This window comes from Bacillus sp. Au-Bac7 (assembly GCF_021341655.1).
Classification (GTDB): Bacteria; Bacillota; Bacilli; order Bacillales; family Cytobacillaceae; genus Niallia.
Window position 1 is genome coordinate 57,672 of sequence record NZ_JAJTTG010000006.1, and the last position, 57,671, is coordinate 115,342.

Below are 57,671 nucleotides of genomic sequence, written 5' to 3' on the forward strand. Positions count from 1 at the left end.
TTAAATGCGGCAACGCTGCTTTTGTTAAAAAGAACATAGAGAAAATATTTGTGCGGAACGTTTTCTCCAATTGGCTAGCTGTTATGTCCAGCAGACTGTCCTGTGGATGCTGCTCAGCCGCATTATTAACGAGTATATTTAATGATCCGAATGCATTAATTGTTTCTGCAACAACCTTTTGGCAGAAATCTTCTTCACCGACATCCCCTGCTAAGGTGATGCATTTAACACCTTCTGCTTCGACTAATTCCTTCGTTTTTTCAGCGTCGTCATGTTCATTTAAGTACACAACAGCAACATTAGCTCCTTCTTTTGCATAATAGATGGCAACAGAACGACCAATCCCGCTATCTCCGCCAGTTATGATTGCCGTCTTGCCTTTAAGCTTACCAGAGCCTTTATAGTTGGGGCTCACATCCGTTGGTAATGGATTCATTTCAGTTTGAATACCTGGCTGCTGATTTTGATGCTGTGGTGGAAATGTTTGGTTTTGTTGGCTGTTTGAACTCATCATAAACAACTCCTTTTTTATTTCTTTGTTTGTTGTCTATTTTTCCCTTATAGACAAGGATAAACATGGAAAATTCAGGAGATAAAAAAAGCCTGACCAAAAAAATGGTCAGGCTGTGTTTTAGCGATAGTTTACAAATTGAACGTCAATTGTAAGTTTTGCTTCTTTAACAGCTGCGATGATTTTTTGCAGATCATCGCGGCTTTTTGCTGTTACACGGATTTGGTCGTCTTGCTGCTGGCTTTTAATTTTCAAGCCGCTGTTTTTAATAAGAGTGTTGATAATTTTAGCATTGTCTCTGTCAATCCCTTGAACCAATTTCGCTCTCTGACGGACCGTGCCACCAGATGCTCCTTCTATTTTTCCGTAATCCAAGTTTTTAATAGGAATGTTGCGCTTGAACATTTTGCTGATCAGCACATCTTTTAGCTGCTCCAACTTATATTCGTCGTCGGATAGTAGAACAAGCTCTTCCTTTTCTAATGTAATATTGCTTTTGCTGCCTTTAAAGTCATAGCGTGTTTGAATTTCCTTCATTGCGATTTGTACCGCATTCGAAACCTCTGCCATATCTACTTTTGAGACAATGTCGAATGAACTTTCTTTAGACATAGAAATACCTCCTGGTTAGTATGGGGCTTTCACCCATTTCCTTTTATGTCTGTATTATAGTAAAATATAGCAGTTGTAACAACTTTAGGGTACAAAACAGTTTACGATAGATATAATTCAAGGAGGACAATATAGTGTCTTTAAGAGATTACATAGGCCGAGTAGAAATATTGACGGTCGCAAGGGAAGCAACATTTGGATATTTTCTTACACTGGAAGAAGAAGGTGAAGATGTTCTGCTTCATTTTAGTGAAACAGATCAGAAATTTGAAATTGGGGATGAGGTCCGTGTATTCATTTATACGGATTCACAAGGCAGAGCGTGCTCAAGCACAAATATACCGTCCATTTCAGTTGGAGAATATGATTGGGTGAAAGTAACGGATATTAAAGAAGGGCTTGGCTGCTTTTTTGATATTGGATTGAAAAAGGACATGCTTCTTGGCGAGGATGATCTGCCTGTTCATGAAGAAGTTTGGCCGGAAGTCGGGGATTTGCTCTATATTACATTAAGGGTAGACCGCAATAATTTCCTTTATGTTAAGCCTGCGACAGATCCTGTTATTGAGAGCATTTCGACTAAGGCTACACGAAAAGACTATAATAAAAACATTCACGGCCATATTTACAGAACAGCAAAGGTTGGAAGCTGGATTTACACGGCTGAAGGCTTTAAAGGCTTTATCCATGAGTCAGAGCGTAAAGTAGAGCCGCGTCTTGGAGAAAAGGTAAATGGCCGTATCATTGATGTGAAGGAAGACGGTACAATCAATGTGTCCTTATTGCCACGAAAAGAGGAAGCACTTGATGAGGACTCAAAAACAGTGCTTGCATATCTTGAGCAAAGAAAAGGTCAGATGCCATACACAGACAAAAGTATGCCAGAGGAAATCCAAGAGAGATTTGGGATGAGCAAGGGCTCCTTCAAGAGGGCTCTTGGCAGATTGATGAAGGAAAATAAAATCTACCAAGAACATGGATGGACACACTTGAAGAAAGAAGACGAATAAAAAAGAGCAGCCATGGGGCTGCTCTTTTTCTTATAGATGATCTGTCTTTTTGCTATATTGGTGTTTGCCCAATTTGCGATTTTTCTCGCGAAGCAAATTCTTTTGCTCTAAGCGGGCGTTATTGTCTTTTGGCTTTTTATTATTATCAGAAGTATTTGGCATGTCTGTATACTCCTCCATTCATTAGCTGTTCTGTAGAACATTATTAGTATGACTGAAAGGAGAAGGGAGTATGCAGGCACAGCCTTACTGGTTTGATTTGTCTTACTTGCTGTTTAGGAAGAACAATGCAATCGTTCCTGCACCAGTATGGGAGCCGACAGCAGCTCCGATAGAGGATATGTACACATCATTCGGCTGGAAACGCTCCATAATGGTATTTTTGAGTTCGGTTGCAGTCGCTAAATCATCAGCATGGCTGATTGCAATAGTCTGTGTGTTAAGACTATTTCCGCGCTCCTCCATCACATCAAGCATGCGGCGAAGCAGCTTCTTTTTACCGCGGATTTTATCAAGCGGAACAAGCTTGCCGTCTTCCACATGAAGAAGCGGTTTGATTTGCAGCAACCCTCCGACAAAAGCAGATGCTTTAGAAACGCGGCCGCCTTTAGCTAAGTACTCTAAATCCTCCACAGTAAAGAGATGCTCCATATGTTCACAAAAAAAGCGCGCTCGAGCTTCAGCCTCTTCTTGAGTTTTGCCAAGACTGCGCTGTTTTACGCACTCTTGCACAGCAAGCCCTGCTCCAAGAGAAGCACATTTGCTGTCAATGATAGTGAGGTGGAAGTCAGGATAAATCTCTTTCACTTGCTCATAAATCATCTTAGCTGTTTGAAAGGTGCCAGAAAGCTGCGAAGAAAAGGCAACATAAATGCCGCTTTCGCCGTTTTTAGCCATTTCCGTAAAAACATCCTCAAAAAGGGATGGAGAGACCTGGGAGGTCTTTGGTACTTCACCGTTTCTAATCGCGTCATATACAGCATTCGGCTGGATTGTCTTTAAGTCTTCATACTCTTTGTTTTCCAAATTTACCTTTAATGGAAATAGAATGACATCATTATCGTCATAATAAGAAAGAGGCAGATCACAAGCACTGTCCGCTAATATTTTATATGTCATAAGCTCATCTTCTTTCTGTGTTTTTTTTCATTATATGACTTTCACTTAGTGAAAATTATGGTATATTGATTGCTGGTATGTATACATATGCATTATTTAGGTGTTGCATACTATTAGTTTATAGAATCTTATTCAAAAAAACAATGAATCCTAAAAAGCTTAGGAGCAAATATAGTACTGGGGGATTATTATGTATTGGACATTAACGAAGAAGTTAGTTGTAGTAATTGTTGGGGCTCTTTTGAACGCTGTTGCAATGAACTTTTTCTTAATACCTGCAGATGTTTATGCAAGCGGGTTTGCCGGTGTGGCACAGCTTATTTCAAGTATTACACCTATTACGACAGGAATATTGCTGTTTATTCTCAATGTGCCTATTGCCATACTAGGCTGGATTAAGGTTGGGAAATCATTTACATGCTATAGCTTTCTAAGTGTTGCATTCATGTCTTTATTTCTTGAACTTCTTCCGGTTTATTCCTATTCAGATGATATACTGCTGAATGCTGTCTTTGGCGGTGTTATTGCAGCTGTCGGTGTCGGGATTACGTTGAAAATCGGTGCATCCACAGGCGGAATGGATATTGTTGCAATGATTCTTTCGAGAATGCAGGACAAGCCTGTCGGCACATATTTTTTTACATTAAACAGCATTATCATCATAACAGCAGGGTATCTTTATGGATGGGAAAAAGCTCTGTACACCCTTGTTACACTGTACGCATCCACAAGGGTGATTGATGCGATACATACAAGGCATCAAAAATTGACAGCGATGATAGTCACAAAAAAATCCGATGAATTAAAAGTGGCAATTCATGAGAAGCTAGTAAGAGGGATTACTATGGTTCCAGCAAAAGGAGCCTTTTCCAATGAAGATAGGGATATGATGATGATAGTTGTTACACGGTATGAATTATATGACTTGGAAAAAACCATTAAAGAGGTAGACCCGCAAGCATTTACTAATATCGTGCAAACAACAGAAATATTCGGCTTCTTCAGAAAAGAATAAAGGAGGTAGTCGGTATAGTGCTTCGTGTCATAATTGCAGCAGCACTCGCTTTTAGCCTTTTTTCCTTTGGCGGTGATCGAATACATGCAGAGGGAAATAATCTGCAGTTTGAGATTTCTGCAAAACCGAATAAAGACTATGCGGAAATCAGAATGACTGTTTTAAACACTGGGGATAAAGCCGTTAAACTTGTTTTTTCCTCCTCGCAAAAATATGAATTTTCGATTAGAGCAAAGGGAGGAAAAGAAGTTTACCGTTATTCAGCAGATAAGTCCTTCCTCCAAGCACTGCAGGAGCTAAAGCTCAAATCCAATGAGTCACATACATGGGTAGAGAAATGGAATTACCGAAAAAATAACGGTGAGCTAGTACCGAGTGGCGAATATGCTGTTAAAGCAGCCTTGTTAGGAAAGAAAAACAAGGGAGAGACCATAACGGCCAAGACAACTTTAGTTGTTCCTTTCGTTACGGATATTAAGACTACCGGCCAAAAGGGAATATATACAATAGAAGGAATTGCTCATACGAAAGAGCGGTTAACATTTACAGTAGAAGATGGACATAAAGAATTATTGTCAAAGCAGCCTGTTGCCGTTACAGACGTTGGGAGTTTTAAGGTGAATGTGAAGATAAAAACAGAAGATTTGCCGAAAAATGGGACATTGCTTCTTTATTTTCAAGAAGTAAATGGAAAACAAAGCGATCCAGTAATATTGGAACGGTTTCCTTCATAATTAATAAGCTAGCCTCCATTAGTGGATGGCTAGCTTATTAGCTTAACGGGATTCTAGCTGCTCAAGCTCCTTTTGCAAATCAGACAGCTGCTCTTGTTCAGCACTCGTCGTATTGGCATAGGCGGAACTTAATGCATTTTTGGCTTTAGCAATCATCTCACTATCACTGCCACTAGACTTCGCCATTTCTACTGCTTGTCGTGCTTCTTGAAATAATCGGTTTCCCATTTAAAGTCCTCCGTGAGTAGATTCGTTCGAATTAGCCATTTTATAGCTTTCGGCCTCTGCATATGTCATATGATATGGAATACGTTGATCATGTTTAGATACTGAGTCTACACCCTGTTGTACGAAGCGTTTTGATTTATTTCGTTTTCCCATAGCAGATAATCCCTCCGCAAGTTGTTTTTTAGAGACAGCGCGATCATTTCATGGTGGAAACAGCTGCAAACTGCTTCTATAAAATAGTATTGGTCAAAGCAGCAATTAAATAGGCGGTAATGTTAACCAAAAAAAGAGCCTGTTACCAGGCTCTTTGTATTTATCATAGTGCTTGTAAATTTAAATAATCATTTAAAAACACAGCGATGCCGTCTTCTTCGTTTGTCAATGTTATATGGTTAGCCCGTGATTTTAATTCCTGCAAGCCATTTCCCATCGCTACGCCGACTCCTGCATATTCAATCATCTCAAAGTCATTATCTTCATCACCGAAAGCAATAATATTCTTCTGCGGAATATTGTAATAATCAGAAACCTTTTGCAGTCCGACAGCTTTGCTGAGGCCTGTCCTGACAATTTCGATTATATGGTAAGGATCTCCCCAACGACGGTGGTCAATTAAATCGGCATGAACATCAGTTAAATGCTTACGTATTTTAACTACATCCTTTTCTTCGGCATGGATAAGCAAGCATGTTGGCGGTGCTTCTAAGAATTCCAACAAATTGCCTGTAGTCGTTTTCGGATTTCCTAATGAGAAGATATCAAGCAATTTATCATCATGATAATGAAAATATATATCATCGATTACTTCTGCAACGATATTATGATAGTCAAAATTATCACAAGCCTCTACAATGTCTTTCACAGTAGCGATATCTAATGGAGAATGATAAACGCCCCATTCTTGTGACCGAGGATGGTGGATGAAAGCACCGTTAAAATTGACAATTGGTGTATCCAAATCCAATTCTTTATAGATAGCTTCACTTGCCCGATAAGGTCTTCCAGTTGCAATCATTACAATATGACCGGCTTCTTTTGCTTTTGCGATTACTTTTTTTGTTAAAGGGGAAATCGTCTTATTGTTTTTAAGTAATGTTCCATCAAGGTCTAAAGCAATTAGATGTTTTTCTGTCATAATTTCTCCTTAAATGTTTGTTTATATTATTTATAAAAAGTTAATGGTGAGTCACCATCAGCTTTTTAAGTAGCAATATTTAGTAAATAGAAAGACTTCGTGATAAACTTAATAATGCTAAGTCTTAGTTTATACATATAGTTGATGATTGGAATATATGCATTTATTGTAATGCTCAAATGTTAAGAATCAATAAAGAACTTGTATAGCTAACCATAAAAGCTTGCTAGCTTGCTTTTAATTATATGTTAACGCAATAAAAAAGGATTTTCAAAAAAATATAAGCAAAGGAAGGCATATAAATGATTATTATCGAAAAAATAAAAATTAATGACGTACCAATCCTGCATATTGTCGCAAAAGAAAGTTATGATCAGCCCCTTCCTTTTATCCAATTTATACATGGCTTTACGAGTGCAAAGGAGCATAATCTCCATTTTGCTTATAACCTAGCAGAAAAAGGATTTCGAATTGTTCTGCCTGATGCCCTTTATCATGGCGAAAGAGAGGCAAATCTGTCAGGAATGCAGCTGAATATGCAGTTTTGGGATATTGTGCTGCAAACAATCGAAGACATTGAGCATGTTAAGCATTATTTTGAAGCAAAAGGACTTATACAAGAAGATAAAATTGGTCTTGTTGGAACAAGCATGGGCGGAATTGTTACATTAGGTGCCTTAAGCCGCTATCCATGGATTAATACTGCTGTTTGTCTGATGGGGATGCCGTATTATGAGAAGTTCGCAAATTACACGATTCAGGAAGTAAAGAAACGGGGTTATGAGCTTCCACTTTCTGAAGAGGAAATTGATAGGCTTTTGAAAAGGCTTGGAGAACTTGATTTAAGCAAACAGCCTGAAAAGCTGGAAAACAGACCGTTGCTGTTCTGGCATGGAAAGAAGGATGAAACGGTGCCATATATGTATTCCCGCCAGTTTTATGAAACAATTCTTCCATTATATGAAGAAACACCAGAGAAACTATCTTATATTACGGAAGAACATACAGGCCATAAGGTGAGCAGAAAGGCGATGCTGAGAACGATTGAATGGTTTGAGGAGTTCCTGCAAAATCAGGCCTCCTTGTAAAAAACGGTTATTTTAGCTCTAGATTATGCGAATTCTTTTTCTCTATAGTTAATCTCTGTTATGATAAGATAGAAGTATGTAAGAAGGAAATAAGATCCAATAGATGGGGTCTGTTATATAAAGAAGTATAAAGGAGTGGGTGTAAAATGGAAGAAGCATTAAAAGATAATATTATGGGTGCATTAGAGCTTGTAATCGACCCAGAATTAGGTGTGGATATTGTTAATCTTGGTCTAGTATATGACCTTGACTTGAATGAATCAGGGGTGCTCACAGTAACGATGACACTTACAGCAATGGGATGTCCGCTTGCAGGAGTAATTGTTGATCAAGTTAAAGCAGCATTGACAGACATACCTGAAGTAAAGGAAACTGAAGTAAACATTGTCTGGACGCCAGCATGGACGAAAGACAGAATGTCAAGATATGCAAAAATCGCATTAGGCGTGCAATAAGAATGTCGTAAGGGAGAGATGTCTCCCTTATTTTATTATATTTTTTTGGAATATTCGGCGAATATAATAATCCGGAGGTGACTGTCATCAAATGAAGGATTTGCTTAATAGGCCGCTCAGAGATTTGAGAATAAGTGTGATTGACCGTTGTAATTTGCGCTGCAGTTATTGCATGCCTGCAGAAATATTTGGGAAGGATTATGCCTTTCTGCCGCAAGGAGAACTGCTTTCATTCACTGAGCTGGAGCGGTTGGCCAAGACTTTTGTGTCACTTGGTGTGGAGAAAATCCGCCTGACTGGAGGGGAGCCTTTGCTTCGGAAGGATCTCCACTTGTTCATCGAAAAACTCATGCAGATTGACGGACTCAAGGATATTGCTTTAACGACAAATGGAATTTTTTTGCCGCGGCATGCTAAAGCACTTAAAGAGGCGGGCTTACAACGTGTTAATATCAGCCTAGACAGTTTGAATGATGAGCTGTTTGGGAGTATTAATGGCAGAAATGTTGGTACCAATCCTGTTAAAAAGGGGATTGAAGCAGCTAAAGGAGCCGGGCTTGGAGTTAAGATCAATATGGTCGTCAAAAAGGGACTGAATGAGTCAGAAATTATTCCGATGGCGAAGTTTTGCGGAGAAGAGGAGATTGAGCTGCGTTTCATTGAATATATGGATGTTGGCAGCACGAATGGCTGGAAATGGGATGAAGTTGTTTCAAAAAAGGAAATCATAGATATATTAAAAACAGAGTTTGAATTAATAGAAGCAGAGCCTGATTATTATGGGGAAGTGGCAAAAAAGTATTTATATAAAGGAAGCAGTACATATGTCGGATTCATTACTTCTGTGACAGAATCTTTTTGTTCAAGCTGCACAAGATCACGGATATCAGCAGACGGAAAATTATATACTTGCCTGTTTAATGGTAATGGTCATGACTTAAAATCCTTCATAAGAAACGGCGCTGCAGATGAGGAACTGCTGAATTATATTAAAAGTATATGGCAAGCAAGAGCAGACAGATATTCTGATTTGCGAACAGCTGAGGCAAAGGGAAGCAACAGTAAGATAGAAATGTCCTATATTGGCGGTTAGAGAAGAGGGAAATGAGATGGTGGAAAGAAGAACTCCGATAGCGGTGGAGGAAGCAGTAAAGAAAGTAATGGATTGTAAGCTGGCGGGGAAAACGGAATATGTTTCGATCTTTGACAGCAGTGACCGATTTCTGGCAGAAGACATAAAGGCCGACCACGATATTCCAAGGTTTGATAGAAGCGCATATGATGGATATGCATTTCTATCAAAGGCTAGTGCTTGCTGTACAGAGGAAAATCCACTCATCTTGGAAGTAATCGACGAAATTGGTGCAGGGTATGTATGCAAAAAAAACATCGGCAAGAACGAGGCTGTCAGAATCATGACAGGAGCAATGCTGCCTAAGGATTGTGATGCTGTTGTCATGCTGGAGGATGTGGCTGAATCTTCAGTTGACGGCAAACCGTATATTACTGTTACTAAGCAAGTGCAAATGGGGGAAAACATCTCTTATAAAGGGGAGGATGTACAAGAGGGCGAAGTCCTTGTACAAAAAGGAACGAAAATTAACCCTGGTATTGTTGCTCTGTTGGCAACATTCGGCTATGAGCAAGTACCTGTTGCGAAAAAACCAAAAATCGGCGTTTTCGCAACAGGAAGTGAACTGCTTGAGGTTAATGAACCTTTAGAGGAGGGCAAAATCAGGAACAGCAATGCTTATATGGTAATGGCACAAATTAAGCAGGCTGGAGCTGAAGCTGTATATTTTGGGAAGCTTGCAGATATATTGGAAGATAGCTATGAAGCTATTAAAGAGAGCTTAAATGCTGTCGATATTCTAGTGACAACGGGAGGCGTTTCTGTCGGTGATTTTGATCTGCTGCCCGTTATTTATCAAAAATTAGGAGCAGAAGTGCTTTTTAACAAGATTGCCATGCGCCCAGGCAGTGTGACTACAGTGGCAAGCCTTGATGGCAAGCTTCTGTTTGGCCTTTCTGGAAATCCATCTGCATGTTTCGTCGGCTTTGAGCTTTTTGCCCGGCCAATTGTCAGAACGATGCTGTTTGCAGAAAAACCGCATTTGCCAACTGCGACTGCCATACTGACAGCGGATTTCCTGACTTCCAATGCGTTCACAAGATTTATTAGAAGCAGAACCTTCCTGGATGAAGATGTATTATATACTGGACCAAGCGGGACAGATAAGTCCAATATTGTCAGCAGCCTTAGCCATGCTAATGCGTTGACTGTCCTGCCAGGAGGACAAACTGGCTACAAGGCCGGAGATCGTGTGCAAGTGATAATGTTAGAAGGAAATGTTAATTGATAAATAACGTTAAAACACCTGTTCTTTTTAAGAATAGGTGTTTTTCTTTTTTTATGTAAAAAGAAAGGGCAAGACAACACCATGGCACATATCATTAGTAAAGAAAATAGAAAATTAATTCTTTTTTGAAAAACGGTTGATTTTATAATGCTAAGTTTTTATAATAAGAGAATCGAATATTAATATTTATAAATAAAAATGATTAAATATACAGAGTTTCCTGTAGAAGGAGGAAATGATGAAAGCTGCAATTATCGGCACAACTGGATATGGCGGAGCTGAATTGATGAGGGTTTTAGCTAATCACCCTGAATTTTCTATTCACTCTGTCCATACAACAAGGGATGAAGTCCCTGTATGGAATGAATATCCCCATTTATATGGCATCGTTGAAAATAAATTAGAAAAAGTAGATTCCTCTCTTATTGCAGAGAATTGTGATGTTGTCTTTTTTGCTACGCCGTCTGGTGTATCAAGCAAACTTATTAGTGATTTTGCAGATAAACCAATCAAGATCGTTGATTTATCTGGTGACATGCGTCTTCGAAATTTAGATGATTATCAGAACTGGTATAAAAAACAGCCGGCTTCTAGTGAAGTGGTCAGCAAGTTTGTCTATGGTTTGTCTGAGTGGAATAAAGAAAAAATCGCAAAGGCAGATTGGTTATCTAATCCGGGTTGTTATCCGACTGCAACATTGCTTGGGTTAGCACCTGTTATTAAAGAAAATCTTGTTAAGCCGGACAGCATCATAATTGATGCGAAATCAGGAATCTCTGGTGCAGGCAGGACACCGTCTAGGGGGACTATGCTTGCAGAAATGAATGAAAATTTAAAAATATATAAAGTGAATGAACATCAGCATATTCCTGAAATAGAGCAGCAGCTGACAGACTGGAATGACTCTATCCGTCCTGTTACTTTTTCGACACATTTGCTTCCTGTAAACAGAGGAATTATGGCGACTATTTATGCTTCTCTAAAGGAAGAAAATACAGCAGAGCAAATACATGAACTGTTTATGGAGGCATATAAAGACAAACCTTTCGTACGGGTGAGGCCAATAGGTAATTATCCTTCCATTAAAGAGGTTAATGGTTCCAACTATTGCGATATCGGCATTCATCTTGATGAAAGAACTAAAAGACTAACTATTATATCAGTAATTGACAATTTAATGAAAGGCGCTGCAGGGCAAGCAGTACAAAACGCGAACATTATGTTCGGCTTGGATGAATGTACGGGCTTGAATTTTGTGCCGATGTATCCATAAGGAGGAGTATTTATGCAGGTTGTATCAAATGGAGAGCAAACCTCTCAAATAAAAGAACTAGTGAATGGCAGCATTGTCACACCAGCTGGTTTTAAAGCGGCAGGTTTGCACGCTGGGCTGCGTTACAATAAAAAAGATTTGGGAGCGATTGTGAGCGAAGCACCTGCAAGCTGTGCAGCAGTTTACACAATGAGTCATTTCCAAGCAGCGCCGCTAAAGGTGACGCAGGAGTCTATTAAATCAGAAAAGCTCATTCAAGCAGTTGTTGTTAACAGCGCCTGTGCAAATGCCTGTACTGGTGAAAAAGGCTTAATTGATGCTTATAAAATGCGCGAATTGCTGGCAAATCATCTCGGAACAAAACAAGAGTATGTAGCTGTTTCCTCAACGGGTGTTATAGGCGAATACTTGAAGATGGATAAAATCGAAGCAGGAATCAGTCAGCTTATCTTTGGAAATACACAAGAGGATGCAGACAGTTTCCAAGAGGCTATTTTAACAACAGATTTAGTCATGAAAAAATGCTGCTTTACAGCTGAAATTGGTGGCAAGACAGTTACTATCGGCGGAGCTGCCAAAGGATCTGGCATGATTCATCCTAATATGGCGACAATGCTTGGCTTCCTGACAACAGATGCGAATATATCTTCAGATGTGCTGCAGACAGCATTAAGTACAGTGATTCCAACATCCTTTAATCAAATCACTGTTGATGGAGATACATCCACAAACGATACAGTGCTTGTAATGGCAAACGGATGTGCAAAAAATGAAGAGCTTACTTTAGACCACCCTGATTATCCTGTATTTGTTGACTTGTTATCTGCTTCATGTGAAAGTCTTGCAAAGCAAATTGCCAAAGATGGCGAGGGTGCTACGAAATTAATCGAAGTAAATGTGAAGGGCTGTAAGACAGAGGAAGAAGCAAGAGTTATTTCTAAACAGATTGTCGGTTCCAACCTCGTGAAAACAGCGATGTATGGATCTGATGCAAACTGGGGCAGAATCATTACAGCTATCGGCCAAACGAAAACGGATGTAAACCCAGCTTCTGTAGATATTGCAATCGGACCGATTACTATGCTGAAGAACAGTGAGCCGCAAAGCTTTTCGGAAGAAGAAGCAATTGACTATTTGAGCAAGGACTATATTCAAGTTCATGTTGATTTGCATAATGGCGACAAACAAGGAACAGCATGGGGATGCGACCTGTCCTATGATTATGTCAAAATCAATGCAAGCTATCGAACATAGGAGTGTGCACGTGATGAAGACAATACTTATTAAATGTGGAGGAAGCGTCATTGATCAGCTTTCCGAAGGATTCTTCACCAGCATAAAAAAACTGCAACAAGATGGCTTTCACATTATATTTGTCCACGGCGGCGGCCCTGACATCAATGAAATGCTTGATTTATTATCTGTAAAAGCCGAATTTCATAATGGGCTGCGAAAAACAACAAAAGAGGCCCTTGCAGTTGTGGAGATGGTCCTTTCTGGAAAAACCAACAGGAAACTGGTCGATTTATTAAGGAAGAATAATCTTTATGCAGTCGGCTTAAACGGAACGGATGACAACTGTCTTACAGCAAGTATTATCGATGAAGAAAATCTTGGGTTTGTTGGCAATGTGGAGGAAGTAAACAATAAGCTAATCTTAAGACTGTTAGAAGAAGGCTATATTCCAGTTGTGACTCCCCTTGGAATTACAGCAGAAGGCATTAAGCTGAACATTAATGCAGATTATGCTGCTTCAGCTGTTGCTAAAAGCTTAAAGGTTGAGCAATGTCTTTTTGTAACAGACGTAGACGGCATTATCATTGATGGAGATATTGCCAGTTTAATAGGAAAAGAAGAAGTGCTGCAGTATATTGAACAAGGGCAGATTACAGGAGGTATGGTCCCGAAAGTTACTTCCGCGTTAGCTGCTATTGACAGTGGCTTAAACAGTGCCATGATCGTATCAGGAAAAAAAGAATTTTATGCAGATGAGAGATGGAACGGAACAAAAATTGTAGCGAAAGCGGAGGTTATGTAAATGAGTCATTTATTTCCTACTTATTCTAAATGGGAAATTGAGCCAGCATCAGCTAAAGGAAGCTATATGTACAGTACAGAAGGTAAGAAATATTTGGATCTTACTGCAGGTATCGGTGTTTGCAATCTCGGCCATTGCCATGAAGAGGTAAAGGCAGCAGTTGAAGCACAACTGGAAAAATTCTGGCATGTTTCTAATCTTTTTCCGGTAGAAATACAGGAAAAAGCAGCCGAAGCATTGGCGAAAGCAAGTTCAATGGATGCAGTATTCTTTGCCAACAGTGGTGCAGAAGCAAATGAAGCAGCAATCAAGCTTGCAAGAAAAGCTACCGGCAAAACAAAAATTATCACATTTGAGCAGTCCTTCCACGGCAGAACCTTTGCAGCAATGTCGGCAACAGGGCAAGAGAAAATTAAGCATGGCTTTGGTCCAATGCTTGAAACGTTCGTATATGTGCCATTTAACGATATAGATGCATTAAAAGCTGTGCTGACAGATGAAGTTGCGGCAGTCATGCTTGAGATTGTTCAAGGTGAAGGCGGCATTCATGTAGCTAGTCAAGAATTTCTGCAAGAAGCAGAAGCGCTAGCAAAAAGCAAAGGTGCATTGTTAATCATAGATGAGATTCAAACAGGAATCGGCAGAACAGGAAAACCATTTGCATTTCAGCATTTTTCCTTAAATCCCGATATCATCACATCGGCTAAAGGGTTAGCAAATGGCCTTCCAGTCGGAGCAATTGCAGCGAAACAAGAATTAGTAGAATTTTTTGGACCTGGAAGTCATGGCACTACATTTGGAGGCAATCCTCTGGCAATGGCAGCAGCGACAAAAACAATGGAGATTATTTTTGAAGAAAGCTTTCTGCAAGAAGTAGAGCAAAAAAGCGAATTTCTTATTAGCCTGTTAACAGAAAATCTGAAGGAAAATACAGCGGTAAAGGATATCCGCGGATTAGGTTTGATGATAGGAATTGAACTTGAAGTACCTGTAGCCAATGTGCTTAGTGACTTAAGAGAATCGGGCTTGATTGTTCTGAATGCAGGAGAAAAGGTAATACGACTTTTACCAAGCTTGAATATAACTACAGAACAGTTAAAGGAAGCAGTAGAAATATTAGCAAGCAAACTAAAAATTTACAGCAATATTGCAATTTAAGATGTATTTTTTTGCAGTGTGATGTATAATTATAAGAAATTTAAAATAAATATACAAGACTTATAGAGGTGTGCTAAAGATGGAAGGATACTTGCATTTAAGCAATGGAGCGAAATATAAAGGAAAATTCGTTACAAACGCAATGGAAGAAATTTGTGGAGAAATCGTCTTCTTTACAGGAATGACAGGATATCAGGAGGTTTTAACAGATCCTTCTTATAAAGATCAAATCATCGTCTTTACGTATCCGCTTATAGGAAACTATGGCATTAACAAAGAAGATTTTGAGAGTAAAAAGCCGCATGTTAAAGGTGTAATCGTTTATGAAGCAAACAAGCAGGCTTATCATTATCAGTCACAACATTCACTTGCTGAATATTTGGAGAAATGGGATATTCCTTTGCTGAGCCATGTTGATACAAGATCAATCGTGAAGAACATCCGTACGGAAGGCTCCATGCCTGCCATTCTTTCAGGAAACGGGGAAGTTGATAAAGCAGGCTTCTCATTAATAAAGGATTCGAAGGTACCGAAAGTGTCAGAAAAGGCACAGCAAACATACAGCGAAGGCGACTACCATATCGTGCTGGTCGATTTCGGCAAAAAGGAAAGCATGCTCGATGCCCTTGTGGAGAGAGGCTGTAAGGTAACCGTCGTACCTTATGACACAGCATTTGAAGCAGTTAAGAAACTGCAGCCAGATGGAATTTTGTTGTCAAACGGACCTGGAGATCCCAAAGAGCTAACGAGTGTATTGCCGACTATAAAACAGTTAATTCAAGCTTATCCTACATTAGGAATTTGCCTTGGTCACCAGCTGGCAGCATTAGCTCTTGGCGGTGACACAACAAAGCTGTCATTCGGACACAGAGGGGCAAATCATCCTGTTTATGATAAGCGAAATAACAAAGTGATTATGTCCTCACAAAACCACAGCTATGTGGTGGAAGAAGGCAGTCTAGCAAACACTGGCTGTGAGGCAAGATTCTTTAACTTGCATGATAATTCTGTCGAAGGTATGACACATAATGTGTATCCTTTGCAGACAGTGCAGTTCCATCCGGAAGCAAATCCTGGACCTTCAGAGGGCCATTATATATTTGATGAATTTATAGAAAATGTTAAAGCAAACAATGGGAGAGTTTTTGCATATGCCTAAAGACAACAGTATTAAAAAAATATTAGTAATTGGTTCAGGCCCTATTGTTATTGGGCAAGCGGCAGAGTTTGATTATGCTGGCACACAAGCATGCATGGCATTAAAGGAGGAGGGCTACCAGGTCATCCTTGTCAATAATAATCCAGCGACCATCATGACAGATCAAACCTTTGCAGATTCGATTTATTTCGAACCGCTTACTCCAGATGTATTGGAAATGATTATTGCAAAGGAACAGCCTGATGGCTTGCTTGCAACATTAGGCGGGCAAACAGGTTTAAATCTTGCCTTCCAATTAAGTGAACAAGGAATCCTTGAAAAATACGATGTTAAGCTGTTAGGAAGCTCGATCGAATCCATTAAAAAGGGAGAGGATCGTGAAGCATTCCGCCAGCTCATGTATGAATTGAATGAACCAGTTCCAGAAAGCAAAATCGTTCATTTAGTAGAAGAAGCAATTGAGTTTGCGGAAGAAATTGGATTCCCCATTATCGTACGCCCTGCTTACACTTTAGGAGGAACAGGCGGCGGAATTGCTGACGATATGGAGGAGTTTAAAAGACTTGTCAGCGGCGGTCTTAAAGAAAGTGCCATCGGCCAATGTCTAGTGGAAAGAAGCATTGCTGGCTTTAAGGAAGTCGAATATGAGGTAATGCGTGACAGCATGAATACATGTATCACGATTTGTAATATGGAAAATATTGACCCAGTCGGTATCCATACAGGTGACAGTATCGTTGTTGCTCCTTCACAGACATTGACGGATGTAGAATACCAAATGCTTCGCTCTGCTTCTATTAAAATTATTTCTGCCTTAGGAATTATCGGCGGCTGCAATATTCAGTTTGCTCTTGATCCGAACAGCAAGAAGTATTATTTGATTGAAGTCAATCCACGGGTCAGCAGATCGTCAGCACTTGCTTCAAAGGCGACAGGGTACCCGATTGCCAGAATGGCAGCGAAATTGGCGGTTGGTTATACACTTAATGAAATCGTGAACCCAGTTACAGGAGATACGTTTGCGAGCTTTGAACCAGCTCTTGATTATGCAGTTGTTAAATTTCCAAAATGGCCATTTGACAAGTTCCCAAGTGTTACTAGAAAGCTGGGAACACAGATGAAGGCAACTGGAGAAGTTATGGGAATTGACCGCAATATTGAAAGAGCGCTGTTAAAAGCAATTCGATCTTTGGAAATTAAAGGGAATGATTTGACTGTTCCCGGAATAGCTGCTGCAAGTACAGATGAATTGTATGCAAAGGCTAAAGATCAAACAGATGAAAGATTTTTTGTGTTGTTAGAATTGCTCCGCAGAGGAGAAACGATGGAAGCAATCCATCACTTAACGAAAATCGATTTGTTCTTCCTACAGATTTTCCATGGGCTTGTAAAGATGGAGAAGGCTATTCTTTCCACTTCTCTTGAAGAAGCAGGAGAAGAAGCATTGCAGTTATGGAAAGAAAAAGGATTCAGCGATGCATTCCTTGCAGCAGCATGGCAGTGTACAGAACAGGATGTGCGCAACAAACGCAAAGCTCTCGGTATATTGCCTGTGTATAAAATGGTTGATACATGTGCAGCAGAATTTGAAGCAAAAACGAACTACTACTATTCCACTTATTATGGAGAGAACGAGCAGACAGAAAGCAGCAAGCGTAAAGTGCTTGTTATCGGCAGCGGTCCGATTCGCATCGGTCAAGGGATTGAATTTGATTACTGCTCTGTTCATGGTGTATTTGCTTTAAAGCAGGAAAATATCGAAACCATCATCATCAATAATAATCCAGAAACGGTGAGCACAGACTTTGCGACAGCAGACAGATTGTATTTTGAACCACTGACAATCGAAGATATTATGAATGTCGTAGATTCAGAGGGAATTAAAGAAGCAATCGTTCAGCTTGGCGGACAGACTGCCATAAATGTGGCAAAAGGATTAGAAGAATACGGTGTGAAAATTCTCGGCACAGACAGCAAAACAATTGATGTTTTAGAAGACAGAGATCTGTTTTATCAAATGCTTGATGAAGAAAGCATTCCTCATATCGAAGGAGATATTGCCTTTGACGAAGCAGGCTTGCTAACTGCTGTGAATAAATTGACTTACCCTGTCCTCATTAGACCTTCCTATGTTATCGGTGGAAAAGGGATGGAAAGAATCAATAATGACGATGATTTGAATGCTTATCTGCAAACAGACATTCCTTATCCAGTCCTTGTTGATCAATTCCTAGAGGCGTATGAAGCAGAATTGGATTTGGCAGCAGATGGAGAAAACATATGTGTTCCAGCAATCATGGAGCATATCGAAAAGACAGGTGTCCATTCTGGTGACAGTCTTTCGATGCTACCGGCCCAAACTCTGACAGAGTCTGTACAAGACAAAATGCTGACATATGCGAAAAAGATTGTCGGCAATACAAAATACAAAGGTCTTATGAACATTCAATATATTATTGATGGCGAGAAGGTATATGTATTAGAAGTAAATCCACGTGCAAGCAGAACCGTTCCAATTGTCAGCAAGGTGACAGGTGTCCCATTAGTTCAAATTGCGACAAAAATATTGCTCGGGAAATATAATTTGTCAGAAGAAGAGAAAACCTTCAAGAATGATCTCGACTTTGTCTGCATTAAATACCCAGTTTATTCAAATTATGCTCTCAAAGGACTTGATTCCAAAGTCGGTCCGGAAATGAGATCTACCGGGGAAGGAATTGCTCTTGCAGATTCAATAGCAGAAGGCTTGAAAAAGGTATTCCATCCGACATTGAAAAAAGTCGAGAATAAACAAATTATCATAAAATCTGACAACTTCGACATTGCTATAAAGCAAAAGGCAGAGGCAGTTGGATTAACAGTAAAAACAGCAGAGGAAGCTGGACCGCTGTTGGCTGAAGACCAAACAGTCGCGTTTTATAACCCAGAAAATGGAGCAGATGACAAGCTTCTCCGTGAAACAGCAACAAGAAATCGTCTAATTACATTTACACAACAGGAAAGCTTAGAGGCATTCATTGAGTCCTTTAAAGCAGACTCTATTTCTGTCCAATCTATTAATGAATGGCATAATAAATCGAAAAAGGGTGTGAGCACCGTATGATATTAACGTCACTAACAGACTTGAAGGGCAAAGACTTACTCACATTGGCTGAATACTCTTCAGAGACAATTGTCGAGCTTGTTAATAAAGCGAAGGAATTGAAAGAAGCACATTTAAATGGAGAAATAATCACACCATTAAAAGGAAAAACGCTGGGAATGATTTTTGAAAAGTCCTCAACAAGAACAAGAGTTTCCTTTGAAACTGGAATGTTTCAGCTCGGGGGGCAGGCCCTTTTCTTAAGCTCCCGCGACTTGCAAATTGGAAGAGGAGAACCTATTTCTGATACGGCAAAGGTTTTATCTCAATATGTGGATGCGATTATGATTAGAACATTTGCACATGAAACGGTCGAAGAATTGGCAGAACATGCTACAATCCCTGTCATTAATGGATTAACAGATCTTCATCATCCATGCCAAGCGCTGGCTGATTTGCTGACTATTCTTGAGGTGAAGGGGACTCTGCAAGGGCTGAAGCTAGCTTATATTGGCGATGGAAATAATGTCGCACATTCGCTCATGATTGCTTGCGCAAAAGTTGGAATAGATATCGCTGTAGCAACACCAGCAAATTATAAGCCGAACGAGGAAATTGTTGCTTTAGCAAAAAGCTTTGCAATGATAAGCGGCAGCGCCGTTTCCATTGTCCAAGATCCAGTGGAAGCAGTGAAAGATGCAGATGCTATCTATGCAGACGTTTGGACCAGCATGGGTCAAGAAGAAGAAAACGAACAAAGACTAAAGGATTTCCAAGGTTTCCAAGTTAATAAAGAGCTCGTCGCACATGCTAAAGCTGATTACATGTTCCTTCACTGCCTGCCTGCACACAGGGAAGAGGAAGTAACAGCTGAAATCATTGACGGACCGAACTCGTACGTATTTCAAGAAGCAGGGAACAGAATGCATGCCCAAAAAGCATTGCTTGTTGAATTATTGAGTTAAGTTTCTAAAGCCTATTTCGATAGGCTTTTTTCTTTATGCTTATTATCTCCACTAAACTAATAATAAATTAGCGTTAATGAAGTTAATAATTTCCGTTATTAGCTTGGAAAAACGGGAAATAATAATAATGCAGTTCATGGAAGACACTGTGGATCTTTAAAGCTTAGGAGGGTTTATATGGGACAAAATAGACAGTTTCGACCAGGGCAGAAAGCCCCGAATAACGGTGTGTATATAGAAATCGGTGAAACAGGAAGTAATGTCAATAATCCCCAAAAACTGAAATTGAAAGCTGGAGATCGTTTCCCAGAAACATCGAACCATAACCGCCTTTGGTCATACCAAAGAAGGCCGTAACTAAGCCGGGTTTAATAAATAAAAAATGGCCATCCGATCATTCGGATGGCTTTACATATGGAGAAGAAATACTATAATAAAAGTAAAGGTCAAATATGGTCAAAAGAGGTGCTTTTTTATGAATCCTGAGATGATGACGGAAAGAGTGCAACAAGCTTTTAGTGATGCCCAAGCATTCGCCCTTAAACAGAACCATCAAGAAATAGATGATATTCACCTATTTCTGGCAATTTTAGAGCGTCCCGATAATTTGCTGGATTCTGTATTGCAAAAACTGGATAAAGACACAGAGTTGGTACGGCAGGAGCTTTTGAAGGAAATTGATAAGAAGCCTAAGGTTACACTTAGCGGTAATCAGTCTAGTTCCATTTATATAACCAATACACTACAGCAAGTCCTGCATGAAGCAGAAAAAGAGCAGGAAAAATGGAGTGATGATTATCTTTCAGTCGAGCATATACTGCTCGCTGTCTTTGCTGTCGGAAACTCGGCAGTGCGCAGTCTATTTGATAAAATCGGCATAAACAGCCAACAGGTCAGAATAAAAATTAAAGATATAAGGGGGAGCCAAAGAGTGACTAGTAAAAACCCAGAAGCATCTTATGAGGCCCTTTCCAAATACGGCAGGGATCTTGTAGCAGATGTGAAAGAAGGAAAAGTGGACCCTGTCATTGGCAGAGATAATGAAATTAGGCATGTTATTAGAATTTTATCGAGAAAAACAAAGAATAATCCAGTATTAATCGGAGAGCCTGGCGTCGGCAAAACGGCGATTGTCGAGGGTCTTGCTCAGCGAATTGTCAGAAAGGACGTACCTGAAGGACTGAAAGATAAGACTATTTTCTCGTTAGATATGGGTGCCCTTATCGCTGGAGCAAAATTCAGGGGAGAGTTCGAGGAGCGGCTTAAAGCGGTCCTGCAAGAAGTGAAAAATAGTGAAGGCAGAATCATCCTGTTTATTGATGAGCTTCATACAATTGTCGGCGCAGGAAAAACAGATGGAGCAATGGATGCGGGAAACATGCTTAAGCCGATGCTTGCAAGAGGTGAGCTTCATTGCATCGGGGCGACAACCTTAGATGAACATCGACAATATATCGAAAAAGATCCAGCATTAGAGCGAAGATTTCAGCAGGTTTTAGTTGCTGAGCCGACGGTAGAGGATACAGTATCTATTATTAGAGGACTGAAGGAAAGATTTGAAATACACCATGGTGTTTCTATTCAAGATAGAGCAATTATCGCTGCAGCAACCTTATCAGACCGCTATATAACAGACAGATTCCTTCCGGATAAAGCAATTGATTTAATAGATGAAGCTTGTGCGATGATTAGGACAGAGATAGATTCTATGCCAATTGAAATCGATGAGCTGACAAGAAAAATCATGCAGCTAGAGATTGAAGAAGCTGCCTTAAAAGGGGAAGAAGACCCGCTAAGTAAGGAAAGGCTGCTTGTGATAAACAAGGAAGTCTCCAATTTGCGTGAAAAGGCAAATGCACTTCAGGCTAAATGGCAGCTTGAAAAAGAAGGTCTGTTAAATGTTCAGGCGAAAAAAGAAGAATTAGAAAGAAAACGCAGAGAATTGGAAGAAGCAGAAAATAATTATGACTTAAATAAAGCAGCTGAACTCAGACACGGCAGCATCCCTGCATTAGAGAAAGAATTAGAGCAGCTTGAAAATAAGACCAGCACAAAAAAAGGAGAAAGGCTGCTTAGGGAAGAAGTAACAGAGCAGGAGATATCTGCAATTGTAGCGAGATGGACTGGAATTCCTGTTACTAAGCTTATGGAGAAGGAGAGAGAGAAGCTTCTTCGTCTTGAAAGCATCCTGCATGAAAGAGTGGTAGGGCAAGCCGAGGCTGTTAAGCTTGTCAGTGATGCTGTATTAAGAGCACGAGCAGGCATCAAAGATCCAAATAGGCCGATTGGTTCGTTTTTGTTCCTAGGACCGACAGGTGTCGGCAAAACCGAGCTAGCGAAAGCGTTGGCCTCCAGTTTGTTTGACAGTGAAGAACAAATCATTCGGATTGATATGTCGGAATATATGGAAAAACATGCTGTTTCCCGTTTAATTGGAGCACCTCCAGGGTACGTTGGATACGAAGAAGGCGGACAGCTAACCGAGGCAATCAGAAGAAAGCCTTATAGTGTCGTATTGCTGGATGAAGTGGAAAAAGCCCACCCAGAGGTTTTCAACATCCTGCTCCAAGTGCTTGATGATGGAAGAATCACCGATTCACAAGGAAGGGTAGTTGATTTTAAGAATACGGTCATTATCATGACCTCTAATATTGGCTCCCATCTTCTGCTCGAGGGCAAAGATTCCGATTCCATTCCTGAGCACATCAGAGATGGTGTCATGAATCAATTAAAAGGACATTTTCGCCCTGAATTCTTGAATCGGATTGATGAAATTATTTTATTTAAGCCATTGGCATTAAAGGAAATAAAAGAAATTGTCTTAAAGCTTATCAGTCAATTGCAAAGCAGACTTTCTGACCAGCATATCAGCATAAGCATGACAGACCGTGCCGGTGAATATATTGCAGTAAATGGCTTCGACCCTGTATTTGGAGCAAGGCCGCTCAGACGTTTCCTGCAAAGAACGGTTGAAACAGCATTGGCAAGAGAAATAATCGCAGAGAAGGTCAAGGAAAACGATCACGTTGAAATTGACGCTGCAGAGGATGGCATCTTCCTTACAAGAAAATAAAATAAAAAAGGGTGAAAGCAGCTGCTTTCACCCGATAATTAAGCTAGAGATTAATGCGAACCTTCCTCATGACTCGGTTCATCATTTGGCAATACAGCAGCCAAAAGGAAAATGACAACAGAAAAGACAACTGTTAACACTACTCCCATAGAGAAGCTGTAAGTTATTCCGTTCATAGAACTAATAACATATGTAAGCATTTGCGCTAATAGGAATGTCCAAAAAATCGTTACGATATACCGCATACAATCACCTCACACTTATTTTTAAGGTCTGTTCTAATAGTATCATACAGGGCCAAAATAATAAATCATATATAATCTCCTTTTTTTCTTAAATAACATAAAAAAATCATTTATCGCTTCTGTCATACTTAAAACATGAAATACTTGGGCAAACTCCCTTACATTTTGCTGAAATGGTCATACATTAGTAAAAGGAAAACCTAAAAAGGAGTTTTGAGAGATGGAGAACCGGAACTTCCAACTGGATACCGAATGGAATATGATACATTATCCAACACAGCAGCCTAACGGTTTCGGTATCTTAATTATTGGTGACGACAGACATTTTGTAGATGCAAAGAATAGCTTTTGGGTACAGAATGAAGGGAAGAAATCAATTATTGATTCATTGCGAAATAAAGGATACACCATTTTTTATTCTAATCTCTATGGAAAGAACTGGGGAAGCGAAAGATCTTTAATGCTTGCTAAAAGACTGTATGAGCATATGATTCGCTCAGAAATCCTCAACCCGAAAATACATTTAATTGCAGAAGGAATGGGAGCATTGGTTGCGATAAAGCTGATGATGGAAATGAAGGAAAATATCCGTTCAGTCGTCTTGTTCAACCCTATTCTGTCTTTAAGTGAACATCTTGAGAAAGAAAAGGAGCATAAATTTTTCTTTAAAAAGCTTTGTAATGAAATAGCAGCTGCCTATGATAAAAATGCTAAAGTTATCCCTGACTTTATAAAAGAAATAAAAGAAAATCATCTAGAAGAGACAGACACCCCTGCGAAAATCATCCATATACTTCATAACGGCAAATCCTATTACCAATCCCAGCTGCTGAAGGAAAGAATTAGAAAATGGGATCAAGAAGAGCTGCCCATCTTCGTATCTTATGTTTTGCCAGAAAAAAGGAGTGCAATCCCCGGGCAAATTATCCGCTTTTTTGGACAGTATGAAAAAACCCTCTAGCTGTCCCTTTTTTTACGTTAGAGAGGCTGAAGCGATTAGTTTCAGCTTCTTTTATTCTAAGATAGCAGCTCTTTGATGATAATCATGATTGCTCTTATCTCTGCATAAGATACACTAACCTGACTTCAAGGAGGCTTCTTTAGATGGAGAATGCAGTAATTGTCGGTACATACCAATTTATCGGCTTTCACCTTTGCCGCTCTTTATTGGAAGATGGAGAAACTGTTTATGGAGTATCTTATCCAAATCTGAAACTGGAAGATTCCGAAGATAAGCAGCTAGAAATAGGAAGGAATGCCAATTACGAAGAAATAGGCTGGGAAGAGAAATTTAAGGGAAACAGCGGCAAGATTATTTATGATTGTTATGACATACTAAACAGCGATAAAATAATCAGCCAAATAAAAAATGATTTGCATATAGAAAGCAATATTCAGGATTTGACAGATAGAAAGCATGAATTAATCTTTCTAGGTAATGTGCTGGATTTCACCCGGCATGAAGAAGAACTCTTTCCAATGCTGAAAAGTATTGGTATTCCTTTCAGGTTTATCTATTATCCGACCGTGTATGGACCATGGCAGCCAAAGGAGTTTTTATTTGTTCAATTATTAGAAGACTGTAATGATATAGAATTAAGCGAGCTGGAGTATAAGGAAGATGCTATTTTTATAGATGATGCAGCAGCTGCAACGAAAAAGCTGATGATGGAAACAAGCACAGCCTGTCTTTTCTTGACGAGCGGCATCAAAAATCATTGGATGCACGGTAAAAAAGCAATAAAAGAGTTTCCGGTAAAAATTCCACGCTATCAGATTCCTTCCTGCTTACAGTCGTATACAGTTGATAATAAAAACAATATTGCAGATAACTTGGAAATGCAAAGAAGACATATTAAGATGTATAAGTGGTAGTGTAGTAGTTTATATGAAAAATTGCGTGAAAGAAAGGCGTTCAAATGAAAAAAATGAAGCTAATGCTGTCCCTTTTCATCCTGCTGAGCACCTTTTTTCTTGCCTCCTGCGGACAAGCCGAAAAAAAGGGGCAATTGAAAAGTGTAGGATTGCTCGTGACTGGAACGGTTACAGACCAAGTCTGGGGCACGAAAGGATATAAGGGGCTGTTAAATATACAATCACATTATAATGTGGATGTTTATTATAAGGAGTATATCGATTCCCTTGCCCTTGCAGAAAGAGCGATCGAGGAATTCGATCAAAAAGGGGTAAATCTCATCTTTGGGCATGGCAGTGAATTTGCGGATTATTTTAATATTTTGTCTGAAAAATATCCTGACATCCATTTTATCAGCTTTAATGGCAGCGCTAAAAATGATAATACAACTAGCGCCTCGTTTGAAGGCTATGCGATGGGCTTTTTCGGAGGAATGGTCGCAGGCCATATGACAAAGACCAATACAATCTCTGTTATTGGAGCCTTTGACTGGCAGCCTGAGATACAAGGATTTATAGACGGAGCTAAGTATGAGAATAAAAATGTGGAGGTTCTGACTGATTTTGTACAGGGGTGGGATAATCGTGAACAGGCACTGAAGCTGCTCGATTCGGCGATTGCCAAAGATGCTGATATTATTTATCCTGCAGGTGACGGATTTAATATCGATATCATCGAACAAGTAAAGGCGAAGGGCCTTTATGCAATTGGTTATGTTTCTGAACAATCTGATCTTGGCAGAATGACTGTTTTAACAAGCACCGTGCAAAATGTATCAAAAATGTTTGATATACTTGCTGGCAAATTTAAAGAAGGCAAGCTCGTATCAGGCGATATATCTTACGGAATGAAGGAAAATGTCATCACATTAGGAAAGTTCAGCCCTAATATTGATGCGGCATTTATCCAAAAAATCAATAAGGAAATGAAGCAATATAAAGAGACAGGCAAATTTCCTAATAACCAATGATAAAAAGCTTGCATTTTGCTCTTTGTGGAGGAGGAGATGCAAGCTTTTTCTCTCCAGCAGGAGCTGCACTAAAGGTTAGTCCATCCATTTTTTTAACATTGGCTTAACTTTGTTAATCAGCGGCTTTAGCTCATTAGCAGAACTCATAAATAGCTCAATATTACTAAAAACTAAGTTCATATCTATTTCGTCCAAAAAGTTCATCACTTTGTTATTATCTTCTGGTTGCTGCGAATCCTCCTCGCGCTGTCTGCCATGCTGACCTAAAATCCAGGAATCTCCTTTCGTTCTTTCCCTTCTTTCCCTTCTTTCATATAAAGCATCATCATGCTGTTTTTTACGATAAACCTTTCTGCCAAGCATGAAGTCATAATAGTAATCTTCCTCTGCTTTCACGCTGTCATCCTGTTCATCGACGGCATTTTGAATATCCTCATCCAACGCAGTTCCCCCCTTTATTCCAGGCAATATTAGTTCTTTATGTTTATCTTATGAATAAATTTAAGAAGTTGTTTAGACAGGCGCTTATAAAGTGAAAAAAAGTTGCATACTATATGAGAAATTTGATAAAATTAGTACCAAGTCATAATAATTGATAATAATATATAGAATACGATTGCGTCGAAAAATGCCTTTCATTTTTCAATTTACAAGCAAATAAAGTATAATCGGACATATTAAAGGAGCTGACAGCTTTGAGTACAGGAATTATTGGCCTTGGCCGTGCATTGCCTGAAAGAATCTTGACAAATTTTGATTTGGAAAAAATGGTGGACACGAATGATGAATGGATTCGTACACGTACAGGCATTGAGGAGAGAAGAATTGCAGATGATAATACAAATACATCTGACATAGCATATGAAGCTGCAAAAAAGGCAATTGAGAATGCTAACATCAGCCCAGAGGATATAGACATGATTCTTGTGGCAACAGTCACACCAGATCAGCCGTTTCCGACAGTTGCCTGCATGCTTCAAGAACGCCTTGGCTGTATTAAAGCTGCAGCAATGGATTTAAGTGCAGCATGCGCAGGTTTTATGTATGGAATGGTTACAGCTAAACAGTTCATCGATAATGGAGCTTATAAATACGTTCTTGTTGTTGGTGTGGAAAAGCTGTCGAAAATCACGAATTGGGATGACCGCAATACAGCTGTGCTCTTTGGCGATGGCGGCGGAGCTGTCGTATTGGGTGAGGTTTCAGAAGGACGAGGAATTCTTTCCTTTGAGCTAGGTGCAGACGGCTCTGGCGGTAAGCATCTTTTCCAAGATGAAGAAGACTTTATCCAAATGAACGGCAGAGAAGTATTTAAATTTGCTGTTCGTCAAATGGGTGAAAGCAGTGAAAATGTATTGGTAAAAGCAGGCCTTTCTAAAGAGGATGTTGACTTGCTGATTCCGCATCAAGCGAATATTCGCATTATGGAAGCATCCAGACAGCGTTTGAATCTTCCTGAAGAGAAGATGTCAAAAACAGTTCATAAGTATGGAAATACAAGTGCAGCTTCGATTCCAATCTCACTTGTGGAAGAGTATGAGGCAGGCAAGCTTAAGGACGATGACGTCATCGTTATGGTAGGCTTCGGCGGCGGCTTGACATGGGGCGCAATCGCTCTGCGCTGGGGCAGATAATTAAAAAATTTTAACACTTAGAGTGTATGAATAAATCAAAGGAGATTACAATCATGAGTAATAGAAGAGTAGTCGTTACAGGTATTGGTGCAGTAACGCCGGTTGGTAATGATGCTGAAAAAACATGGGAAAATATCGTGAATGGAGTTTCTGGCATTGGGCCGCTTACGAGAATAAATGCAGATGAATATCCTGCAAAAGTAGCAGCACAAATCAATGACTTTAACGCAGAAGATTTCATGGATAAGAAGGATGCAAGAAAGATGGATCGCTTTACTCAATATGCTCTTGCTGCTTCTTTAATGGCTGTGAAGGATGCAGACTTGCAAATTACCGAAGAAAACTCAGCACGCATTGGTGTTTGGATCGGTTCAGGAATCGGCGGTATGGAAACATTCGAAAATCAATACGAAATTTTCCAAAAGAGAGGCTATAAACGTGTTAGTCCGTTCTTCGTGCCAATGCTTATTCCAGACATGGCAACAGGACAGGTTTCTATCACGCTTGGTGCAAGAGGGGTTAACTCATGTACAGTAACTGCTTGTGCAACAGGAACAAACTCAATCGGCGATGCCTTCAAAGTTATTCAGCGCGGTGATGCTGATGCAATGATTACAGGCGGAGCAGAAGCGCCAATTACAAAAATGTCAGTTGCAGGTTTCTGTGCGAACACAGCACTTTCCACAAACCCAGACCCAAAAACAGCGAGCAGACCGTTTGATGCAAACCGTGACGGATTTGTTATCGGTGAGGGTGCAGGTATTCTAGTGCTGGAAGAATTAGAGTATGCACTTGCAAGAGGAGCAAAAATCTACGCAGAAATCGTTGGTTACGGCTCAACTGGTGATGCATATCATATCACTTCTCCAGCTCCTGGCGGAGAAGGCGGTGCACGTGCGATGAAAATGGCAATCAATGATGCAGGCTTACAGCCAGAAGAAGTATCATACTTGAATGCACATGGAACAAGCACAGCATATAACGATAAGTTTGAGACAATGGCTATTAAAGAAGTCTTCGGAGACTATGCTTATAAATTGCCAGTCAGCTCAACTAAATCAATGACAGGACACTTGTTAGGGGCTGCAGGCGGAGTTGAAGCGATCTTCAGCATTCTTTCCATTAAAGACAGCGTAATTCCTCCAACAATCAACTATGAAACACCAGATGCTGATTGTGATTTAGACTATGTAGTAAACAAGCATAGAAAACAAGAAGTTAACGTGGCAATGAGCAACTCATTAGGCTTTGGTGGACATAACGCAACAATTATCTTTAAGAAATATCAATAATAATAAACCAGGCTAGCCTTTAATAGGTTAGCCTGTTTTTAATTTATGTTAATAATAATTATTATAAATTAAAATTGACTATAATTAAAAAATGTATATAATTAAATATAGAGTATAAAAAGTTTTTGCGGATAATAACAATTATGAAAATCTTTATTTCTAGAACTAAGTAAGCGCTTGCTTAAGAAGTTAGCTCTTTTCTCATTATGACAGACTGATTATCAATTTAACATCGCTTGTTTAGCAAAGGAGGATAATATGTTAAGTATCGAAAAAGCAATACAGGCATTAAAGGAGAAAAATATTCGCTTAACACCTCAAAGACATGAACTAATAAATATTCTTTCCAAAGGAAATAAACATTGGACAGTAGAGGAGTTATATCAGCTGTTAAATGAGTCCATGCCATCTGTAAGTATTACAACAGTTTATAATAATATAAAGTTATTTTGTGAGATAGGTTTAGTGAAAGAAATTCAGTTTGGAGAATCATTAAGCAAGTATGAATGGAAACAAGAAGACCACTATCATATCGTCTGCAGTAAATGTGGAGAAATGGTAGATGTATGGTACCCAGCTTTAAAGGAGGTAGAAGTATTTGCCCAATCCATATCGAAATTCAACATTAGCTCCCATAACCTCCAGTTCTACGGAACATGCAGCAGCTGTGAACAGAAATAAACAATCTGGGCAGCAGGTTTGTCCTGTATGTAAACAGCCAATCCAAAGATTAAAGCATTCCATCCTTTGCGGCTGCGGATTCAAAATGATCGTAGATAAACGAAAAAAAAGCATTTGAATTAAAACTCTGCACAAAAGATGTGCAGAGTTTTTGTTTTCATTAACTGGTCTTATGAATGAACACCATATGATTTGTCAGAACATAAACTATAACGTTATATTCTCAGTCTGTAGAGGGAAAGGGGGAAATGATTTGGGGTAGTGAACACAAGAGAGTGGCTCGATGAAAAATTTTATAAACCAGTTGCGATTTGCAGTGAGCTTAAAGGCGCCTTCGAAGGAGAGCCGTCAAGACAGGTATATCAGCATCTTGCCAATTTTGGGATGTATAAGCCTTCAAGAAAAACAAAAGAAATATATGATTCACTTGTTAAAGAAGATGTATGGGCGAAGTGTGAACGAATTTACTTAAAATACAAAAGCTTATGGAAAGGTCCTGATATTCCTATTTATATTTTTCCTTTTAATCAAACTTCCAGAAGAAGTGACAAGAAATCAGGGCTGTCATTTCCTGATATGCTATTCCTCTTTATTGGAGATATAGAAGATGAAAAAGAGCTGGAAGCCTTAATAATTCATGAATATCATCATGTTTGCCGAATACACTATCAAAAAAAGGATGTCGATGAATACACCCTTCTGGACTCAATAATTATGGAAGGGCTGGCAGAGCATGCTGTTAAAAACCACTGTGGAGAGAAGTATAATGCAGATTGGTGCCGTAAATATAAAGAGGATGAATTAGAGGGCTTCTGGGAAAAGCATCTGCAAGAGAATTTGGATATTAATAAAAGTGAATATTTGCATGATGCTTTGCTGTTTGGTCTAGGAAGCTTTCCAGATATGCTGGGCTACTGCTACGGATTTTATATGATTACTAAATTTAAAAAACAAAAAAGTTTTTCTGAAAAAGCATATTTTGTTTTGAAAAGCGAAGAATTTTTAAAGTAAATACAGCATAAAAATAGAGAGAAACCTTTATACTATAGGGTTTCTCTTTTTCTACACAATTTAGACTTATTCTAATATTTAAAAAAATATTGCAATTCAAATAAATCTGTAATAGTATTTTAACAAATAGATTTTAATGTAATAAAAGTCACAATATGTCAGAGGTGTAAAATGAACGGTAATGCTTCCACATCAAATGATAGTTATTTGCTGGAGGTTAAAAACTTAGAAACCTCCTTCTCTATCGACGGAAAGCTGTATAACGCTGTCGATAATGTATCCTTCCAAGTGAAGCCGCGCCAAATTGTCGGAATTGTTGGAGAATCTGGGTGTGGGAAATCAGTCCTTAGCCTGTCTATTATGAAGCTTCTTCCTAAAGGAGCAGGAGTTATCCGCTCAGGTGAAATTATCTTTGATGGAGTCCATCTTGAAACAATGGGAGATAAAGAGATAAACAGTATTAGAGGCAGTGACATTTCCATGATATTTCAAGAACCAATGACCTCATTAAACCCTGTTTTCACAATAGGCTTTCAATTAATGGAGGTATTGTTAAATCACCACGATATCACCAAGAAACAAGCAAGACAAAAGAGTATCGAATTGTTGAAAAGCGTAGGTATATCAAGGCCGGAAAAACTGGTAGATGAATATCCGCATCAGCTTTCAGGCGGGATGCGCCAAAGGGTGATGATTGCGATTGCCATCGCCTGCCAGCCGAAGCTTTTGATTGCTGACGAGCCAACAACCGCACTTGACGTAACTGTTCAAGCTCAAATCCTTGATCTCATGAAAGAAATTCAAGCAGAGAACGATATGTCTGTGATTCTAATCACCCATGATTTAGGTGTAGTTGCGGAAATGTGTGATGAAGTAATCGTCATGTATGCAGGCAAAATCGTCGAGAAGACAGACGTTGATACACTGTTCTACGAACCGAAACACCCCTACACAAAACTGCTTTTGGAGGCTATCCCAAAAATGGACGAGGAAGTCGAGCTGTTGAGCTCCATCAGCGGAATAGTTCCATCCTTAAAAAATATGCCCGAAGCCGGCTGCCGATTCGCAGATCGCTGTCCGATGGCAATGCCCGAATGTAAATACATAACACCGATTCTTGCAAGCACTGAAGATGGACATGAAGTTTCCTGCCTTCTCTATGATCAAAGCAAACCGAAGGAAGGAGTGAACGCATAATGACAGCAGAAACTATTAAGGATAAAGATATTTTATTGGAAGTTAAAAATCTTAAAACTTATTTTCCAATAAAATCCGGTTTTTTTGGCAAAACAGTAGACCATGTAAAAGCAGTAGATGGAATTACCTTTGATATAAAACAGGGAGAAACGTTTGGACTCGTAGGAGAATCAGGCTGTGGAAAATCTACAACAGGAAGAACAATACTTCGATTTTTAAGTCCCTATGCAGGAGATATATTCTTTGGAGATAAAGATATTACAAAATTAAGAGGAAAACAGCTTCGTGATATTAGGAAAGATTTGCAAATGGTGTTCCAAGATCCTTATGCCTCGCTAAACCCTATGCAAATGGTTGGGGATATCATTGCAGAACCTATAAATAATTACTTTAGAAATAAACCGAAGGAAGAAACACAAGCAGAAGTAATGGATTTATTGAATAAAGTCGGCTTGCCAACGGATGCTTATTACAAATATGCACATGAGTTTTCTGGAGGACAAAGACAAAGAATAGGCATCGCCAGAGCACTGGCCCTGAAGCCTAAATTAATTATCGCAGATGAGCCGGTTTCTGCATTGGACGTGTCCGTACAGTCCCAGGTTCTTAATCTGCTAAAGCAATTACAAAAAGAATTTGATTTAACTTTTTTATTTATCGCTCATGATTTAAGTGTAGTAAAACATATGAGCGATCAAATTGGAGTCATGTATTTAGGGAATTTAGTGGAGGTTGCCAATAAAGAAGGCATGTACGAAGAGCCATTACATCCCTACACGAAAGCCTTAATCTCAGCTATACCGGAACCTGACCCTAGAAAGAAAAAGAAAAGAATTATATTAGATGGAGATGTTCCTAGTCCTATAAATCCGCCGACAGGCTGCCCGTTTCATCCGAGATGTCCTGCAGCAATGTCAGAATGCAGCAAAGTAAAGCCTGTATTAAAGGAGGTGAAACCATTACATAAAGTAGCTTGCCATCTATATTAAAAAAGCTTTAAGGGGGAGAAACACAATGAAAAAGAAATGGCTGACACTAACTGCTTTAATGTTAATTCTATCTGCCTTTTTGGCTGCTTGCAGTGGTAATGGAGAGAAAACATCAACGAGCGATGGCTCAAGTTCAACAGGAGAACCACAGGATGGAGGAACGCTGGTTTATTCACTAGATTCCGCTCCAGAGGGTTTGTTTAACTGGTCGTTTTACGGTAATGCAACAGATGCGGAAGTTCTTGATTTCTTTGATGAAAGCTTAATCAGCTATGATGAGAACCTTAAACCGCAACCAAATATTGCTTCTTGGAAAACAGAGGATAACAAAGTTTATACATTTACCTTTAAAGAGGGAGTTAAATGGCATAATGGCGAAGAGCTTACTGTTAATGATTGGGTTTTTGCTTTAGAAACAATTGCAAATAAAGATTATGATGGACCACGATATACAAGTGTTCAAACAATTGAGGGAGCTCCTGCCTATCATGACGGCTCTGCGGACAGCATTTCAGGAATCAAAGTAATTGATGATTACAACATCGAGATTACGTTTGATAAAGCAAGAGTAAACAACTTAGAAAACGTGTGGACATATGCAATGCCAGCGAAGGAGTTTGAAGGAATTGCTGTTAAAGACATGGCAAGTTCAGAGCAAGTAAGAACAAAACCTGTTGGGTTAGGACCGTTTAAAGTGAAAAATATTGTTCCAGGCGAATCAGTTGAATTTGAAAGATTTGATGACTATTTCAATGGCAAGCCTCACTTGGATGGTATTGTCCTGAAAGTAATCGATCCTTCTTTAACAATTGGTGAATTGCAAAATAATACTTTAGATATGACAGCATTCCATCCGAGCATTAAGGCGGATATCGAGGCATTGGATAATGTGAATATTGAACAATATCCAGGGTTGTCTTACTACTATATTGGCTTTAGATTAGGAACTTGGGATGGCAGCAAAAACGTGATGAATGATCCTAAATATCAAGATTTAAAACTTCGTCAAGCAATGTATTATGCGATGAATAGAGATGAATGGAATGAAGCATTCTTCTATGGCGTAGGAAAGACCGTTAATACACCAGTTCCATCAAATCACTGGATTTCAGCAGACAACAGTGAATTGGAGCAATATAAATATGATCCGGAAAAAGCAAAGTCCTTGCTTGATGAAGCTGGATATAAAGATGTAGATGGCGATGGTTTCAGAGAAGATCCAAATGGAGAGCCTTTCACAGTTAAGTTTTCTCATTACGCAACAAATAACCCAACATTTGAAACTCGTGCGCAAGCAATTGTTCAGTATTGGGAAGAGGTTGGTTTAAAAACAGAACTTAGTATGACAGATGTTAACCTATACTATGATCAAATTGAAAAAGCTGATAAGTCCATTGAAGTATTCTTTGGCGGCTGGTCTACTGGAACAGACCCTGATCCATCAGGATTGTGGAGATCAGATGCTCTATGGAATTACTCAAGATGGGTAAGTGAAAAGAGCGATAAATTATTGGATGACGCTTTAGACGTTAGCATTGTCGGTACTGACCAAGAGAAGCGTAAAGAGCTTTATGTGGAATGGCAGAAGCAATTTATGGAAGAATTACCGGCACTTCCAGTTGCAGAGCTAGATGAAATAATGGCGCTTAATAAGCGTGTTCAAGGTGTAACATTTGATGTTTCTGGCATGAACAGACCGAACGAATGGTGGATTCAGCAATAACTAGAATAATAGATTTTAACATAAGGAGAAGAGAGTTACATGTTGAAATATACATTGCGAAGAATATTAGGCATGATACCAATGTTGCTCCTTACTTCTGTTGTGGTATTCTCCCTGGCGAAATTAATGCCAGGGGATTCCCTCAGTGGAGAAATTGATCCTAATAACACAGACCCTCAGTACATAGCTGAAATGAGAGAAAAACTCGGATACAATGATCCAGAATATGTTCAATATTTTCGCTGGGTAACAGATTTTATTAAAGGTGATTTTGGTATATCAACCCGCTATAAAATAGATGTAGCCGATCTCATTACTGAACGGCTCCCTAATACAATTTTCTTGGGAATCACTGCTCTAATTATTACGTATATCCTTGCCTTTACTTTCGGGATGATTTCTGGAAGAAAACCTTATACAATTCGGGACAACCTGATTGCAGGTATAAACTATATAGGTCTGGCAATTCCTTCGTTTGTAGCTGGAGTCATTACTATATATATTTTTGCATTTAAGTTAAACTGGTTCCCTTCGAACGGTTCTGTAGGAATTGGTCTGATGAAAGGATCGTTTGAATATTACATCAGTAAGCTGCATCATGTTTTCTTGCCGGCAATTGTCCTTGGTGCATTAGCAACAGCGAGCTATACACAATTTCTTAGAAATGACATCATTGAAAACAGCAGGAAGGATTTTGTGAGAACAGCTAGAGCCAAAGGAACGCATGAAAATAAGATTTATAATGTGCATATATTACGGAATTCAATGATACCACTAGTTACCTTTTTAGGATTTGATATCGCTGCATTAATAGGCGGTGCTGTAATAACCGAAACAATTTTCACTTATCCTGGTATTGGTCAATTAATGATCCAATCGGTAGGAACAAGAGATTATCCTGTTTTGTTAACATTATTAATGCTATTTTCGTTTTTAACATTGTTGGGCAACCTCATAGCTGATATTTTATATGGCGTTGTAGATCCAAGGATAAGGGTAAGTTAGGAGGAAAGGGAAATGGAAGTAATTACTCCGAAAAATAATAATAACTTAAGCGTAGACATAAAAACGAAAAGCCTTTCTCCATGGGCATTAGCCAGAAGTAAATTCATCAAGAATAAGATTGCAATGGTAAGCCTGCTATTCCTTTTCCTTGTAACAATTCTTTCTTTTTTAGCTCCGTATATCACAACAATTGACATAACTAAGGTAAATATAGGGCAAATGTCTTTGGAGCCTTCAGGTGACCATTGGCTTGGTACTGATAAAAGCGGAAGAGATGTGTTTACTCGCTTATTATATGGAGGAAGGATTTCCTTGCTTGTAGGTATATGCTGTACTGTAGCTGTCGTTTTCTTAGGCACATTAGTCGGTTCGATTGCTGGTTATTATGGTGGCAGAATTGATAGTTTGTTAATGCGTTTTACTGATTTTATCATGGTTTTTCCGTTTTTAGTGTTTGTCATCGTGCTCAATGCCATTCTTCAAGGTATTGTTTCAGGCTTATGGGTATTAATCATTGTGATAAGTCTGTTGAGCTGGGGGGGAGTAGCAAGGATTGTGCGCAGTAAAATTCTCTCTGAGAAGGAAAACGAATATATATTAGCTGCCATTTCCATTGGCGGTAAACCGAGTAAAGTCATTATTAAGCATTTGCTGCCGAATGTAATGTCTACCATTATTGTGCAGGCTTCTATCCTATTTGCAAGCATGATTGTTGTAGAATCAGGCTTAAGCTATTTAGGGTTTGGTGTACCTCAAGAGGTGCCAAGCTGGGGAAATATGCTGTCTTCTGCAAATGAACCAGATGTGCTCCAAAATAAACCGTGGATTTGGCTACCGCCAGCCATTATGATTACATTGACTATCCTATCCATTAACTTCATAGGCGAAGGCCTAAAAGATGCCTTCAACCCAAAATCCAAACGTTAATGATTAACAGGTTTACTGTACAATTAGAAAAGGCTATAGATATAAAGGTAATAAGTCTTTCTTACATAGAAAGGCTTTTTTGCTTTTTAAATCTATGGAGAGTTTGTACATATATAAGAGAAATGTATCATAATAATAAACATACTATGAATGGGCGAGTGCAAAGATTACATGCTTTCTAGAAAAGAAACTTATAAGAACAATGACAAAACAGGAATAAATTTACTGCTCGATGCCCATACTGATTGACAAACAGTTGTTGAAGCGAGGGATAATAATATGCAATATCTTCATGATGTTTGGGTTAATTGGTTTGAAGGAGAAGAAAACGGTTATAATGTTTGCCATTTCCACGAATGGAGAAAAGAAGATGGGGTGGAGCTGCTTGATCAGGTGCCGCTCGTAAAGATTGATTCGGTGTTGTTTAACTACATAGAAAATGATTTAGCAGAGCTTCCGAGGCAGCTGCTTGAAGAAATTTACCAAAAAGCTTATCTTCGAAAAAACCATGAAAGAATCCAATTGGATTATTGCTTTGTTGTTTCAGATGGAATAGGGATTTTGGTTGTTGATACACTTGGTTATTCCATTCCGATTAGAAAAAGCAGGATGATACCTAGGCAGGAACAGCTGGCATATGAGTTACTTGAAAGCCAAGAGACTATAAACTACAACTTTCAAACAGACAACGAAGAAAATAAGGAGTTTCATATCCTGTCGCCTGAGCCGCAAATGATGTACGGGCTGACTAGAAAAGAGCGTCAGCTTAAGCAATTGTTGTTCATGGCACTCGATCAGCTGCATTCCTCTGAAAATGTTGCAGAAGTGAGATATTGGTATACAGAATGGAGCCCAGAGAAGTATTTTGATATTCAAAGCCTTGAATTTGAGGATGCTTGGAGTGAGCTGTTTGACTGCACGAAATTTGGCTGGTCGCCAAAGCATGAGACGTTTTGTGAAAACATCATAAAAGGACAGCCCTTTTTTGAGAAGCTTTGGGAATTAGAACATGGACCAAAGGTAAATTAAATAACTGCTTTCTTCTATTATAAGACATAAAAACAGGCTGATAGCTATCTATCAGCCTGTTTTTATTATCTGCGCTTGCGGCCTAAGCCCATAGCGTTTTCCATTTTTTTAACCATTTTGTTTGCTACTTTATTCGCTTTTTCCGCACCTAAATCTAAAATCTCGTCAAGCTCAGGGGAGTTCATTAATTCATTGTATTTCTCTTGAATTGGACGAAGTGTATCAACAACTACTTCTGCAAGATCTGCTTTAAAGTCGCCGTAGCCTTTGCCTTCATACATTTCCTCCAAGCTTGCAATTGATTTCCCTGAAAGAATAGAGTAAATAGACAACAGGTTGGAAACTCCCGGTTTATTTTCAATATCAAACTTCACGATGCCTTCTGAATCTGTAACAGCACTCTTGATCTTTTTGACAATGGCTGACGGCTCATCTAATAGAGTGATTGTTGCCTTTTTATTAGGATCAGATTTGCTCATTTTTTTCGTCGGTTCTTGCAGTGACATGATTCTTGCGCCGACTTTAGGGATACGAACTTCTGGTATTGTCAGAATGTCGTTATATTTCTTGTTGAATCTTTCAGCAAGATCTCGTGTCAGCTCTAAATGCTGCTTTTGGTCTTCTCCGACTGGAACTAAATCTGTGCTGTACAGCAGAATGTCTGTTGCCATCAATGGCGGGTATGTGAGAAGTGCTGCAGAGACACCTTCTTTGCCAGCTGATTTATCTTTAAATTGCGTCATGCGCTCTAATTCCCCTATATAGGAAATACATTGCATCATCCAAGCACCTTGAGCATGGGCAGGCACTTCTGATTGGATGAATAATGTAGCCTTTTCAGGGTTAATACCGACAGCAAGATACAATGCAGCAAGGCTGCGGATATTGTTTCTTAATACAAGGCGGTCTTGCGGAACTGTGATCGCATGCTGATCAACAATGCAGAAATAGCAGTTATAATCATCCTGTAGCTCCACAAACTGACTTAGTGCGCCAATATAATTTCCTAAAGTAATTGTTCCGCTCGGCTGGATGCCGGAAAAGATTGTTTTCATTTGTTTTTCCTCCATTTGCTGTTTGTACTATATAAAGGTTGGACATAGAAACGTCTTTTTAAGCCTGCAAGGAATTTTTTGCACAAAAAAAGACCACACGTCCCTATACGAACATAGGGACGAATGGTCCGCGGTGCCACCCTAATTGCTTAAAACAAGCCACTTTATCCTTGGTAACGAAAGGAAGTCGCTGAAATGTAATATGCAAGAAGTAGCAGTTCTATTTCAGTGCTCAAAAGTCCATTCCTTATAACTGGCTGTTTGTTTTCACCAGACACAAACTCTCTTTTAAACCATTATATAAGTACTACTCTTTATCAAAGCATAAATGTATTAACTATATATGTATAAATTAAACTAAAAACAAGGAAAAATCAAGGGAAGGCAAGGGATATTTTACGCTTAGAGGTCTAATTGATTCAATGAAGATAAAGAAGGGATAACTTTATCAGGAAAATGTTAGGAAATTTTAATTTTCTAGCTACAAAGTATATCAGAATATTATTCACAGAAAAATCTATAAATTAAATTAATTTAGATTATTCTTAATTCTACAAAATTCTACAAATTTCTTGCAATCTAATAGGTCGATATATATAATTGGTTTTACGAGTGGAAATTAAAAGTGATATTTCAGACTATTTGAAACAATTGGATACTAAAGTTTATTTCCTAATTCATTATTATACTAGCCTAATTGTTTAGTAGTGACGAAGGTTACATAAAGGATTGTTTACTATTGCTGAATAGCGAATAAGTGGGCTTGAATTTACAGACTATTTAGGAAATATAAGTTTATGTATTCTTGCGTTTTATATGGGAAAGATAATTTTTGGAAACTCCACTTGTGGACAAAATATATAAGGGGGTAAAACAATGAAAAAGAGAATGCTTGTACTTCTATCATTAGTACTTGCACTTAGTGCATTCCTTGCAGCTTGTGGCAACGGCGACAGCGGTAGCTCAGAAGAGGCAAAACAAGATTTGCGTCTTAACATCAGATCAGAGCCATTCTCACTAAACCCTGGTTTAGCGAATGATTCTACATCAAGCAACGTATTGCTTCAAACTTTTGAAGGTTTAACTCGTATTGATAAAGACGGTGAGCCTGAGGAAGCAATGGCTGAAGACATTCAAGTTTCAGACGACCAATTAACTTATACTTTCAAAATTAAAGAAGATGCTAACTGGTCAAACGGTGATCCTGTAACTGCTGAAGACTTTGTGTATGCTTGGAAATGGGCTCTTGACCCAGCTAACCAATCACAATATGCTTACCAGCTTTACTATGTAAAAGGTGCTGAAGAAGCTAACACTGGTAAAGGTAAGCTAGATGATGTTGGAGTTAAAGCAATCGACGAGAAAACGCTTGAAGTTACTTTAAACAACCCAACTCCATACTTCACTCAATTAACTGCTTTTTACACTTACTTCCCTGTAAACAGCACAATTGCTAAAGAAAATCCAGACTGGTATAAAGATGCTGGAGATGATTATGTATCAAACGGACCATTCAAAATGACTGAATGGAACCACAGCGAATCCATTAAGCTAGAGAAAAACGAAACTTATTGGGATGCTGACACAGTTAAGCTAGCAACAGTTGAATATTCTATGATCGATGATGCTGGAACTTCTCGCAGCATGTACGAAAACGATGAGTTAGACTGGAATGGTCTTCCATTCGATACTGTTTCAACAGATGCTATTAAAGCACTTAAAGACAGCGGCGAGTTGAAAACTCAAGCAACTGCTGGTACTTACTGGTACAAATTCAATACGGAAGTTGAACCTTTGAACAACGTTCATATCCGTAAAGCATTGACATATGCAATTGATCGTCAATCAATTGTAGACCAAATTACACAAGGTGGACAAATTCCAGCAATGGCAGCTGTTCCTCCAACAATGTTCCCTGAGAACGAAGAAGGCTACTTCAAAGACAATGATATCGAAGCTGCAAAAGCAGAACTTCAAAAAGGTCTTGATGAGCTAGGCTTGAAAGATGCTTCAGAACTTCCAACTATCACTTTATCTTACAACACAGATGAAGCACATGCGAAAATTGCTCAAGCAATTCAAGATATGTGGAAAAATAACCTTGGAATTGATGTAACATTAGGAAACGAAGAGTGGGCTGTTTACATTGATAAACTTCACTCTGGCGATTACCAAATCGGACGTATGGGCTGGTTAGGTGACTTCAATGATGCGATCAACTTCCTTGAGCTATACCGCGATAAAGAGGGCGGTAACAACGATACAAACTGGGAAAATGCAGAATTTAAACAATTGTTGATCGATTCTCAAAAGGAAACTGATGCAGCAAAACGTCAACAAATGCTTAAAGATGCTGAAGCAATTCTAATGGACGAGCTTCCAATCGCACCGATTTACTTCTATACAAATGTTTGGGTACAAAAAGACAACCTGAAAGATGTAGTAATTTCTGGTCTTGGTGATGCTCAATTGAAATGGGCTTATTTCGAATAATATAAGTCAAAAGTAAAAAGGTATATGAAGCTTTTGCTTCATATACCTTCCTTTCTAATTAGAGGTGATTAGAAAATATTGGAGGTTTAAATCATGATAAAGTACTTGACAAGACGTCTGCTGTTTATGTTACTTTCTTTACTGCTTATTGTAACAGCAACGTTTTTCTTCATGAGGTTGGCACCAGGTAACCCTTTTACATCAGAGAAACAGCTGCCACCGGCAATTGAAGCTAACTTAAACGAACATTATGGACTAAACGACCCTTGGTATGTCCAATATGGGGAGTATTTACTTCGCATTGTACAATGGGATTTCGGCCCATCATTCAAATATAAGAGCCAAACAGTTAATGACTTAATCAATGAAGGATTCCCTGTTTCCTTAGTTCTGGGAATGGAAGCAATCTTTATTGCATTAGCAGTTGGTGTATTACTTGGTATTATTGCTGCATTGAAGCATAACAAATGGCAGGATTATACAGCAATGATTATAGCAGTACTCGGAATATCTGTTCCTTCCTTTATTATGGCCGCATTTTTACAATATGTATTCGCGATGAAATTAGGCTGGTTCCCGGTTGCAAGATGGGGAACATTCTCACAAAGCGTCTTGCCTGCCATCGCATTAGCAGCAGGGCCAACGGCGTTCATTGCCCGACTTACAAGATCATCTATGCTTGAAGTGTTGAGCAATGATTATATTAAAACGGCAAAAGCAAAAGGCTTGAGCCAAACTACTATTACAGTAAAACACGCTATCCGTAACGCTATTCTTCCAGTAGTATCCTATATGGGACCACTATCTGCAGGGATTGTAACAGGAAGCTTTGTCATTGAGAAAATATTCGGCATACCAGGTCTTGGATCACATTTCGTCAAGAGCATCGGTAACCGTGATTATACAGTAATTATGGGTGTAACAGTTTTCTATAGTATTATCCTATTAGTATCTGTTCTTCTTGTCGACATATTATATGGACTAATCGATCCACGCATTAAATTAGCTGGCGGGAAGAAAGGAGAATAAGCATGCAGCAAATTTCAAAAGATAAATTCAAAGTTGTCGGTAACAGCAGCGCTGAAGCAGAAACGATTTCCAGACCGAGTCTGTCCTTCTGGAAAGACGTTTTTATGCGTTTCAGAAAGAACAAGCTTGCTATGTTCGGCCTTGTGCTGTTAATTATTTTAATTGTTATGGCGTTTTTGGGACCTTTTCTTACACAATATGATTATCGTGAAAACGACTTAATGAAAGCAAACCAGCCTCCAAGTGCAGAGCATTACTTCGGTACAGATGATCTTGGACGTGATATGTTCGCTCGTATTTGGTATGGTGCGAAAATCTCTCTATTCATCGGGATTGCAGCTGCTATCATTGACTTAGTAATTGGTGTAATCTGGGGGGGAATCTCTGGGTATAAAGGCGGCCGTGTCGATGAAGTAATGATGAGGATTGCAGACGTACTTTACGGAATTCCTTACTTGCTTCTAGTTATCTTATTAATGGTAGTTTTAGGTCAAGGATTAGGAACAATGATCCTGGCAATGAGTATTACCGGTTGGATTAACATGGCACGTATTACACGTGGACAAGTGCTTTCATTGAAAAACCAAGAGTATATTTTGGCTTCAAGAACTTTAGGTGCAGGCTTAACAAGAATCATGGGCAAACACTTGATTCCAAATGCAATGGGACCTATTCTTGTAACATTAACTTTGACTATCCCAAATGCTATCTTTACAGAAGCATTCTTGAGCTATTTAGGATTAGGTTTAACACCTCCTTTAGCAAGTTGGGGAACAATGGCTAATGATGGTATCGCAGCGATGAGCTACTACCCATGGCGTGTATTCTTCCCAGCATTGTTTATCTGTTTAACAATCTTTGCATTTAATGTAATCGGCGACGGCATACGTGATGCACTAGATCCAAGACTACGTAAGTAAGGAGTGAGCAAAATGGAAAAATTGTTAGAAGTAAAAGATTTAAAAGTCTCATTCCATACGTATGGAGGAGAAGTTCAAGCAGTACGCGGTGTTTCTTTTGATTTATATAAAGGAGAAACATTGGCTATCGTCGGTGAATCAGGATCAGGGAAAAGTGTAACATCCCAAACATTGATGAAGCTGATTCCAATGCCACCTGGTCAAATTAAAGGCGGACAAATCCTGTTTAAGGGTCAAGATATTGTTCCAAAAACAGAAAAAGAAATGCAAGCTATCCGCGGTAAGGATATCAGCATGATCTTCCAAGATCCAATGACATCATTGAACCCAACGATGAGAATCGGAACACAAATCATGGAAGTAATTATTAAGCATCAGGATATTTCGAAGGAAAAGGCAAAAGAAAGAGCAATTGAATTGCTGAAGCTTGTTGGAATTCCAATGCCAGAAAAAAGGGTTAATCAATACCCTCATGAATTTTCAGGCGGTATGAGACAGCGTGCAATGATTGCTATCGCTCTTGCTGCAAGACCATCCTTGCTTATTGCCGATGAGCCTACAACTGCATTGGATGTTACAATTCAGGCACAAATCCTTGATTTAATGAAGGAATTGCAAAACAAAATGGATACAAGCATCATCTTTATCACTCATGATCTCGGTGTTGTTGCGAATGTTGCAGATCGTGTTGCTGTTATGTATGCTGGTGAAATCGTTGAAATGGGCACAGTAGATGAAATATTCTATGATCCAAGACACCCATATACTTGGGGATTGCTTGCGTCTATGCCTAGCTTGGATAATGATGGAGAAACGGAGCTTGCTGCCATTCCAGGAACACCACCTGATTTGACAAACCCTCCTGTAGGTGACGCGTTTGCACCGAGAAATCCGAATGCCCTTGCAATCGATTATGAGCAAGAGCCGCCAATGTATCAGGTTTCAGAAACGCATTTCGTGAAATCTTGGCTGCTGCATCCAGATGCTCCAGCTGTTGAACCGCCTGCATCTGTGAAGGAGAAAATCCGTCCTTTATCCACTAACTTTGATAAACCTGTACTAGTGAAGGGGGATTTGTGAAATGGCTGAGAAATTACTTGAAATAAAAGACTTAAAGCAGCATTTCAATGTCGGCAGACCAAATTTGGTAAAAGCCGTAGATGGTGTATCCTTTGATATCTACAGAGGAGAAACATTAGGTTTAGTTGGTGAATCCGGCTGTGGTAAAAGTACGACAGGCCGATCAATTATTCGCCTTTATGAAGCAACAAGTGGACAAGTTCTATTTAATGGAGAAAATGTTCACGGAAAAAAATCAACTGCAGATTTGAAGAAATTCAATCGTAAAATGCAAATGATTTTCCAAGATCCATATGCATCCTTGAACCCTCGTATGACGGTAGCTGATATTATCGCAGAGGGCATTGATATCCATGGATTAGCGAAAACCAAAAAAGAACGCATGGAAAAGGTATATGAGCTGCTGAATACAGTTGGGTTAAACAAAGAGCATGCTAACCGCTATCCGCATGAGTTTTCCGGCGGACAAAGACAGCGTATCGGAATTGCCCGCGCACTTGCTGTAGATCCAGATTTCATCATTGCCGATGAGCCGATCTCTGCACTTGACGTATCAATCCAAGCTCAGGTTGTAAACTTGATGAAAAAGCTGCAAAAAGAAAAAGGCTTAACATACTTGTTTATTGCCCATGACCTTTCAATGGTTAAATATATTAGTGACCGTATTGGCGTTATGTATTTTGGGAAGCTGGTAGAGTTAGCTCCTGCTGATGAGCTGTACAACAATCCTATCCACCCATATACAAAGAGCTTGCTGTCTGCTATTCCGCTTCCAGACCCTGAGACAGAGCGCACTCGTACAAGAACAGCGTATGATCCTGCTGTACATCAGTATAAAGAGGGCGAAGAGCTTAAAATGCGCGAAGTAAAACCAGGACATTTCGTATATTGCTCGGAGGCAGAGTATAATCAATATAAACTGCAATTCAAAAGTTAATTCATAACGATCTCTCGATTTGAGATCGTTATTTTTTTTGCTTTTTTTTCAGTTAATGGAGAATGGCAAGAACATTTGACCATGAATTAATAGAAACAGGCACATAATAAAAGAAAGATTGTGGAGGTGTCGTATGAAATACATTACTTTTTACTTATCTTTTGCATTATGTGCTTTATTGTTAATACCTAACACAACAGGAGCTGAAAAGACTGATTTGTTATCAGACCAACAAACGGAGAAGCTTCTAAAGGGTTTTCCTGAAGAAGTTTCTGAAAGGAAGAAAACAAGTCTGACATTTCCTTATCCTGACGCAGTCAGAGGCATTTATGTTAGCGGCAGTGCGGCAGGAAACAGCAATCGGTTTAATCAGCTAATTCAGTTTGTGAATCAAACAGATTTGAACGCGATGGTTATTGATTTTAAGGAGGACAGCGGAAAGCTCGTTTATAAGCCAACAAAAGCTTCATCGTTAGCAAACGCAGGTTCTAATAAAGTGAAAAGTATCCCCGCCATGCTAAAAAAATTGGAGAAAGCAGGCATCTATCCAATTGCAAGAATTGTTGTTTTCAAGGACAGTCATCTGGCACAGCAAAAACCAGAGTGGACATTCAGAAATGGCGAAAAGGTTTGGAAAAATGAGCGTAATGAAGCCTTTATTAACCCTTTTGTGAAGGATGTTTGGGACTATAATGTAGCAGCAGCAATAGAGGCAGCACAGCTAGGATTTCAAGAAGTTCAGTTCGATTATGTCCGTTTTCCTGAAGGTTTTGAAAAAAAAGGCGCTAATTTAAGTTATTCTAAAGGTGATTATGGGAAACTGAATATAAGTGAAGGGCAAAGAAGGGTAAAAGCAGTATCTGACTTTGTTAAATATGCGAAGGAAAAGCTTAAGCCGTATCATGTAAAAGTTTCTGTGGATATATTCGGCTATGCGGCAACACTGGAAGAAGCTCCTGGCATTGGTCAGAACTTCACAGAAATCAGCAAAAATGTTGATGTTATTTCAAGCATGATTTATCCAAGTCATTGGGGTCCTTATTTTGGAATAAAAAAGCCTGACCTTGAACCATACCGCCTTGTAGACGCGTACATGAAAGTAGAGAAGCAAAAGCTGACAAGTTTGCGCAATCCACCAATTTCCCGGCCATGGATTCAAGACTTCACTGCTGTTTATTTAGGAAAGGGAAATTATCAGCCTTACGGAAAAAAGCAAGTGGAAGCTCAAATTGACGCTTTATACGCAAATGGAGTGAAAGAGTTCCTTCTCTGGAACGCAGGCTGTAAGTATACAAGCAACGTGAATTACAAACCGGCGGAATCAAAGAAAAGATAGGAGTTTTTCAATATGCATTGGTATGAGAAATTAAATGAGTATTTTCCGATAGAAGAGATGAAATCACAAGAACATATGGAAGCCTTATTAGCAGATTTTCCAGAAATTTATCATAAGGATGAAGGGAAACACCATGTATTGATGTATGTGGAAGTGGAGGATTTTATTTTCATTGATTATCTGTTTGTTTCTGGAGAGTCGAGAGGACAAGGTTTAGGGCATAAACTGTTAGAAAAACTTAAAGAAAAGGGCAAACCGATTATTTTGGAAGTAGAACCAGTTAACTATAAAGATTCAGATACAAAAAAACGCTTGAAGTTTTACAAAAGAGAAGGCTTCCAGCACGCCAAGACAATTGGCTACAGAAGAAGATCTTTAGCAACAAAAGAAGTTAATGTAATGGAAATACTGTACTGGTCACCAACTAATGAATCTGAAGAACTGGTGTATGATGCACTAGTAAGAACATACGAAAAAATCCATACGTATCGTGACAGTGATTTTTATGGACAGTCATACGATCCGGTTGAACAAGCAGTCCAATTTGATGAGGATAAAGAGAAGCGAGATATATTTGACGAAATTTGACTATAATTGAAAACAGATGGAAAGCGTATGTATGTTTCTATCTTATTTTCAATAACTGATTCTTAATTGAGAATGGATAAAAGAGGTTTATGTAATGGGACAAACGGGTACTTACACTAAGAACAGGAAAAATAAAAGAAAAACAAATGCGCCTAAAAAAAATGAAACCTTTTTACATCTCAATCGTCTATAATAGTAAGCAATTTAAATAGCCTGAAATTCTCAAAAATTTACTGGGAAATAAGGAAAAAGGGCGGGTGATCATTGGCGTAAACACTGAAATGGGCTGCATATTAAAAGAAAAAGCAACTCTAAATAAACCTAAACAAATGATATTAAAAAAAACTATACCAAATTACTTATAATTGGTGTATAATAATTAATATAAATTACTTGATTAAATTAATTACAATTTAAGAATATAACATACTCAAGTATTTATTTGAATTAACTAGTGGTCTAAATACATGTCTAAATAAAGGGAGTGTGAATTTGTAAAATGGTAACATTATACACTTCACCAAGTTGTACATCCTGCAGAAAAGCAAAAGCATGGTTAGAGGAACATGAGATTGCTTATAAAGAAAGAAACATCTTTTCAGAGCCGTTATCCATTGAGGAAATCAAAGAGATTCTTCGTATGACTGAAGACGGTACAGATGAGATTATCTCTACAAGAAGCAAAACATTCCAGAAGCTGAATGTTAATCTTGAAACAATGCCTTTACAAAACTTGTTTGAGTTAATTAAGGATAACCCAGGATTACTGCGCCGTCCGATTATACTGGACGAAAAAAGGCTTCAGGTTGGTTATAATGAAGATGAAATACGCCGCTTCCTACCAAGGAAAGTTAGAACATTCCAATTGCGTGAAGCACAGCGTCTAGTGAACTAAATTGATTATTAAATAATAATATATAGGTCTGGCTAGAAAGCTGCTCTGCAATAATTGTGGAACAGTATAGTCAGACCTTTTTTTCTATAGTAGGAAAAGTCCAAGCTCCTTAAAAGGAATTTGGTTTGAAATTAAATTCCTGAGGTAATAATACTAAATATAGCTTGAAGTGAATACGCTTATAAAAAGAATCTCCTTACTTAGGCAAAAACCGTTTAAATAACCGTGAATATAGGCATACATTGGTTTTTGCTGATTTCAGGATATTTTAATTCCATTTAAAGCGGTTTTGTCATAAAATATAAAGTACAAGGTACAATAGCAGTTGACCTTCTATTTTAAAAAATGAAACATGGGATAAAACGAATATCTGTATGGGGGTTTAGTCCCTTCCATTATAGCTTGAAGGGAGTGTTGCAAAATGGAAATTGAACGTATTAATGATCATACAGTTAAGTTTTATATTTCGTATATTGATATAGAAGAACGCGGTTTTAAGCGGGAGGAAATATGGTATAACCGAGAAAGAAGCGAAGAGCTTTTTTGGGAGATGATGGACGAAGTTCATCAAGAGGAAGATTTTATTTTGGATGGGCCGTTATGGATTCAAGTTCAAGCATTGGATAAAGGACTTGAAATACTTGTGACAAGAGCACAGCTGTCAAAAGACGGTCAGAAATTCGAAATCTCCATTCCGGAAGACAAGCTGAAGGATCTGCCATTGGATGACCGCTTTGAAGATTTAATGGATCAGCACTTCACAGTCAAGGATGGAGACGATGACTTTGGGGAAAACCTTGAATTCCTTATTGCTTTTAAGGAATTTGAAGACTTAATTTCCCTCAGCAAACTTCATGGACTGGAAGGAATCGATACAAAACTTTACACATACAAGAACGAATACTTTTTGTATGTACAGTTTCTTGATGAAGAAACGGATGAAGAAGAAGTCGACAATGCGTTGAGCATCCTACTTGAGTATGGACAAGAAACGCAGACAACCATACATGTTGTTGAAGAATACGGCAAAGCAATCATAGAAGACGAAGTATTTATGGAGCTAAGAAAATACTTTCATTAAATAAATAAAGAGCCTGTTTAATGGTAAGGCAAGAAATTCACATTATAAAGTCTATATATAGTCATGGATTATCTATATAGTAGAAATTGTAATGGTGAGTTTCACCTTACAGGAGAACAGGCTTTTTATTTTTCATTTAATTTTTTCTCACATAGGGCGTATACATAATTGCAATGATGGCAGGTGTTTAACATGAATCATACAGCAAGGCTGGGAATATTTTTAGGAGCCGCAGGCATATTCGTGTATGTTTTTAATTTTTTTATTACCGTTAAGGGCGGAATTATTGGACAGCTTAGCTTAATTATAAGTCTTTGTGTGATATTTATCGGCTTTGTCATCTTCTTTGAAAACAGGCATCCTACACAAACACTGACATGGCTTGTTGTTCTTGGCAGTTTTCCCGTTGTCGGCTTTATATTTTATCTCCTGTTTGGACGTAATTATCGAAAAGAAAGAATTTATCGTAAAAAGTATTTTCTTGATAAACAGGCATTTTTGCGAATTGAAAGAGAAATTGGCACTGGAACAGAAGAAAGGCAAAAGGAAATGGATCTTCATCAGCAAAATTTGTTCCGGCTAGCAGAAAAAATCGGCAACAGCCCCATTTCATTCGGCACTTCTTCCACTATCCTCACAAATGGAGATGAAACGTTTTCCTCCATATTAGCTGAGTTGAAAAAAGCAGAGCATCATATTCACCTTGAATACTATATCGTGAGGCATGACGACATTGGCCAGCAAATAAAGGATGTCCTAATCGAGAAAGCGAACCAAGGGGTGAAAATAAGATTCCTTTACGATGCAGTCGGATCATGGCAGCTTTCGAAGCGCTATATTAATGAAATGCGGCAAGCTGGAATTGAGATTGTTGCATTTGGTCCAGTTAAATTTCCGGTACTTAACAGCAAGTTTAACTTTCGCAATCACAGGAAAATTATCGTTATTGATGGAAATATCGGATTTGTCGGTGGACTCAATATAGGTGATGAATACCTAGGGAAAAATCAGTCGATTGGCTTTTGGAGGGACACGCACCTTTTGGTGAAAGGAGAAGCGGTCCGGTCGCTACAGCTGATATTTTTGCAGGATTGGTATTATATGACGAATAGCAGCTTTTTGACAAATGATTATCTAACACCGATTACGGAAGAAAACACACATGGCGGGGTGCAGCTGATTGCCGGCGGTCCTGACAATGAATGGAGTGTCATCAAAAGTATCTTTTTTTCGATGATGACATCTGCAACGAAATCAATCTGGATTGCAAGCCCTTATTTTATTCCTGATGAGGACATCCTTTCTGCCATTAAGATTGCTTCATTGAGCGGCATTGATGTACGCATCCTTGTTCCTAATAAGCCGGATAAGCGCATTGTATTTCATGCATCCCGATCGTATTTTCCTGAGCTGCTTGAGGCAGGTGTGCGTATTTATGAGTATGAAAAAGGCTTTATGCACAGCAAGCTGTTAATCGTAGATAATGAAATAGCTTCCATAGGGACATGCAATATGGATATGCGCAGCTTCCACTTAAACTTTGAAGTAAGCGCCTTTTTATACAAAACCCACAGCACTAAAAAGCTGGCAGATATCTATTTGAAGGATTTGGAAGATGCTGTGCAGCTTGAAATAGATTCATTCGGGAAAAGACATGTCGGTTTCCGCATCCTCGAATCAACATCAAGGCTTCTATCTCCCCTTTTATAAGGGAGGAGCCTTCAGTTGTTTTGTGATTAATTGTAAAATTTCATTTTTCAAAGGAGCGTGGCAGTCTATTGTTTACTGCGTTAAATAAGGACGGAAGCATCGTTTGCGCCTTGGATTTTAAAGAGAAAAAGGAGCTTCAGGCAGAAAAAAGAAACAGCATATTCTATTGTCCAGCATGCCGAAGTGTGGTTGTGTTAAAGAACGGAGAGAAAAGGCTGCCTCATTTTGCTCACCGTAAGGATGTATCCTGCAGTGGAAGCAGTGAGCAGGAATCATCTTATCATTTGCACGGAAAGCTGCAGATTTATAATAGATTGAAGGATTTAGGATTAAATCCAGTACTAGAGCCGTATTTTCCGTCCATTAAGCAAAGAGGAGATATTGGTGTCATGTGGGACAATTCTTATTATGTCATAGAATTTCAATGTTCTTCCATACCAGTGTCCTGCTTGCAAAAACGGACAAAGCAATATCGAAAAGAAAAGTACCAGCCGATCTGGATATTAGGTTATAAAAATGTGAAACGTTCTAAGAGCTTCTCCCGATTTTCTGCTTTTCAATCCTCATTCCTTGTTCCATTTAAGGGCAAATATATCCTCCCAGCTTACTGTCCATACCAAAAATCCTTCTATATTATGGATAACCCGATTCCCATTTCTAAAGAGAAATTTATTACCTCTATTAACAAGCTTCCACTAGCTGCTGTCACCCTCCGTGAACAAACAATAAATCTTAGCAGCAATTTTCCATACAGTGATTGGCAATCTGCCATTCAAAAACAAAAGAATAACCATATACATTATCATTCAAACGAGAATGACCGTTTTTTGCGATATCTCTACAAAAGTGGTTTGCATCCGCATGTTATACCGCCATTCATTGGCATTCCCTTGAAAGAAGGAATTAAACTGTTAACTCCTCCTTTAATCTGGCAGGCATATTTGTATATTGACTGTTTTCTGCCAGCTAGAAAAATTGTTTCTCTTCATAAAGTTTATGATGCTTTTCTAAGCAGAATAAAAAGGGGGGACATCACAGTCCGCAATCTTCCCAATATTATAGACAGTAATTGGAGGAATACAGTTAATGATTACTTAACAGTGCTTGTGAAAATGAAGGTGATAGAAGAGATTCGGCCAGATTTTTTTACAAGCAGTGAGGAAGCTTGCCTTAGCTCAGACTCCCTGGCAAAACACGAGGAGGATTTTTATTTAAGGTTAAAAGGAGGGAGTTTACAATAATAATAGCCAAACGGAAAAATCATTAATGAAATACAGCAAAGCTACATATGATAAGCTTAGTAAATCACAAAAGTTTAAAAATGAGCAGGAATTTAGTTATAATAGATAGAAAATATCGGGTAGGAAAATTTTTTCGAAATCCGAAGGAAAGATTGGAGGATTTACATGTCTAATGAAACAACTGTAAAAAAACTGCCTTTACGTAATGAAGTTCGAACGGAAGACACATGGAGACTGGAAGACATCTTCGCATCTGATGATGACTGGAATAAAGAATTTGAAGAGGTGACGGCCCTCTCGAAAAAAGCAGGGGACTATCAAGGAAAGCTTGCAGAAAGTGCGGATGTTTTGTACGAAGCGCTTCAATATCAGGATACGCTTTTAAGCCGTTTAGGTAAATTATATACATATGCACATATGCGATATGATCAGGATACAACAAATGGCTTTTATCAAGGCCTGGACAGTCGGATAAAAAATTTATATGCACAAAGTGCGAGTGAACTCGCATACATTGTCCCAGAACTTCTATCTATTGATGAAGCAATCATAAAGGGTTTTCTTGAGGAGAAGGAAGAATTGCGCCTGTACGAACAATCATTGGAGGAAATTAACCTTCAGCGTCCGCATGTTCTTTCAGCAGATCAAGAAGCACTTCTTGCCCAAGCATCTGAAGTATTGGATGCATCTAGCAATACATTCGGCATGCTTAATAATGCGGATATAGAATTCCCGAGCATTAAAGATGAGAATGGGGAAGATGTGGAAGTTACACATGGCCGCTATTCACGCTTTTTGGAAAGTGCAGATCAACGTGTGCGTCATGATGCGTTTAAAGCGGTTTATGATACGTATGGGAAATTCAAAAATACGTTTTCATCTACATTATCCGGAACAGTAAAAAACCATACATTTAATGCAAGAGTGCGAAATTATAAATCAGCACGGCATGCAGCTCTTGCAGCTAACAATATTCCTGAACAGGTATATGAAAACCTTGTGGAAACAATCAATGAGTATTTACCATTGCTGCATCGTTATGTAAAGCTTCGTAAAAAGGTACTTGGTCTTGAGAAGCTTCATATGTATGACTTGTATACTCCGCTTGTTAAGGATGTGAAAATGGAGATCAGCTATCAAGAAGCTACTGAACATATCCTTAAAGGACTTGCACCGCTAGGAGAGGAGTATTTATCCATTCTGAAAGAAGGCTTTGAAAACCGATGGGTTGACGTTCACGAGAACAAAGGGAAAAGAAGCGGAGCTTATTCATCAGGAACATACGGCACCAATCCATATATCCTAATGAACTGGCAGGATAATGTGAATAACCTGTTTACTTTGGCTCATGAATTCGGACATTCTGTTCACAGCTATTATACAAGAAAATCACAGCCGTACCCGTATGGAAATTATTCGATTTTTGTCGCAGAGGTTGCGTCTACATGCAATGAAGCATTGCTGAACGATTATATGCTAAAAACAATCACAGATGAACAAGAGCGCTTATACTTGCTGAACCATTATTTAGAAGGCTTCAGAGGTACTGTATTCCGTCAGACTATGTTCGCAGAGTTTGAGCACCTTATTCATGAAAAGGCGCAAAATAACGAAGCATTGACAGCTGATTTATTTACTTCCGAGTACTATGCGCTAAACAAAAAGTATTACGGCGAGGAAGATATCATTATTGATGAGGAAATCGGCTTAGAATGGTCAAGAATTCCTCACTTCTATTATGATTACTATGTGTACCAATACGCGACAGGCTACAGTGCAGCAACAGCTTTAAGCAAACAAATTCTTGAAGAAGGCAAGCCGGCAGTGGATCGCTATATTGATTTCTTGAAAGCGGGAAGCTCCGACTATCCAATTGAAGTGCTGAAAAAAGCTGGAGTTGATATGACAAGCAAGGACCCAATCAGAGAGGCTTGCAAAGTATTTGAACAAAAGCTCAACGAAATGGAAAGTCTGCTTTCTTAATGTTTAAGGCATGCGGCTATTTAGCCGCATGCCTTTTTACTTATGAAATCCTTTAAACTTCTTGCGATTGTTCATAAACGACAAAAATAGAAAGAGCGCGATAAACAAAAGCGGTGAGCTTATATAAAGGGGGATTATATGCATAAGCCCGAGAATATTCAAAAAGAATGCAAACAAGATGCAAAGCAGCAGGGATACAGGGATAATTGCCTTCATGTTAACTCATCTCCTTTCATTAAGATCAATGCTAGCCTGTCAATAATGTATGTTTCTACATCATTAGTTATGAAAGTTTGTCTATTTTGTGAACAAATATACAAACTTATTGATAAGGATAATGATAATATGATATTATTATGTTGTGAAATTAATCACAAATAAACTTATACCCCTTTGTTTGACCGTGAAAAATTTCTCCCATCCCCTTTGTTAATTAATAAAAAAAGGCCTTGCCTTGAGACAGCAAGCCCTTTTTTTATGTCATCATTTATTTATTTATCCAATATATTTCCAAAACATTCCATACTTTGCAGGAATCTGCTCTACTAACTGTTTAAGCTGCAGCTTTTTCATTTCCTTTTCCATCTCTTGGATAGACTTGTTATAAACAACAGAAAGCTCTTTAGAAGCAACAAGGTTAAAGCATTTTAAGAAAGATTCCAATGGGGGAGGATCTGCTTTTTCTGGGACGATTTGAAGCATTTCTTCAATAATTTGTACATATACCTCATAAGGATAATAGCCAGTAACCTTTATTCCTTCCTCCTCAATGTTTTCGTTAAAGAAAACCAATGTCGGGATTTCGGAAACTTCCATTTCAGAAGTAATTTTTAAATCGCATTGGAAAGCTTTCGCAGCACTTGTTGAGTGAATATCGGAAATAAACTCAACAACATCCAAGCCGACGCTTGCCGCACAATTTTTCAGCACGTCAAATGTAGCAATATTTTGCTTTTCAAGAAAGAGCATTTCTTGCAGTTTTCTTAAAAAACGGATGCCGCATTTACGGCCTTGTAATTCAGCTGCTTTTAATGCGATTGAAGCCAAATATGGAGAGACAATGGGATTTTCGAACCAGAGCGAACCGTCGCATGACATTCCTGTTCTGCTCGCTGTTTGTTCCCAAAGTTCAGCGATATTTTCGTATTTCTTCTTTTTATTCATGTTTAATGTGGCTAATCTTCCGCTCAAAACATGCTTTAAGGAAAAATACTGGCCGTATTCAATCTGAAGCTTTTTAATGATAGGCTCTAAAGCCCAACATTCAGGACATAAAGGATCGACAAACATGTATATTTCAAGGGGTTTGCTATCAGGGCAATTGTCATCGGCTGTTTTCGGGATGGATGTAGACAAATCTTTTTCAATCATGTTTAATCACCTTTATCTTTAGTTTTCCTCCGAATTAATCATGTGTTTTGCTGTCAAAGCAAGTCTTGAAAAAAGTCCTTCACGAATGGAGTCGTCTAGCTCAACTTCATCCATTGCTTCACTCATACAGGACAGCCATGCTTTTGCACGCTTTTCCGTAATGGGAAACGGCAAATGCCGGGCCCTAAGCATAGGATGGCCGTGTTCTTCTGTGTATATTTGCGGCCCTCCTAAATATTGTGTAAGAAACTGCTTTTGTTTTCTTGCAGTTTCTGTTAAATCATCTGGAAAGATAGGAGCTAAATCGGGGTGTTTGCCAACACGCTCATAAAATGCGTCAACAAGATTGCTAAGCGTTTTTTCCCCAATAACATCATATGGAGTAGGCATTTTATTGACCATCTTTAAAACTCCTTTTTGTTTGAAATAATAGGACTTTAAGGAAAAGAATATGAATTATTCCTTTTTATATGATAAAAAATAACTTAATGCTATTTTACCAATGGTCTTTTCATTGTACAAATAAATAGCTTGTAAAACTTTATTATCACATTTTCCGGTTTATGCCTGTTTAATTTACAGCGTCATTTTTTCATAAAAAAATATCCACTAACAAGTACCGGATAAAAGTGTAAGAAAGCAGGCCGGTGAATGTCGGCCTGCAAGTAAAATTGTTATGCTGTATAATGCTGTGTCACTTTTGCGACATAGTTTTGTGTTTCTTTAAATGGAGGAATTCCTCCATATTTGTTTACATTGCCTGGTCCTGCATTATATGCAGCTAGAGCAAGGCTGACATCGCCATCATACTTTGTAAGCATTTGCTTCAAGTACTTAGTGCCTCCCATAATGTTCTGCTCAGGATCATAAGTGTTATTAACTCCCAAACCTCTGGCAGTTGCAGGCATCAATTGCATTAAGCCTGATGCGCCGGCATAGCTTGTCGCGTTTGGATTAAAGTTGGATTCCACTTTAATAACAGAACTGATCAGTTTTTCAGGAACACCGTATTTAGCAGCAGCCTTTTGAATAATATCATCAAAATCTCCATTGCTGCCCGAATCACTTTTCGCTAATTTAGTTAAGCTGATAGGAAGCAGGGAGCTTGTTGCACTTGTCTGCATTAGATTTGAGCTGGCTGCACTACTAATGCCGGCGTAGCTGCCTAGTGTATTCTGCATGATGCTGTCAGCAGCACCTGTCCCGCTCGATGAAAAACTGCCGAGCAGTTCTTGAAATAAATTATTTGAAGAAGAGCTGTCAGCAGTTCCTGCAGTTGACATGTTCTGTAATGCTTGCAATTCAAATAAAACTTTTAATTGATCTATTTTCATGTAGTTCCTCCATATGACTGGTAAACTGAGTTATCTATTTAAATTCCGTTCTTATATTTTTGCTCGTAAAATCTTCTAACTTTATTTTTGGTCTTTCTTACAGGTATTTGAAAGGATTGAAGGAGCTGTTGGAAATATGCCTGTCCTTCTTTTCTATCGCTTACTTCATATTCTAACTCATAATCTTCTATATTTAAATAAAAACTGTGATCGAAAACTAGTAAACCATTTCCAGTTTCTTTTTCTGCTCGGATAGTAGTGAGAGAACCAAAATAATGAATCTTTTCTGGTGCAATACCTAAGGCCAGCAAAAGTGCTGCAAACTGTTCATCCAAAATTCGGCCTGTCTGAATCATTTCCTCGCCAGCTTCTGCAGACAGCTGCTTGTTCGTTTCAAGCAGCCCGTCCTCATGGGGCTGCTTTAACGTCAACTCGTAGCCAGCCTGTTTTTTGCGGATTCGCAGTGCAGAGCTGCGTTCTTTCAAGGCGAAATCTGCCGTGTCAAAATAATGGTTTTCTTGTTTAAATAACTCATTTTCTTTGACTTGATAATGTTCAAGCAAATTGGTGTATTCTTCTTTAGTCAGCATATTTTTAAATTCTATTTCAATGTTTTTCTCCATCATCCAAATTCCTTTCCCGGCTGTTTAACTTTTATGCCTTAAACGGTCTTAAGGCAAGGTTCTAATAGATATTATCTCTTTGTTTGTTTCTGACTGCAATGTTTAGGATAAATTTATCCAATGTGGTAAAATAGTGCATAGTTGGAGGGTGAAAAAATGAAAGAAAAACTACAAGTGCTAAACGCAGAAATGACTGAATCTAATTTAATCTTGAAAGTGGAAGAAAGCTATCCGGTTAACGAGCTTTCTGCAAAGGGGCAGATCTTAGTTGATTCTGACGCTTTCGCCTTTATATATTTAGCTGAAAAAGGGGATCAGTACGTATATATTGTACTCGGCAAAGATATTTGGCCGAGCTTAAA

Annotated in this window: 57 protein-coding genes and 1 other annotated feature (2 of these 58 cut by a window edge); of the genes, 42 read left to right on the forward strand and 15 right to left on the reverse strand. The window is 38.8% G+C overall.

The window, feature by feature from the left end:
- Together LXM54_RS18265 and LXM54_RS18270 are read right to left on the reverse strand one after the other, a co-directional pair.
- On the reverse strand, positions 1–511 hold the 5' portion of the coding sequence (locus LXM54_RS18265; protein ID WP_233316804.1) for an SDR family oxidoreductase. It extends 359 nt beyond the left edge of the window; 511 of the gene's 870 nt are visible here — the first part of the coding sequence; its start codon is at positions 509–511; its stop codon lies off the left edge, out of view.
- A gap of 120 nt (positions 512–631) precedes the next feature.
- On the reverse strand, positions 632–1,123 hold the full coding sequence (locus tag LXM54_RS18270; RefSeq protein WP_233316683.1) for a YajQ family cyclic di-GMP-binding protein: 492 nt from the start codon (positions 1,121–1,123) through the stop codon (positions 632–634).
- Between the two features lie 134 nt (positions 1,124–1,257).
- Here LXM54_RS18270 and LXM54_RS18275 point away from each other — a divergent pair, with 134 nt between their 5' ends.
- Positions 1,258–2,133 carry a CvfB family protein gene (locus tag LXM54_RS18275; protein ID WP_233316684.1) on the forward strand — a complete coding sequence of 292 codons (876 nt, stop codon included), beginning with the start codon at positions 1,258–1,260 and terminating at the stop codon, positions 2,131–2,133.
- A gap of 30 nt (positions 2,134–2,163) precedes the next feature.
- On the opposite strand, the gene LXM54_RS18280 is transcribed toward LXM54_RS18275, so the two are convergent.
- Positions 2,164–2,295, reverse strand: a complete 132-nt coding sequence (locus LXM54_RS18280) for a DUF3941 domain-containing protein (protein ID WP_233316685.1) — start codon at positions 2,293–2,295, stop codon at positions 2,164–2,166.
- A 102-nt stretch (positions 2,296–2,397) separates the two neighbouring features.
- Entirely contained in the window at positions 2,398–3,252 is an 855-nt protein-coding gene (locus LXM54_RS18285; protein ID WP_233316686.1) for a DegV family protein, read from the reverse strand.
- A gap of 190 nt (positions 3,253–3,442) precedes the next feature.
- On the opposite strand from LXM54_RS18285, the gene LXM54_RS18290 reads away from it, so the two are divergent.
- Both LXM54_RS18290 and LXM54_RS18295 read left to right on the forward strand, forming a co-directional pair.
- Positions 3,443–4,267, forward strand: coding sequence for a YitT family protein (locus LXM54_RS18290; RefSeq protein ID WP_233316687.1), 825 nt, complete (start codon positions 3,443–3,445; stop codon positions 4,265–4,267).
- A gap of 17 nt (positions 4,268–4,284) precedes the next feature.
- Complete coding sequence (locus tag LXM54_RS18295; RefSeq protein WP_233316688.1) at positions 4,285–5,001, forward strand: BsuPI-related putative proteinase inhibitor; 717 nt, start codon at positions 4,285–4,287, stop codon at positions 4,999–5,001.
- Between the two features lie 42 nt (positions 5,002–5,043).
- Here the strand turns inward: LXM54_RS18295 and LXM54_RS18300 are convergent, their stop codons facing one another.
- From LXM54_RS18300 to LXM54_RS18310, 3 genes are all read right to left on the reverse strand, one after another.
- Positions 5,044–5,229, reverse strand: a complete 186-nt coding sequence (locus LXM54_RS18300; protein ID WP_233316689.1) for a DUF3813 domain-containing protein — start codon at positions 5,227–5,229, stop codon at positions 5,044–5,046.
- Complete coding sequence (locus LXM54_RS18305) at positions 5,230–5,382, reverse strand: hypothetical protein (protein ID WP_233316690.1); 153 nt, start codon at positions 5,380–5,382, stop codon at positions 5,230–5,232. It lies immediately after the preceding gene.
- A gap of 163 nt (positions 5,383–5,545) precedes the next feature.
- Positions 5,546–6,364, reverse strand: coding sequence for a Cof-type HAD-IIB family hydrolase (locus LXM54_RS18310; RefSeq protein ID WP_245399840.1), 819 nt, complete (start codon positions 6,362–6,364; stop codon positions 5,546–5,548).
- 302 nt (positions 6,365–6,666) lie between these two features.
- Here LXM54_RS18310 and LXM54_RS18315 point away from each other — a divergent pair, with 302 nt between their 5' ends.
- The 13 genes from LXM54_RS18315 (at position 6,667) to clpB (ending at position 23,015) form a co-directional block, all read left to right on the forward strand.
- Positions 6,667–7,452, forward strand: coding sequence for an alpha/beta fold hydrolase (locus tag LXM54_RS18315; protein ID WP_233316691.1), 786 nt, complete (start codon positions 6,667–6,669; stop codon positions 7,450–7,452).
- 146 nt (positions 7,453–7,598) lie between these two features.
- Positions 7,599–7,907, forward strand: coding sequence for a metal-sulfur cluster assembly factor (locus LXM54_RS18320; protein WP_233316692.1), 309 nt, complete (start codon positions 7,599–7,601; stop codon positions 7,905–7,907).
- A gap of 91 nt (positions 7,908–7,998) precedes the next feature.
- A complete protein-coding gene (moaA, locus tag LXM54_RS18325; RefSeq protein WP_233316693.1) occupies positions 7,999–9,000 on the forward strand; it encodes a GTP 3',8-cyclase MoaA in 1,002 nt (333 codons plus the stop codon).
- 16 nt (positions 9,001–9,016) lie between these two features.
- Positions 9,017–10,267, forward strand: a complete 1,251-nt coding sequence (locus LXM54_RS18330) for a molybdopterin molybdotransferase MoeA (RefSeq protein ID WP_233316694.1) — start codon at positions 9,017–9,019, stop codon at positions 10,265–10,267.
- A gap of 238 nt (positions 10,268–10,505) precedes the next feature.
- Positions 10,506–11,540, forward strand: coding sequence for an N-acetyl-gamma-glutamyl-phosphate reductase (gene argC, locus LXM54_RS18335; protein WP_233316806.1), 1,035 nt, complete (start codon positions 10,506–10,508; stop codon positions 11,538–11,540).
- Between the two features lie 12 nt (positions 11,541–11,552).
- A complete protein-coding gene (gene argJ, locus LXM54_RS18340; protein ID WP_233316695.1) occupies positions 11,553–12,794 on the forward strand; it encodes a bifunctional ornithine acetyltransferase/N-acetylglutamate synthase in 1,242 nt (413 codons plus the stop codon).
- A 13-nt stretch (positions 12,795–12,807) separates the two neighbouring features.
- The gene (argB, locus tag LXM54_RS18345; RefSeq protein ID WP_233316696.1) at positions 12,808–13,578 is read left to right on the forward strand and encodes an acetylglutamate kinase; all 771 of its coding nucleotides are present in this window, start codon (positions 12,808–12,810) and stop codon (positions 13,576–13,578) included.
- Positions 13,579–14,736 carry an acetylornithine transaminase gene (locus tag LXM54_RS18350; protein ID WP_233316697.1) on the forward strand — a complete coding sequence of 386 codons (1,158 nt, stop codon included), beginning with the start codon at positions 13,579–13,581 and terminating at the stop codon, positions 14,734–14,736.
- Between the two features lie 79 nt (positions 14,737–14,815).
- Positions 14,816–15,895, forward strand: a complete 1,080-nt coding sequence (locus LXM54_RS18355) for a carbamoyl phosphate synthase small subunit (protein WP_233316698.1) — start codon at positions 14,816–14,818, stop codon at positions 15,893–15,895.
- Positions 15,888–18,998, forward strand: a complete 3,111-nt coding sequence (locus LXM54_RS18360; RefSeq protein WP_233316699.1) for a carbamoyl phosphate synthase large subunit — start codon at positions 15,888–15,890, stop codon at positions 18,996–18,998. The genes LXM54_RS18355 and LXM54_RS18360 overlap by 8 nt, the downstream gene beginning before the upstream one ends.
- Positions 18,995–19,942: an ornithine carbamoyltransferase gene (gene argF, locus LXM54_RS18365; RefSeq protein WP_233316700.1), complete on the forward strand. Its 948-nt coding sequence runs from the start codon at positions 18,995–18,997 to the stop codon at positions 19,940–19,942. Before LXM54_RS18360 ends, argF begins: the two co-directional genes overlap by 4 nt.
- 177 nt (positions 19,943–20,119) lie before the next feature.
- A complete protein-coding gene (locus LXM54_RS18370) occupies positions 20,120–20,299 on the forward strand; it encodes a YjzC family protein (RefSeq protein ID WP_127735956.1) in 180 nt (59 codons plus the stop codon).
- A gap of 118 nt (positions 20,300–20,417) precedes the next feature.
- Positions 20,418–23,015, forward strand: coding sequence for an ATP-dependent chaperone ClpB (gene clpB, locus LXM54_RS18375; RefSeq protein ID WP_233316701.1), 2,598 nt, complete (start codon positions 20,418–20,420; stop codon positions 23,013–23,015).
- A 50-nt stretch (positions 23,016–23,065) separates the two neighbouring features.
- Here clpB and LXM54_RS18380 read toward each other — a convergent pair whose 3' ends face one another.
- Positions 23,066–23,260 carry a YjzD family protein gene (locus tag LXM54_RS18380; RefSeq protein ID WP_233316702.1) on the reverse strand — a complete coding sequence of 65 codons (195 nt, stop codon included), beginning with the start codon at positions 23,258–23,260 and terminating at the stop codon, positions 23,066–23,068.
- A gap of 220 nt (positions 23,261–23,480) precedes the next feature.
- Between LXM54_RS18380 and LXM54_RS18385 the strand changes: the two genes are divergently transcribed.
- The 3 genes from LXM54_RS18385 (at position 23,481) to LXM54_RS18395 (ending at position 26,145) form a co-directional block, all read left to right on the forward strand.
- Positions 23,481–24,221, forward strand: a complete 741-nt coding sequence (locus LXM54_RS18385; RefSeq protein WP_233316703.1) for a hydrolase — start codon at positions 23,481–23,483, stop codon at positions 24,219–24,221.
- A gap of 143 nt (positions 24,222–24,364) precedes the next feature.
- Positions 24,365–25,135 (forward strand): hypothetical protein, encoded by a 771-nt coding sequence (locus tag LXM54_RS18390; RefSeq protein ID WP_233316704.1) that lies wholly within the window; start codon positions 24,365–24,367, stop codon positions 25,133–25,135.
- A 44-nt stretch (positions 25,136–25,179) separates the two neighbouring features.
- Complete coding sequence (locus LXM54_RS18395) at positions 25,180–26,145, forward strand: BMP family ABC transporter substrate-binding protein (protein ID WP_233316705.1); 966 nt, start codon at positions 25,180–25,182, stop codon at positions 26,143–26,145.
- A 75-nt stretch (positions 26,146–26,220) separates the two neighbouring features.
- Here LXM54_RS18395 and LXM54_RS18400 read toward each other — a convergent pair whose 3' ends face one another.
- Positions 26,221–26,586: a hypothetical protein gene (locus tag LXM54_RS18400; protein WP_233316706.1), complete on the reverse strand. Its 366-nt coding sequence runs from the start codon at positions 26,584–26,586 to the stop codon at positions 26,221–26,223.
- A 254-nt stretch (positions 26,587–26,840) separates the two neighbouring features.
- Between LXM54_RS18400 and LXM54_RS18405 the strand changes: the two genes are divergently transcribed.
- From LXM54_RS18405 to LXM54_RS18450, 10 genes are all read left to right on the forward strand, one after another.
- The gene (locus LXM54_RS18405) at positions 26,841–27,779 is read left to right on the forward strand and encodes a beta-ketoacyl-ACP synthase III (protein WP_233316707.1); all 939 of its coding nucleotides are present in this window, start codon (positions 26,841–26,843) and stop codon (positions 27,777–27,779) included.
- A 53-nt stretch (positions 27,780–27,832) separates the two neighbouring features.
- Positions 27,833–29,071: a beta-ketoacyl-ACP synthase II gene (gene fabF, locus LXM54_RS18410; RefSeq protein ID WP_233316708.1), complete on the forward strand. Its 1,239-nt coding sequence runs from the start codon at positions 27,833–27,835 to the stop codon at positions 29,069–29,071.
- A 258-nt stretch (positions 29,072–29,329) separates the two neighbouring features.
- On the forward strand, positions 29,330–29,752 hold the full coding sequence (locus tag LXM54_RS18415) for a Fur family transcriptional regulator (RefSeq protein ID WP_233316709.1): 423 nt from the start codon (positions 29,330–29,332) through the stop codon (positions 29,750–29,752).
- 261 nt (positions 29,753–30,013) lie between these two features.
- The gene (locus LXM54_RS18420; protein ID WP_233316710.1) at positions 30,014–30,763 is read left to right on the forward strand and encodes a DUF2268 domain-containing protein; all 750 of its coding nucleotides are present in this window, start codon (positions 30,014–30,016) and stop codon (positions 30,761–30,763) included.
- 171 nt (positions 30,764–30,934) lie between these two features.
- Entirely contained in the window at positions 30,935–31,960 is a 1,026-nt protein-coding gene (locus tag LXM54_RS18425; protein WP_233316711.1) for an ABC transporter ATP-binding protein, read from the forward strand.
- On the forward strand, positions 31,960–32,949 hold the full coding sequence (locus LXM54_RS18430) for an ABC transporter ATP-binding protein (protein ID WP_233316712.1): 990 nt from the start codon (positions 31,960–31,962) through the stop codon (positions 32,947–32,949). Before LXM54_RS18425 ends, LXM54_RS18430 begins: the two co-directional genes overlap by 1 nt.
- Positions 32,950–32,974: 25 nt before the next feature.
- Entirely contained in the window at positions 32,975–34,672 is a 1,698-nt protein-coding gene (gene opp4A / locus LXM54_RS18435; RefSeq protein ID WP_233316713.1) for an oligopeptide ABC transporter substrate-binding protein, read from the forward strand.
- 39 nt (positions 34,673–34,711) lie between these two features.
- Positions 34,712–35,677, forward strand: a complete 966-nt coding sequence (opp4B, locus tag LXM54_RS18440; protein ID WP_233316714.1) for an oligopeptide ABC transporter permease — start codon at positions 34,712–34,714, stop codon at positions 35,675–35,677.
- A gap of 12 nt (positions 35,678–35,689) precedes the next feature.
- Positions 35,690–36,604, forward strand: a complete 915-nt coding sequence (opp4C, locus tag LXM54_RS18445; RefSeq protein WP_233316715.1) for an oligopeptide ABC transporter permease — start codon at positions 35,690–35,692, stop codon at positions 36,602–36,604.
- A gap of 279 nt (positions 36,605–36,883) precedes the next feature.
- Positions 36,884–37,633 (forward strand): YjbA family protein, encoded by a 750-nt coding sequence (locus tag LXM54_RS18450; protein WP_233316716.1) that lies wholly within the window; start codon positions 36,884–36,886, stop codon positions 37,631–37,633.
- A 65-nt stretch (positions 37,634–37,698) separates the two neighbouring features.
- Here LXM54_RS18450 and trpS read toward each other — a convergent pair whose 3' ends face one another.
- Positions 37,699–38,688: a tryptophan--tRNA ligase gene (gene trpS, locus LXM54_RS18455; protein ID WP_233316717.1), complete on the reverse strand. Its 990-nt coding sequence runs from the start codon at positions 38,686–38,688 to the stop codon at positions 37,699–37,701.
- Positions 38,689–38,800: 112 nt separating this feature from the next.
- Positions 38,801–39,018: a binding site (T-box leader), on the reverse strand.
- Positions 39,019–39,564: 546 nt separating this feature from the next.
- Between trpS and LXM54_RS18460 the strand changes: the two genes are divergently transcribed.
- The 12 genes from LXM54_RS18460 to pepF all read left to right on the forward strand — a co-directional run bounded on the left by LXM54_RS18460 (position 39,565) and on the right by pepF (position 53,981).
- The gene (locus tag LXM54_RS18460) at positions 39,565–41,181 is read left to right on the forward strand and encodes a peptide ABC transporter substrate-binding protein (RefSeq protein ID WP_233316718.1); all 1,617 of its coding nucleotides are present in this window, start codon (positions 39,565–39,567) and stop codon (positions 41,179–41,181) included.
- A gap of 93 nt (positions 41,182–41,274) precedes the next feature.
- A complete protein-coding gene (locus tag LXM54_RS18465; protein ID WP_233316719.1) occupies positions 41,275–42,210 on the forward strand; it encodes an ABC transporter permease in 936 nt (311 codons plus the stop codon).
- A 2-nt stretch (positions 42,211–42,212) separates the two neighbouring features.
- The gene (locus tag LXM54_RS18470) at positions 42,213–43,130 is read left to right on the forward strand and encodes an ABC transporter permease (RefSeq protein ID WP_233316720.1); all 918 of its coding nucleotides are present in this window, start codon (positions 42,213–42,215) and stop codon (positions 43,128–43,130) included.
- Positions 43,131–43,142: 12 nt separating this feature from the next.
- Entirely contained in the window at positions 43,143–44,210 is a 1,068-nt protein-coding gene (locus LXM54_RS18475) for an ABC transporter ATP-binding protein (RefSeq protein ID WP_245399841.1), read from the forward strand.
- A 1-nt stretch (position 44,211) separates the two neighbouring features.
- On the forward strand, positions 44,212–45,147 hold the full coding sequence (locus LXM54_RS18480; RefSeq protein WP_233316722.1) for an ABC transporter ATP-binding protein: 936 nt from the start codon (positions 44,212–44,214) through the stop codon (positions 45,145–45,147).
- Between the two features lie 133 nt (positions 45,148–45,280).
- The gene (locus tag LXM54_RS18485; protein WP_233316723.1) at positions 45,281–46,483 is read left to right on the forward strand and encodes a putative glycoside hydrolase; all 1,203 of its coding nucleotides are present in this window, start codon (positions 45,281–45,283) and stop codon (positions 46,481–46,483) included.
- A 12-nt stretch (positions 46,484–46,495) separates the two neighbouring features.
- Positions 46,496–47,071, forward strand: coding sequence for a GNAT family N-acetyltransferase (locus tag LXM54_RS18490; RefSeq protein WP_233316724.1), 576 nt, complete (start codon positions 46,496–46,498; stop codon positions 47,069–47,071).
- Between the two features lie 499 nt (positions 47,072–47,570).
- Positions 47,571–47,966, forward strand: a complete 396-nt coding sequence (gene spxA / locus LXM54_RS18495; RefSeq protein WP_233316725.1) for a transcriptional regulator SpxA — start codon at positions 47,571–47,573, stop codon at positions 47,964–47,966.
- A 421-nt stretch (positions 47,967–48,387) separates the two neighbouring features.
- A complete protein-coding gene (gene mecA, locus LXM54_RS18500) occupies positions 48,388–49,047 on the forward strand; it encodes an adaptor protein MecA (protein ID WP_233316726.1) in 660 nt (219 codons plus the stop codon).
- 192 nt (positions 49,048–49,239) lie between these two features.
- Complete coding sequence (cls, locus tag LXM54_RS18505; RefSeq protein WP_233316727.1) at positions 49,240–50,757, forward strand: cardiolipin synthase; 1,518 nt, start codon at positions 49,240–49,242, stop codon at positions 50,755–50,757.
- Between the two features lie 68 nt (positions 50,758–50,825).
- Complete coding sequence (locus tag LXM54_RS18510) at positions 50,826–51,998, forward strand: competence protein CoiA (protein WP_233316728.1); 1,173 nt, start codon at positions 50,826–50,828, stop codon at positions 51,996–51,998.
- A gap of 165 nt (positions 51,999–52,163) precedes the next feature.
- Positions 52,164–53,981, forward strand: coding sequence for an oligoendopeptidase F (pepF, locus tag LXM54_RS18515; RefSeq protein ID WP_233316729.1), 1,818 nt, complete (start codon positions 52,164–52,166; stop codon positions 53,979–53,981).
- Positions 53,982–54,017: 36 nt separating this feature from the next.
- Here the strand turns inward: pepF and LXM54_RS18520 are convergent, their stop codons facing one another.
- The 5 genes from LXM54_RS18520 to LXM54_RS18540 form a co-directional block, all read right to left on the reverse strand.
- A complete protein-coding gene (locus LXM54_RS18520; protein WP_233316730.1) occupies positions 54,018–54,197 on the reverse strand; it encodes a hypothetical protein in 180 nt (59 codons plus the stop codon).
- Positions 54,198–54,476: 279 nt separating this feature from the next.
- Positions 54,477–55,352 (reverse strand): ClpXP adapter SpxH family protein, encoded by an 876-nt coding sequence (locus LXM54_RS18525; RefSeq protein ID WP_233316731.1) that lies wholly within the window; start codon positions 55,350–55,352, stop codon positions 54,477–54,479.
- Between the two features lie 18 nt (positions 55,353–55,370).
- Entirely contained in the window at positions 55,371–55,754 is a 384-nt protein-coding gene (locus LXM54_RS18530; RefSeq protein ID WP_233316732.1) for a globin domain-containing protein, read from the reverse strand.
- Positions 55,755–56,026: 272 nt separating this feature from the next.
- On the reverse strand, positions 56,027–56,686 hold the full coding sequence (locus tag LXM54_RS18535) for a lytic transglycosylase domain-containing protein (RefSeq protein ID WP_267913439.1): 660 nt from the start codon (positions 56,684–56,686) through the stop codon (positions 56,027–56,029).
- A gap of 38 nt (positions 56,687–56,724) precedes the next feature.
- Positions 56,725–57,309 carry a CYTH domain-containing protein gene (locus LXM54_RS18540; protein WP_233316808.1) on the reverse strand — a complete coding sequence of 195 codons (585 nt, stop codon included), beginning with the start codon at positions 57,307–57,309 and terminating at the stop codon, positions 56,725–56,727.
- 156 nt (positions 57,310–57,465) lie between these two features.
- On the opposite strand from LXM54_RS18540, the gene LXM54_RS18545 reads away from it, so the two are divergent.
- On the forward strand, positions 57,466–57,671 hold the 5' portion of the coding sequence (locus LXM54_RS18545) for a hypothetical protein (RefSeq protein ID WP_233316733.1). 163 nt of this gene lie beyond the right edge of the window; the window shows 206 of its 369 coding nt (coding positions 1–206); its start codon is at positions 57,466–57,468; its stop codon lies beyond the right edge, outside the window.

Excerpts from the sequence above, each read along its gene's own strand:
- LXM54_RS18480 (WP_233316722.1), top strand. The coding sequence starts at position 44,212 with ATGGCTGAGAAATTACTTGAAATAAAAGACTTAAAGCAGCATTTCAAT.
- LXM54_RS18465 (WP_233316719.1), top strand. The coding sequence starts at position 41,275 with ATGATAAAGTACTTGACAAGACGTCTGCTGTTTATGTTACTTTCTTTA.
- cls (WP_233316727.1), top strand. The coding sequence starts at position 49,240 with ATGAATCATACAGCAAGGCTGGGAATATTTTTAGGAGCCGCAGGCATA.
- LXM54_RS18280 (WP_233316685.1), bottom strand. The coding sequence starts at position 2,295 with ATGCCAAATACTTCTGATAATAATAAAAAGCCAAAAGACAATAACGCC.
- mecA (WP_233316726.1), top strand. The coding sequence starts at position 48,388 with ATGGAAATTGAACGTATTAATGATCATACAGTTAAGTTTTATATTTCG.
- LXM54_RS18385 (WP_233316703.1), top strand. The coding sequence starts at position 23,481 with ATGGAGAACCGGAACTTCCAACTGGATACCGAATGGAATATGATACAT.
- LXM54_RS18270 (WP_233316683.1), bottom strand. The coding sequence starts at position 1,123 with ATGTCTAAAGAAAGTTCATTCGACATTGTCTCAAAAGTAGATATGGCA.
- LXM54_RS18370 (WP_127735956.1), top strand. The coding sequence starts at position 20,120 with ATGGGACAAAATAGACAGTTTCGACCAGGGCAGAAAGCCCCGAATAAC.
- LXM54_RS18475 (WP_245399841.1), top strand. The coding sequence starts at position 43,143 with ATGGAAAAATTGTTAGAAGTAAAAGATTTAAAAGTCTCATTCCATACG.
- argB (WP_233316696.1), top strand. The coding sequence starts at position 12,808 with ATGAAGACAATACTTATTAAATGTGGAGGAAGCGTCATTGATCAGCTT.
- opp4B (WP_233316714.1), top strand. The coding sequence starts at position 34,712 with ATGTTGAAATATACATTGCGAAGAATATTAGGCATGATACCAATGTTG.
- LXM54_RS18535 (WP_267913439.1), bottom strand. The coding sequence starts at position 56,686 with ATGAAAATAGATCAATTAAAAGTTTTATTTGAATTGCAAGCATTACAG.
- LXM54_RS18395 (WP_233316705.1), top strand. The coding sequence starts at position 25,180 with ATGAAAAAAATGAAGCTAATGCTGTCCCTTTTCATCCTGCTGAGCACC.
- argF (WP_233316700.1), top strand. The coding sequence starts at position 18,995 with ATGATATTAACGTCACTAACAGACTTGAAGGGCAAAGACTTACTCACA.
- LXM54_RS18520 (WP_233316730.1), bottom strand. The coding sequence starts at position 54,197 with ATGAAGGCAATTATCCCTGTATCCCTGCTGCTTTGCATCTTGTTTGCA.
- LXM54_RS18490 (WP_233316724.1), top strand. The coding sequence starts at position 46,496 with ATGCATTGGTATGAGAAATTAAATGAGTATTTTCCGATAGAAGAGATG.
- LXM54_RS18290 (WP_233316687.1), top strand. The coding sequence starts at position 3,443 with ATGTATTGGACATTAACGAAGAAGTTAGTTGTAGTAATTGTTGGGGCT.
- moaA (WP_233316693.1), top strand. The coding sequence starts at position 7,999 with ATGAAGGATTTGCTTAATAGGCCGCTCAGAGATTTGAGAATAAGTGTG.
- fabF (WP_233316708.1), top strand. The coding sequence starts at position 27,833 with ATGAGTAATAGAAGAGTAGTCGTTACAGGTATTGGTGCAGTAACGCCG.
- spxA (WP_233316725.1), top strand. The coding sequence starts at position 47,571 with ATGGTAACATTATACACTTCACCAAGTTGTACATCCTGCAGAAAAGCA.
- LXM54_RS18355 (WP_233316698.1), top strand. The coding sequence starts at position 14,816 with ATGGAAGGATACTTGCATTTAAGCAATGGAGCGAAATATAAAGGAAAA.
- argJ (WP_233316695.1), top strand. The coding sequence starts at position 11,553 with ATGCAGGTTGTATCAAATGGAGAGCAAACCTCTCAAATAAAAGAACTA.
- LXM54_RS18315 (WP_233316691.1), top strand. The coding sequence starts at position 6,667 with ATGATTATTATCGAAAAAATAAAAATTAATGACGTACCAATCCTGCAT.
- LXM54_RS18320 (WP_233316692.1), top strand. The coding sequence starts at position 7,599 with ATGGAAGAAGCATTAAAAGATAATATTATGGGTGCATTAGAGCTTGTA.
- trpS (WP_233316717.1), bottom strand. The coding sequence starts at position 38,688 with ATGAAAACAATCTTTTCCGGCATCCAGCCGAGCGGAACAATTACTTTA.
- LXM54_RS18350 (WP_233316697.1), top strand. The coding sequence starts at position 13,579 with ATGAGTCATTTATTTCCTACTTATTCTAAATGGGAAATTGAGCCAGCA.
- LXM54_RS18470 (WP_233316720.1), top strand. The coding sequence starts at position 42,213 with ATGCAGCAAATTTCAAAAGATAAATTCAAAGTTGTCGGTAACAGCAGC.
- LXM54_RS18450 (WP_233316716.1), top strand. The coding sequence starts at position 36,884 with ATGCAATATCTTCATGATGTTTGGGTTAATTGGTTTGAAGGAGAAGAA.
- LXM54_RS18530 (WP_233316732.1), bottom strand. The coding sequence starts at position 55,754 with ATGGTCAATAAAATGCCTACTCCATATGATGTTATTGGGGAAAAAACG.
- LXM54_RS18425 (WP_233316711.1), top strand. The coding sequence starts at position 30,935 with ATGAACGGTAATGCTTCCACATCAAATGATAGTTATTTGCTGGAGGTT.
- LXM54_RS18390 (WP_233316704.1), top strand. The coding sequence starts at position 24,365 with ATGGAGAATGCAGTAATTGTCGGTACATACCAATTTATCGGCTTTCAC.
- LXM54_RS18300 (WP_233316689.1), bottom strand. The coding sequence starts at position 5,229 with ATGGGAAACCGATTATTTCAAGAAGCACGACAAGCAGTAGAAATGGCG.
- argC (WP_233316806.1), top strand. The coding sequence starts at position 10,506 with ATGAAAGCTGCAATTATCGGCACAACTGGATATGGCGGAGCTGAATTG.
- LXM54_RS18430 (WP_233316712.1), top strand. The coding sequence starts at position 31,960 with ATGACAGCAGAAACTATTAAGGATAAAGATATTTTATTGGAAGTTAAA.
- LXM54_RS18540 (WP_233316808.1), bottom strand. The coding sequence starts at position 57,309 with ATGGAGAAAAACATTGAAATAGAATTTAAAAATATGCTGACTAAAGAA.
- opp4C (WP_233316715.1), top strand. The coding sequence starts at position 35,690 with ATGGAAGTAATTACTCCGAAAAATAATAATAACTTAAGCGTAGACATA.
- LXM54_RS18380 (WP_233316702.1), bottom strand. The coding sequence starts at position 23,260 with ATGCGGTATATCGTAACGATTTTTTGGACATTCCTATTAGCGCAAATG.
- LXM54_RS18415 (WP_233316709.1), top strand. The coding sequence starts at position 29,330 with ATGTTAAGTATCGAAAAAGCAATACAGGCATTAAAGGAGAAAAATATT.
- pepF (WP_233316729.1), top strand. The coding sequence starts at position 52,164 with ATGTCTAATGAAACAACTGTAAAAAAACTGCCTTTACGTAATGAAGTT.
- LXM54_RS18305 (WP_233316690.1), bottom strand. The coding sequence starts at position 5,382 with ATGGGAAAACGAAATAAATCAAAACGCTTCGTACAACAGGGTGTAGAC.
- LXM54_RS18460 (WP_233316718.1), top strand. The coding sequence starts at position 39,565 with ATGAAAAAGAGAATGCTTGTACTTCTATCATTAGTACTTGCACTTAGT.
- LXM54_RS18310 (WP_245399840.1), bottom strand. The coding sequence starts at position 6,364 with ATGACAGAAAAACATCTAATTGCTTTAGACCTTGATGGAACATTACTT.
- LXM54_RS18360 (WP_233316699.1), top strand. The coding sequence starts at position 15,888 with ATGCCTAAAGACAACAGTATTAAAAAAATATTAGTAATTGGTTCAGGC.
- clpB (WP_233316701.1), top strand. The coding sequence starts at position 20,418 with ATGAATCCTGAGATGATGACGGAAAGAGTGCAACAAGCTTTTAGTGAT.
- LXM54_RS18330 (WP_233316694.1), top strand. The coding sequence starts at position 9,017 with ATGGTGGAAAGAAGAACTCCGATAGCGGTGGAGGAAGCAGTAAAGAAA.
- LXM54_RS18525 (WP_233316731.1), bottom strand. The coding sequence starts at position 55,352 with ATGATTGAAAAAGATTTGTCTACATCCATCCCGAAAACAGCCGATGAC.
- LXM54_RS18485 (WP_233316723.1), top strand. The coding sequence starts at position 45,281 with ATGAAATACATTACTTTTTACTTATCTTTTGCATTATGTGCTTTATTG.
- LXM54_RS18285 (WP_233316686.1), bottom strand. The coding sequence starts at position 3,252 with ATGACATATAAAATATTAGCGGACAGTGCTTGTGATCTGCCTCTTTCT.
- opp4A (WP_233316713.1), top strand. The coding sequence starts at position 32,975 with ATGAAAAAGAAATGGCTGACACTAACTGCTTTAATGTTAATTCTATCT.